Source organism: Lacrimispora sp. (genome assembly GCF_046972725.1).
Classification (GTDB): domain Bacteria; phylum Bacillota; class Clostridia; order Lachnospirales; family Lachnospiraceae; genus Lacrimispora.
The window spans coordinates 57,672-115,342 of record NZ_JBKVXF010000003.1 but is presented as its reverse complement, the minus strand read 5'-3'; the positions used below and the strand labels follow the sequence as shown (position 1 = coordinate 115,342).

The following is a 57,671-nucleotide window of genomic DNA, read 5'->3' as shown; positions in this document are numbered from 1 at the left end:
AAACTCTTCCGTTCTTTGTCAATACCCGCATACATTCACGTGCAAAAGCCTGTGGTTCTTCAAAATGATGGAAGGCACAGGACACCGTTATAACGTCCATACTTGCGTCTTTAAAACAAAGCGGAACACAGGGGTTCACTGTAAACACACCGTCCGGATGCCGCTTTTTGGCAACTGCAATCATATTCTCGGAAATATCCACACCATACGCATTGATGCTCGCTTTTTTTGATAGTTCTCCAAGCAGATAGCCATTGCCGCAGGCAACGTCCAGAATATTATCGCCATCTTTAAGTGCAACCGTTTTAATCAGCTCCGCTTTATGTCGTCTTGTATAGTGGCCCTCCGGGGCTGAGTCATATTCTTGTGCCATTTCGTTATATACCTTTTGAGACTGTTCCGATTTTCTCCCCATATGAAGCTGCTCCTCCGCACTTTACGATTTTATGTAAATTTTTATTTCTATATTAACAAATACAGCCCGTTGTTCTTTCCTCTAAATTTATCCCCCAAATCATTAATAATCTCTCTTTGCTTGATTGACAAATTATGAACGGTTACAGGCATCAACATTTAAAACCAGTATAGCACAGCTATGGGTAATTTGAACAGGTTGGAGACTGCAGAATATCAAAATAATTCCATATACGAAAAAGGCTGCCGCACTATTTTCTTTGTGCGCCAGCCCGAATCTCATAAGCTAAATACATTTTTATACGTACCGTATTTACATTACATCTTCCTTTTCCACATTATGCACAGTAAGATACCCGCAAATCAGAGAAACCCCAAACAGTAAGACCGGAAGAATCGTATTCTCTCTTAAAGTCAAGTCTCCTATGGTTCCATCCATAACAGAAAACAGTAAAAAGGAAGAGATAACAGCAGCCTTCGATGACTTCATCCGTTTTCCGATATACAAAGGAATAAAGGCCAGAGTCACTGTAAGAACGGTTTTTAAGATGATCTGTATATGAAAACTGACACTTGTGATATCATAGCCAAGGGGATAACCGTCCATGGTTACTGAAGTCAAAGCCAGTAGCAGATAAATAATCAATTTTCCCAGGAGAAGAGCTGCCCCGCAGAAGATCCATACTGCCATCATTTGAGTAATAATTATTTTTTTTCTGGAAATGGGATAGCTGAACATAAGGCTCTGGGTTTTATTTTTATACCCTTGAATAATAAAGGAAGACAACATGACTGAGGTAAAGATCAAAAACGAGAGATTGGTAAGCAAATCGATCTGCATTGCCATACTTCCTATCTCCTCCACGGTATCAGTCATTTCTGTTTCAGCTTCCATGGGAATGTAATAGCACATGGAAAATAACAGAATTCCAAGGACTGCAATTACAATTGCCTGATAGATCATATATTTTCTTGTATTGTTTTTCTTCCATTCCAGACGAATTAATTTCCACATTCCCTCTCACCTCCTGTAACCTTCAGAAAATACTCTTCCAAAGACTCTGAATGGGAACGGAACCCCTGAATTTCAATCTGATTCTCCGTCAGCGCCTTCATAATCTCCTGGGACGTGGGCTGTTTTGCATAAACCCGGATATGATTGTCGTTTATTACCTTGAAGTTTGAAATATTAAGACGGTCCGTCAATATATAAGATGCTTTTGCTGTCTCCGGCGTTGTGATTTCCAGATACTCAAGACCGCTGTCCGTAATCTCCTTCATCGATATTTCTCTTACCATCCTGCCGTTATGAATGATCCCTATGGTATGTGCAATGCTTTCGATCTCAGAAAGCAAATGACTGGAAATAAGAATGGTCATTCCATATTCTTTGCACAGCATCAGGAACAGGTCACGGAGCTGTTTCATGCCTGCCGGATCAAGGCCGTTGGTCGGTTCATCAAGCACCAGAAATTCCGGCTTAGTAAGAACGGCCCTTGCGATCCCAAGCCTCTGTTTCATTCCCAGTGAAAATTCCTTCACCTTTTTCCCTCTGGTATCTGACAGCGACAGCAGGGACAATGCCTGCTCCACACAACCGGGGCTGTAATAGCCCATGTACTCACAGTGCAGCTTTAAGTTTTCTTCCGCCGTCAGTTCGTTGTAAAATACGGGAAATTCAATCATGCTTCCCACACGTTTTAAAAACGAATACGAATCAGGGAGCAGCTTTTCACCAAATAAAAGGATATCTCCGGAAGTTGGTTTCCACTGGTTGGTGATCATCTTCATCACCGTTGTTTTTCCTGCACCGTTAGGGCCAAGAAAGCCATAAATCTCCCCTTTGGTGATATGCATGTTCAAATCGGACACAATGGGTTCTGCACCAATTTGTTTGTTTAAATGATCTGTTGTTAAAATTGTCTGCATTCTGTCACTTCCTTTCCATATCCAAAATTTTAGCATGTGATTTCTTCAAAACTCTTGAATAAATCTTACGAATTCCTTTCGCGGGAAAACATTTAATAAATAAACTGCTGGAGTTTTAAAGTAAATACCGTTTCCTCATTCCGAATACTTTTTAAAGTCAGTGTACCGTTGATTTTTTCTGCCAGACTTTTTGCTATGGTAAGCCCCAATCCATTGCCCTGGATCTCCCGGTTCCGGGAATCCTCTAAGGTATAGAGACGGTCAAAGACACGTGGAATTTCCGAATATGCAATGCCTTTTCCATGATCAATGACATCCACGAATACAAAGCTGTTCTCTATGCGAAGGGTCAGTCCCAGGTAATGTCCTGCATCGCCATAGCGGACTGCATTGCTGATCAGGTTATTTAAAATACGTCCCAATGCTTCCCGGTCCCCATAAACGAACACCGGCGGTTCAGGAATGTTTATGTCCACTTCAAATTCTTTCTCCGTTAAGATATTATAAAAATCCACAATGGTTTCCCGGCAAAATTCATTTAAGTTTATTTTGGTCATGGTCAGTACCGTATCGCCGGCTTCCAATTTGGCCAGTGTGAAAAACTGGTCAATCTGCTCCTTTAATTCGTTGGCCTTATGAGAAACTTTCTTTATCATGCCTTTTTCAGGGGTCTCCTGCATCAGAAGCATGTCCAAATAACCGATGATAACGGTAAGGGGCGTCTTCAGATCATGAGAGATGTTAGAAAGCATCCGTTTGGTATTTGCTTCCGATCTGCGGTAACCGGCATTGGCATTCTGCCTGTCCTCCAACGTACGGTTGATCTGTTCCAGAAGATATTTGATTTCCTTATCTTCGGTAAATGCCATCACTTTTTCATCTGTATCTTCATCTAAGATTCGTTCCAGTTCATGGGCAATCGTTTGAATTTGATTTAACAGCCCTTTATTTAACAGAGACATGGGTTCACTCCTTTGGACTTCCCAGTTTGTATCCGATTCCCCAAACGGTTAAAATATACTTTGGTTTTCTGGGATCATCTTCAATTTTAGTGCGCAGACGGCTGATATGAACATTGACGGCGTTTTCATCACCCAAATAATCATCCTGCCATATGAAGGAATAAAGCTGTGCCTTGGTATAAACCTTTTTGGGATTGGAAAGGAGCAGGCGAAGAATTTCATATTCCTTTGCAGTCAAGTCCACTGCCTGCCCGTTTTTGTGTACTGTGTGACTTTCCAGATCCATCTCCAGATCTCCCAGGCAAAGGCAGGCAGAGGCAGCCTCCCCGCCGGAAGAATACTGGTTGGTACGCCGCAGATTTGCTTTCACTCTGGCAAGCACCTCCGTAAGAGAAAATGGTTTCGTAATATAATCATCCGCTCCCAGTCCCAATCCAAAGATCTTATCTGATTCCGTATCTTTGGCGGACAGAATGATAATAGGAACCACACTTTCCTGTCTGATCCGTTTCATCACCTCCAGCCCGCTGATTTTCGGCAGCATCAGATCCAAAATCACCAGATCATAGGACCCGCTGACAAATGCCTTTACCGCCTGCTCTCCATCAGATGAACAGTGGACTTCAAAGCCCTCCATCTGGAGAAATTCCATTAACATCTCACGGATTTCCTTATCGTCTTCTACCAATAATAGTTTCATCTTCCATTTTCCTCCCTGAAAAGTACAGAATAATATCAGAAAAATGAAAGTATTCTGTGTAAATAAAATTATTGTTTCCATGTTTATGATAACTGATTCTATGGGATTGTTCAAATGTTATTCAAAGGCATTTAAAACTGCCTGCAATTTCGTTCCGTTTGATTGATTTATAAAACAGATTTTTTAGCGGTCAATGATTGCCACTTTCATTTGTATGGGTTATAATCAAAGCCCTCCACTATAACACCAGACTTTGATTTGGTGTTATTATAGTGCATAGAATGGTGGTGAAAAAATGAACACTTACAGTACATCCGAAATTGCACACAGCATTGGAATCCATCCCAATACCGTGCGGCTATATGAAAAGCTTGGACTAATTCCCAAACCGGAGCGTAAGGAAAACGGTTATCGTATCTTTACGGATTTTCATATGGAGCAGATCAGATTTGTGAGAATTGCATTCAAGATTGAAATACTGCAAAATGGTCTGAGAAAGCAAGCAATCGATATTATTAAGACCTCTGCGCTTGGATCATTCAGCAAAGCAATTTGCCTGACGAAGCACTATCTGGAGCAGATAAAAAATGAACAAAAAAATGCCGAAGAAGCTATAGAGATTACTAAAAAGCTGTTATCCGGCAGCAATCAGGAAGCAGGCACTACATTTTTAACCAGAAAAGAGGCCGCCGGTTACCTGCAGCTATCCATAGACACCTTAAGGAACTGGGAAATGAATGGCTTGCTTACAGTAAAACGAAAACAAAATGGCTATCGTGTTTATACCGATGAAGATATTCGGCGGTTAAAAATCATACGCTCCTTACGTTGCGCCAATTACTCTCTTTCATCCATTCTGCGAATGTTAAATACCCTGTCTCGAAACCCCGAAGCGGACATACGGCAGGCGATTGACACCCCAAAGGAAAATGATGATATAATTTCAGTGTGTGATAAGCTGCTGACATCATTACACCATGCGGAACAAAATGCAATTGTTATGCTTTCTCAGCTTGAGAAAATGAAAAAACAATTTTCGGAAAACCCTACACTTTAACACCAGACTTTGTTCTGGTGTTATTCTTTTTATGCAAGGAAAAGGAGGGATTTAACCGCATGGAAACAACGATTGAAGTAAAAAATCTATGCAAGTCTTACGAGCATATCAAAGCAGTGGATAATATCAATATCTCCGTTTGCCGTGGAGAAGTATTTGGTCTGCTGGGTGCAAATGGTGCGGGTAAAAGCACCACAATTGAATGTATTTTAGGAACAAAAAAGCAAGACAGGGGAACCATATCCGTTTTGGGAATGGATCCGCAGAAGGAACGGAAAAAATTGTTTGAGAGAGTTGGGGTTCAATTTCAGGAAGCGAACTATCAGGACAAAATAAAAGTAGCCGAACTTTGTGAGGTCACGGCTTCGCTTTACAAAACTTCTCTGGATTATGGCTCTCTTCTAAAACAATTCGGACTTTCTGATAAGCGGAAAAGTCTGGTCAAGGAGCTTTCGGGAGGTCAGAAGCAGCGGCTTTTTATCGTGCTTGCATTGATTCCCGATCCTGAGGTCATATTTCTTGATGAACTAACCACCGGCCTGGACCCTAAAGCACGGCGGGATGTGTGGAAAAGCCTTTCTGAATTAAAAGCGAAAGGAATCACCATCCTGTTAACCTCTCACTTTATGGATGAGGTAGAAGCTCTGTGTGACAAAATCATGATTTTGAAACAGGGGGAAAAGGTTTTTTGCGGGACAGTACAAGAAGCGACTGCTGCAAGCCCTTATGAAAAATTTGAGGACGCATACCTTTGGTACACAGACGGGGAGGTAAAAAATGAAAGCATTTAAAACTTTACTAAAAACGGAAATCCGGTTATCCCTGCGTGGAATGGACATGTTCATTTTTGCTATCTGTATGCCTGTTGTCGTGATTATACTTCTGGGAGCCGTGTTTGGAAATAAGCCTGCTTTTCACGGTGCGGAATATACCTTTCTGGAACAGTCTTTCGGTGCTGTATCAACCATTGCCATATGTGCCGGAGGCGTAATGGGGCTCCCCTTAACCGTATCTGATTACCGAAACAGAAAAATACTAAAGCGGCTTAAAGTCACACCTGCCAGTCCTTCTCTCATCCTGGCAGTACAGGTTGTCATTTACGCACTTTATTCGATGTTTTCACTTATCCTTGTCTATGCAACAGGGGCAGTATTTTTCGGCTGTCAGTTATACGGCTCATGGCTCCAGTTCTTAGGAGCATACTTACTGGTCATGCTGTCAATGTTCAGCATTGGACTTCTGGTGGGAGGAATTGCGCCGAATATGAAAATGGCAAGTGCCGCTGCCAGCCTGCTGTATTTTCCAATGCTTATCTTTTCAGGTGCTACTCTGCCTTACGAAGTAATGCCCGCTGCACTTCAAAGATTCGCAGATCTATTGCCATTAACCCAAGGAATAAAACTTCTCAAGGCTGCTTCACTGGGTTTGCCAATAGACCGTGCTTTTATTCCTGTAACTGTGATGATTGTAATTGGAGTGATATGTACTACTGCTGCTCTTTGCTTTTTTAAGTGGGAATAAATTTCCCAAAGGAGACTGAATGTGGGCTTTTGATGGCCCTCCTGTGGCGGTAATGCGGTTGGAGGGTCATTCAAAGCGCCAATACAGAGAGAAACAGGCGGCATTTCTCCAAGGCGAGTCATAGGACATTTTGCCGCAAAGCGAAAATGGTACGAATTGGATACCTCTATTTTTTCTAATATTTATGATAACTATTTGGTAAATACACAGCAAATTGTATCTTCCGTATCCGTAAATTCCTTCCCCGAAACATCACCGTAAAAATCATACCCACGAAATCCCATAGGCTGAGCTTCTGATATCAGCTTTTCTTTAGTGAAAAAATGATCCCAAATATTATAGCAATGCACCGCATTTTCATCAAATACAATGCTTTGCCTTAATTCCGTTTCATCACAGTCATCGTATTGATAAACGGATTCCAAGCAGATATACGGCTTTTCGCTGAAGAATCCACCTTTTTCTTTAAAATGCCATGTATGGCTTTCGGGTTTCCTCATTTTGTTTGTAAATACATCAAAAATAAATTTTCCATTGGGTTTTAACGCCTGATACACTTTTTCTAACAGTATAATTCTATCAGCAATGGATAACGCGGCATAATCACAGTATATCAATGTTATTACATCAAAGGAACCGACATCGCTAATTGTCAAATAATTTTTGTAATGATACTCAATGTTACTTTTATTAAGCAGCGTTTGTTCTTTTGCATATTTAATTGAACGTTTGGAAAAGTCAACTCCTGTCACAGAGTATCCAATACTGCGAAACCCTTCGGCATATAATCCGGGACCGCACCCTAAATCCATTAATTTCTGAAATCTCTTTGGGGGAGCTATTGAAGCGATCCATTTCACCGACGTATTTAAGAATTCGTGCTTACGGGTAGCAGCATCCATGTCTGGATTGAGATGTGCCTCGAGCAGTCCTTTTGATATATGATCATCATCCCAAAAGGTACCCGTTCCTTTAGCGTATAATTCTGGTCTTGCCAGATGATCTTTTAATTGATCAAACATAATTTCCTCCAGTTGATAGGGGGAGATAAAATATTGCCTCCCTCCACATTTTATTTCATACATGAACTTGATTCATATTCATATTTATCAGCTCCTTTCAAAAATTTATGTTGTGGAAACAAATTAAAAACATCTCATTTTTTTTCACGATTATACAGCATCGTTCTCAACTTCTGTAGAAAGGGCGTACTTATATAACACTAAAGCGGTATGGTTCACTCTTTCGAGGACTTTTTATATAAACCTGTAATCTTGTCTAATACAAAGCCGTTTTTCTCAAGCAGTTTAATTGAATCGGTATTTTCAGGAACAGGGTCAGCTACAAACTGCACAGGATTTTCCTGCGTACGGATCAGTTGACACAAGTTCTGAATGATAACACTGCCGATACCTTTTTTTAAAAACTGTTCTTCTCCGATCAGGTAGTCTATTGCAAACGTACCTTGGGGTTCCTTTGCCCATTCAAAGCCCTCCGGTGTCTTAGCGCAATCATAATATTGGCAAAATCCAATGGGAACGCTCTCATACATGACAATGTAATGATTGAGCCAACCAAACGCACCACTGTCATTGCGCATCTCCTCCATCCATTCTTCCGGTTCACCATACCACTTTTTTATATATTCCTTATGAAGCCATGTTTCTATAAGCGGATAATCAGTCGCTTTTGCCGGACGCAAAAAAACATTGTCCTTCTTTACAACAGAGTGATTCATGTTTTTGCTCTCCCATCAATTCCTAATATAACCAAATTATACCATCCCTCCGCCGCATACACACCAAAAATATAAAAGAAAAACACCATTGCCACCGGCAAAGGCCAGTTGACGGGATAAAGTTAAGATTTACCAGCTTGATTTTATTCGTTGCCGCGTATACACTAAAAAATATAGATTTTTATGGAGGAATATAAATACTTGATTTTTTATCTGTGCAGCAGGCTTCTGATAAATGGTGGATTTCCATGCGAAGAAACAGAACTGATGGATCGGTTCGCTTTGGTCAAGCATGGGCAATTCCCAAGGATGCAAAAAAAGCCTGCGGATGGGAAGAAAAAATCTTATTGATTTAAATGAGGAGAAGGAAAATGGAAAAATGTATTCTTTTGATAGATGACGAAACAGGAATTTTAGATATGTTGGAAATTGTTTTGAAGAAAGAGGGATTCCACAATATCAAAAAGGCACAGTCAGGAAAGGAAGCCTCACAGATGATTCTGGAATTTGATCCCATACTCATCGTATTAGATATCATGCTTCCAGACGTCAATGGACTGGAATTTTGTATGGAGCTGCGTAAAAAAACAGATGTCCCGGTACTATTTTTAACAGCCAAAACATCAGATTACGACAAGCTTACAGGCTTTGCTATGGGAGGTGATGATTATATTACGAAGCCTTTTAATCCAATGGAGGTAGCCGCACGAATAAAAGTACAGCTGAAGCATCAGCATATGTACGCCCAAACAGGACAAGTCAACCTTTTGGAGTTTGAGGATTTTAGCATCAACAAGGATTCCTGCGAGGTCAAACAAAACGGAGAGGTCTTGGAGCTTACTGCACTTGAATATACCCTGCTGCTTTATTTCGCAGAGCATCCAAACAGAATCTTTACGACGGCACAATTATATGAAAATGTATGGGGGCAGATAAATCTTGGGGAGGAAAAAACAGTGGTTATGCATATTTCCAGGATACGTAAAAAAATAGAGCCGGAAGCAGATAAAGTAAAATATATTCACAACATTCGAGGATTGGGCTATAAATTTATTCCTCACAAAAAGGAGACGACGTAATATGAAACATGCAGTTAAGACAGCTGGGAAAGTCCTTCTGCTCATGATTACGCCTCTGGCCGTATATCTATTCAGTTTTCGTGTATTTCGGGGACTATTTTCCCTGACAAGTCTTGCAAGTGAAGAAATTATGCATCTCACAGCTGTTTTTCTTTCAGCAGTACTTGCTGCCAGTATCTTTTTTATCTTTGTATTGCGCCCCATATTATATGTTATTCATTGGATTCAGTCATTATCGCAGGGGGTTTTTCAGGAACCCGCTATGTATGATCAAGGGAGAAAAGTTTTTCCAAGCAGAGGTTCGCAGTTTCTATACAAAGAACTTTTGGAACAAATGCAAAGTTTAAGTAACCAGTTAAAGCAAAGTGAAGCCGACCGGGCTGCACTGGAAAAAAGCAGACAGGACTGGCTTGCTGGAATTACACATGACCTAAAGACTCCATTGACCTATATTCAAGGGTATGCCTCTATGATTTCATCTCAGGAATACAAATGGACAGAAGCAGAGGTGCTTGATTTTGGAAAGAAAATTGAGGAAAAGTCAAAATATATCAAAGATTTGATTGATGATCTGAATCTTTCCTTTCAATCCAAGGATGGCAAAATTGCTGTTCATAAAACGGAAACGGACGTGATTGCATTTATACGTAAATGCGTATTAGATATAGCAAATTCCAAACAATTTTATAATTATGGATTCTCTTTTGAAACAAATATAGACCGCTTGCCTATGGTTCTAGATACCGGTTTAATACAGAGAGCATTACAGAATGTTCTTATCAACGGAATTGTGCATAATCCTCCCGGAACAGAAATTACGGTGTCCGTTCAAAAGCAGCCACAGAAGATTTTGATAAAAATTGAGGATAATGGAAATGGAATGAATGATGAAACAAAACGAAACCTTTTTGAAACCTATTACCGCGGAACGTCGACAGACCGCCCAACAGGGGGGTCTGGCCTTGGCATGTCTATTGCAAAAAAATTTATTGAGCTGCATCATGGATCAATTTACGTAGAGAGTGTCACAGGACAAGGCAGTTCTATTTTTATTGTCTTGCCTGTTTGACCTGTCTGTACGATTTTATCTATATTTTACTTTTGTTTACCGGGCTGTTAGAAGAGTCGTGTATACTCCTGTTATAAAGAAAATACAGGAGGATTTGCTATGTCTGAATATATCATTGAAACCAATGGACTGACACGACGGTTCGGTAAACATGTTTCCGTAGATCATATTGATTTGCGGGTACCAGAAGGAAAAATCTATGGTTTTCTGGGTGCAAACGGTGCAGGAAAGACTACAACAATCCGGATGCTTCTCAGCTTAATTCGTGCAGATGAGGGCTCTGTCCAGATTATGGGAAAATCTCTGCAGCACGAACGCGAAAAAATTTTAAGAAATGTAGGTTCTCTGGTGGAAGGTCCCTCTTACTACGGACATCTATCAGCATATAAAAATCTTAAAATCATCTGTAAACTTATGGATTTGCCTGAGAAGGATATCGATCAGGTTCTTGACATTGTACGGTTGGCTCCCTATGCGAAGAAAACGGTAAAAGACTACTCTCTTGGTATGAAACAGCGTCTTGGTATTGCTCAAGCATTAATTCGCAGGCCAAAACTTCTGATTCTGGACGAACCGATTAACGGCCTTGATCCGGCCGGAATTCAGGAAATCCGCAATTTAATGTTATCGCTTTGTCACGAGCAGGGAATTACCATTTTTTTATCCAGCCATATCTTGAGTGAGATTCAATCAGTTGCAGAGGAAATAGGCATCATCCAAAACGGGAAGCTGATTTTTCAGAACAGCATAAAGGAACTGGAAAATAAAAGACGCACAAAGCTTTTAATAGAAACTGAAAATCAACAAGAGGCCTTCCGCGCATTGTCTTCTGCCGGTGCAGATGTCGTTTTACAGGATGGGAAATTGCTGATATCTTTAACAGAGAAAATGGATCAGTCAAGAATTTTTAATATTCTTCAACCTTTCTCCATACAGCACATGCAGGAATTAACTGCTTCTTTTGAAGACATTTTCCTGACCTTAACAGGAAGGGATGGCAGCTTATGATAAAAAGGCTATTATCTGTGGAACTTCATAAGACTCGAAAGATTTGTTATATTGTCCCTGTTTTTAGTGCCATAGTGTTAATTCTATTCACTTGTATGGAGTGGTATTTGTACTTTCGGCAGGGAGAAGCAGGAATTTATGCTGGTTTCAATATCATATATATGTTTCTGTCGTTTACCATGCTGCTCACAATCTCCTTGCTCTGCAGTATGGTATCTGAAACGGAGCATCAGGCACAAGGTCTTAAATTCCTTTTTGCAACACCGGTTGACCGGGTAGCTTTTTACTTCATCAAAGCAGTTTGGGTAATCATTTTGATGATTGGATGCAGCGCATTGATTATAGGCGGATTCTGCATGGTATGGATTTTATATACAGATGAACTGTTACCGTTTGCAGTTCTGGTAAAACAAACCTTCGGCTGTTTGGCGGCTTCTTTTCCTGTGCTCTCCATTCAACTGTTTATTTCCCTTTATTTTTCAAATCAAACGATTCCTCTGGGAGTGGGTGTGACCGGAGCAATATCCAGCCTTTTTTTGCCCCGAATTACCCAAAATGTATTATATATTCTTCCTTGGTCCTATCCTTCTATGGCAAGCCCGTTTATCGAAGGATATGTAACATGGATTGTACTCGGTATAGGATCAGGTTTGGCTTTACTTGCTGCAGGTGCGCTGTGGTTCCGAACTTTAGAGATAAAATAGGAGAAAGAAAGATGTATCGATTACTTCATTCAGAATTTCAAAAAATAAAATGGCCCGTGGTTCTTGTTATGATTCTATTGGAAGGTATTGTCACATGGGGTCTTGCATCCGGAAATACAAAATCTTTGTCCTACTACTTCCCCTATAATTGGACAACGCTCTATTTTCAGGCAGTATCTTTTCACGGGATGTTTTTTTTACCGCTTTTCACAGGAATTTTCGCTTCGTTCCTATGCTTTTATGAACACAAAAACGGAGCATGGAAGCAATTACTTACATTGCCTTACCCGCGTTGGAAAATACTCCTATCAAAGTTTTTGACTTTAGCTATGTTAATTGCCTTCATGCAAATCCTTTTTCTGGCAGAATATTTAATTACAGGACATATTATTCATGTAGAAGGTATGATTGCGTGGAAACCGATATTGCAGAAAATTGCTGGCGGATGGTTGGCCTGCTTTCCTCTTGCCATGTTGCAGATTTGGCTGGCGACCCGCTTCCACTCTTTCGGCATTGCACTGTTGCTTTGTTTTTCATCTGTAATTCCTAATATTGTTCTGACTGGGCTTCCTGCTTCACTCGGGGCATGGCTTCCATTTACTACTCCGTATTACGCCATGTTCCCACAAGGAATAAATCTTTCCCCACAAGTGGAGCTGACTTCATTTATATTGATTCTCATGCTCACATTTATCATCTATCTTATATGCGGCATACGATCCTTTGTTCATAAAGATTGGATATAATAAAAAATATCCGCAGTTAATTTCATGATTCAACCGTGATACTTGAACTTGCAGCAGAAATACAAACGCAATAACAAATCAGGAGAGATTTCTGCTGTTTTAATAAATGGTACTTGGAGGGGCGTTCTGAATATCTGTTTATTTAATACATCCTTCCAAGCTTTTAAAGTTTGGAGGGATTTTATATGTGCTGGTCTATAGTAATTCACCGCTGCACGTTTGCTGCAGTAATATCAGGATGGCGGGGTGAGGCGGATAACCGGTTCATGGGTGGCGTCTGGAGGCTCACGAGGCACCCAGATTCAGGGTATGTGTTGCCGCAGATAAAATGCTCTGCTTTACACTTGACCACCGGGGGGACAAACCTATCAAGGAATTCCTGTATTTGGATTTTTTTTGATAAACTTTTAGAATTGTTTTTTTGCATGAGAATACTCCTTGTAATTTTTAAATAGAAAAATGTCAGTAATAAGTAAAAACATGCAGTTATATAATGTTAAACCGTTAAAGGGAAGAACCTCATTTATCGATGGTTACCTTTCCACTTTATAGTTATTGCTGTGTTTGTTCGTGTGGCATTGACATCCTAAGATAATAATTAAGCTGTTCTTAAGGGAGACAATCATATGTGAAAATGGTTTAATATCCTGCTCTACGGCATATGCTTCCAGCACGTTAAGGTACTTTTGACGTTTTTCCCTTGCAATAGATATGGGTAAAAAACATGAGCCAACAGTTGATAGTTCATATTTGGCCGGGATATTATATTCTGCCCTTGTTATCTTCAATTGGGTAAATTCTTACAAGCTCTGCGTGTGTCCAGGCTGCAAACTGCATTACATCTTTTTAGGTTTCAAAATCCACCTTTTGCTCTTAATTTTAAATTCAGGCTTATATTTAAACATATTTTTTAACGTTTTTCATATAATTTATAAAATTTATATTTCTTAGAGGAAACATGTTTAATTACAATAACGATTCTTTAAACAGCATGGATAGCAGCCACTTTAGATCTCGGCCCTTACCGGCAACCGATTACGGGCCAAATCCGTTTACTATCGATATTAGTAAAGCCGCCATGAATAATGACACTTTTCGCACAGCCTTATGGACAGGTGACCATTTACAACTTACTTTAATGAGCATCCCGGCCGGTGATGAAATAGGATTAGAGATTCATCCGGATGACGACCAGTTTTTGTATATTGAATCCGGTCACGGGGTTGTTCAAATGGGAAACCAAAAGGATTGTTTGTATTTTCAACAGCCTGTCTTTGCTAACAGCGCAATTTTTATCCCTTCTGGAATCTGGCATAATATAATAAACATTGGTGAGATTCCTCTAAAATTATTCTCCATTTATGCACCTCCCCATCACCCCTGGGGCACTGTCCACCCAACGAGAGCAATTGCAGAAGCAAATCATTATTAATTATTGCCCGTCAGTTCTTTTAAAGGATTGGCGGGTTTTTGATATTTTTTAGTTTTATTTGATCTCAGTTTTATGAATTAATCATATTGACTTTTTTATATAGAAATTACCAGTCTCATTCTGATAGTTAGTAATTGCCTCTTTATATTTGACTGTTTTGTTCATAATCTTGCATTTCAAGAAAGTATATAAAATAATCAAGTTATGATCAGGGGCTAAAAATTTTATATTCTTTACACCTCATGGTCAGGGGCTTCCATGCAGACTAATTCCCTGAAGTTGGCAACTTCCATTTGGTTGCTTAAACGCTTTAAAACTGTTTTTTGGTTCGGGAAATTTTACTGATATTAAAGTAATAATAGAATGTTGTTCTGCTCTCATGCTTACTTCAATAGGAATAAATAAAATGTACATTCTGGAGCATATGTTGATAGACCAATATTAAACGCACAAAAGTGACTTTTGTAAGTCACTTTTGTGTAATGCAGTTACTTAATAACATACAAACTCATTTGAATTAAAACCGGTAATATTGGAAGATGTCTTTTTATACGTAAAAACATTGGGACTTTTGCATTATGAGATTATTTCAGGTATTTAAGGTAAGCTTTATTTTTTAGTGATGATAATAAAAACTCAAAATTGGTAGACTCTGTGTCAGGATTTTGAATAATGTTCTTAGAGGATAATGTTTGATCAAGTTTATATTCCTCAATACTGTACCCTCTTTTTTCAAGTATATTATATATCCGACTAATTCCTTCATTAAGAGTTTGTGTTAATCCATTTGTTGAATTAATAACTTTATCAATTTCAGCATAAATATTAGATGCTTTGGAATTAACTTCCCAATTAGCGTCTGATTTAATATATTTATTTTCCCCAAATACGTTATTCATTGTACGATTAAAAAAGTCACTCTTATATATGTCCCATTTGTTTATTTTTTTTATTCCATCTTCAAAATATTTATCGCGCTCTTGTTGCGTTTGAATTAATAAATTATTAATTTCATCCATAGTAAAACCATCTGGTATATCCTCAGTCCCATTTTGGATAGCGTAATATGTTTGAAGTTTATTATCAAAAGACTGAAGTTTTTCTTTAAAAGAACCCAACTCCTTTTCATGATCATGGGATAGCGCAGAAAGAAACTTAAGACTTCCTGCATAATAATAAAGTAGTTCCGAGGGTAATTTTTTCAAAGATTCAGAAGTTTCAATTTTTGAATACGTATCTCTGTTTAATTTTTCCGTATTTAATTGGACTACACGATCTGAAGCATTTTCTTGTTTTCTAATGGACTTATCTGCAACCTTGTTAAGTAAGTTGTTTAGTGGATTTTCTAAACCAATTTTTTTATGAAACGTATTTTTTTTATTTATCTGCTGAAAAATATTATATTGATTTGATATATTCATAATGCCATATTTACCTTTCTCATTATTTATAATACCAATTACCTTCAAGGTACATCAAATTACCTACTATTGGAACTTTGGTGTAACCAACTGAAAAGGTAATCTCTTCTGAGTAGGTTTTTCCTCCTGCTGTAACAACTACTCTTGTTGGGTAAAGGTAGTTTGTTTCTGTAGAAGAAAAACGGATATATTGAGTATATAGACCTGAATAATCACCTACAGCTCTGTGGTCATAATTTCCATCAATTAAGTATCCTGTATCATACCAAAATTGGGCTTAAGTTGGTTTGTATGAAAAATAACCATTACTATCTGTTAGTATAGTTTCGTTTATTCCTCGGCCTAATGTTAGTGGCATATTAATATTAACGCTTGCATTAGTTATTGGGGCTCCCGAAGGTGATAGTAATTGTCCTGAAACTTCAAAATTTACTCCATCTACAATTTTATCAGGTAAAGAAGATGGGAAGTTATGAGAACCAAAATGTTCAAATAAATAATCTGCTCCACCTTGGCTTGCATCTACATTTGTATTAAGTGCTTGGAAATTATCTACTCACCAAGCTGAGGTGCTTGTCGGTTCATATATGCCATTTATCTTTACCTCGGCTATAGAAGGAGATTCTACATTAACTGTAAGAATAGTCCAGTCTGACCATGTGTTCTTTGTATCACTGACTCGAAACCAAATTTCATAATTACCGACTTCTTTAAAAGATAAAACACAATTTGTTTGATTAAGTTGTTTCACATAATCACTTAGTGGTGTTGTTGAACCGTACTTAATTACCATTCCACCAATACTGTAATTTCTCTCTGATTTCAACTGTCAGGCGAACTTATGGCCGTTTCTGCGTTGCTTCATAATAATAGAAACTTCTAGGGATGTATAGGACTTTACACATTGTTGATACAGAGAATTTGTGAGCATTTGCCTTAATCACATCTACTTTCGTCCTAAAAATCAGCGCTGCCACCCTTGGTGTAAAATGTCGTTCTTCATCTTCAATTGTTTATTACGTTTACGTAGTTCAATTAATTCCTGCTATTCTGTGGAACGATTATTTTTCCCGTAGAAAGAACCAGAGGTGGCAGACTTCTTAAGACAATTATCAAAAAGTGAGGTAGCGATATCATGTTCACGGCAGATATCAAATTTTCTTTATCCATTTTAATACAACTGAATTAACTGTTGCTTAAAGTCATCTGTATAGGAACGGGACTTTTTCTTTCGATCATGGCAGTAACTCCATTTCTACTTTCTATTTTACATGACCTTAAAATTTTTGTCCAATATATTGTAGCCTAACCAAATTTTGTCACTCTCAAGGTAAGTACAATTATTCTTAATAAAATCAATAACCATATTTTTATCATCAAAATCATACTGAATAAAATCTAATCGCTTATATCTTTTCACATTATAAAACTCAGATAACAACTTAAGCCTGAATTATTCCGGCTCACATTAATTTTCCGATTTCTATCGTATGAAGATACTTCTGGTACGGTTCAAGTTCAAAATACTCCGATATTTTTGAAAACCTCATGTCTCCAATGGAACATGCACCCAGCCCCAGTTCATATGTCTGCATCTCAAGATATGCAGATGCAAATCCTGCATCAAGTATTGAATAATAATATGCCATATCCTGATATTTGGGCATTGAAACAGCGGCGTTAAAAAAGATATAAATTGAGAATGCAGAGGACTCATAAGTATCTTTATTAACTGCAAACTGGAATCCTCTATCAAGTAGTATCTTGCTATTTATCGTATAAAGTTTCCTTTCCACAGGATCAAATCGATATAAACCCTGAGGTATATTTTCAACTCTTCCCGCTTTTACAAGAAGATAAAAATCCAATGGATAAAGTCCACCAGCGCTCGGGTAGACATACTGTGCCGGTATTTGATTTTCTTTACCTTTTTTATTAAGCGGACATAATATTTCAAGACAACAACTGAAGGTATCCATATCTATTTCAGTCATATCAAAATTTCGCATGCTTTTTCTCGTCTTATAAATTGGATTGAGCTCAGCCTTTTTTAGTTTAATTATTCCTTCCTTCGAGTGTTCCGTAATTCTGAAGCTCTGCTCAAAACGATATTTTTCAACATTTTCTTTATTCATAAAAAATTGCTCATCTTTTTTTTCACCCTGACAGAATATAGCTGCTTGTCCTTGAAATATATCCACAGGTGATTGTATTTCAGAAACCAGTGCCCCTAGATCTTCCAGATCCTTTAAAACTCTTTTTAAAAACATAGGATTAGTTTGGGTTAATATTATCGTAAGCTTTTCATATGTAGTTCCATTCACGCATAATTCATAGAGTTCTGGAAAGAGCTCTGCTACTTCCAGAGAAAATGTCGTTCCATTTACGATCAATTTATCTTTTTCTTTCTTCCAGTTATAACTGGGTGCCCAGTATATACCCTTATTCATCTTATCACTCCTCTTTATTACTGAAGGTATAAATTTTTCTCTATAAAGTCAGCTGTTCTCTTGGGATCATCATAAAAATAAAAATGCCCTCCGTTAAACAGTTCCTTTTTAAATGTTCCGGTTATCTTGTTTGACCACTGTTCTACTGTTTTTGACTCGAAACTTTTATCTTTTTTTCCATACATCCAAATCATATCTGTCTCAATCTTCATGACTTTTTTCCTTGAATCATAGGAGTTCATAAGGTGAAAATCGCTCCTCAGCCTGGCAAGCAGTGTTTCAAGAAATCCGGCATCACTTAAAAGACGATTATCTGTTCCTCCCATAAAATGTAAGTATTCCATCAGGGCTTCGTCTGTATTAAATTCTTCTATACAAAACTCCGGTTTTGGGGAGGGTTCTCCAGAAATGAATACCTTAACTGGAGGATTGTCGTAAATATACTGCATCTGATATGCCACCTCATACGCTACATAGGCACCCATACTGTGCCCAAAAATCACATATTTTTCATCTTCTATAAATTTATAACATTGATTCAGGCAGTCTTTTACCATAGTCTTAAAATCTTTGCATTGGGTTTTTCCATCTCTTCCTTTATAATCACAGGTCATTGATTCTATATTATTCCAGTATTTTAACAATATATTGTAGCTGGCTTTCGTACCTCCAGCAAAAGGACATAAAAAAATTTTCACCCTGCCCCCTCCATTAATTTTATAATCTTTTCTATATCTGTCATACAAACCTTATTAAATACATGATATGATTTTTCACTACAAATGGAGAGAAATAAGTCACTCTGCCTTTTAGTTTCAATAAAAAGACCTGTTCTTTGATCTGACAAGATACCTGTTTTCCCTCCTAGTTCCAATTCCTTTAGATTACCCTGTAATCCTAGCGACTTATATTTAAGAACACTTTCCTTTTTGGTCCAGGCCGCCGTAAAATACTCATCTTTATCATTTTTATTTGTTAAACGCTTCCATTCGTTTATCTCAAGGCAGCCAAGCACTAGCTTGGCCATACCTTCCGTACATTCCGTGACTTTTTGAGCATCGATACCTATTTCATTTTCAGATATAGCGCAGGCAACAAAATTACCCGAATGTGTAAAGCTGAATTTTAATTTTATATCCTTTAAAATAGGTCTGTGATATTTTGTGTATTCAAACTGCACACGTATAAGTGAACCACTTATTTTGTGCAGTGCATAGACAAGAAGCCAGTATGCTACAAGTGACTGCCGTTGATGTTCTTTTTTTTTCATTTTTATTATCTTCATTTGCCGCTCCTGTGGCAAATAATGAAGCAGACTATCGAACAAATCATCCGGTAACTCATTTATTTCATTACAATAATAAATCATACTTCTATATCCAACCGCAGATATCCTTTCCCAATTCTTCTTCTTTACCAAAAATATAAAAATGATTCCCAGCATAAGTAGCTATGTCAAAATGCTCATTCTCTAATTTTGTCCATTCTTCCAATTTTTCCTCTTTAATCAAAGGATCCTCCAATCCATACAACACAATTAATTTTTTAAATGGCTTAGTCTGTTTGTGACATTCAATGTACGAATTAATTAGAAGAAAGTCATTTTTTATTATATTCATATACATCTTTTTCAAGGATTCCTTTTCTACTATTTCTCCGCGATTTTTATTAAGAACCTTTAAATAACGCATAATATTTTCATCATTCATTTTATTGACATCTATCTTCTTGAAATTTGGCGATGTGAGTCCGGATACAAAGAGTGCATTTACATTTTTACCTTCATTCATCATGTATTTAGCCACTTCTAAAGCAATATAGCTCCCCATACTATGCCCGAAAAAAATATAATTATCTGCCGGGAAATTCTTATATATATCTTGATGTATACTTTCGATTGCTGCTTTAAAATCAATAAATGCCGCTTCCTTTTGTCTTTCTCCCCTTCCCGCATATTCATAGACAGACGTTGATATCCCCGTATTTTCTTCTACTTTACGCGCAAGCTTAAAATACGAATATGCAAGCCCTCCCGCATGAGGAAAAAATATAATTTTTTTAACGCAAGACATTGACTACCCCCTTATCTCCATCTACTTCAACAAGAATACCGTCATATAGACGTTTTGTGGCATCTCCAGTTGCGAGTACAGCCGGAATACCAAATTCTCTCGCAACGATTGCGCTGTGAGAAAGCGGACCACCTGTATCTGAAACAACTGCCGATGCTATTAAAAAGAGAGGCGTCCACTCCGGGTCTGTATAGCGGCATACAAGAATTTCCCCTTCTTGAAGCTTATCAAATTCAAGAATTGACTGTATAATCCTTACCTTACCTGTTACTTTTCCTGAGTTACCTGAAACTCCGTTTAATACTGTAACGGTATGATCTTCTCTGTGAGCTTCCAGATTTTCCCACATGATCTGATTCTTTTTCCTGTTTACTTTTCTAAGTGCAATTTTATCTGCCATTGAATTTATCTGATTCGGATTTAAAGTACATATTTCTTTTTCCGTAAGATACAGTGCATCTTTATAGCTTAAAAGCCCCTTAAAGCTTCCGTCCATTAACCTTCTGAGAAGGATTCTACTGTATCCATAACAGGTTTCCAACAAATATAAACTTTCTTCTCGCAGAACATGATATCTGCGATTATTTTCTATCTTGGTTTTAAGTTTCGCAGCCTCTTTTACCGAAAGTTTGCTATCAATATCCCTTATAATTGAAATATATTTCGTTTCGTCCGATTCTATGGAAGATTCGGCTTTTACATATACATTCAAAAGCGAAAATAATGAGGCTTTATTTTCATTCCAGGAGGTTGTACTAAATGCAACATAGCTGTTATCCGACTTCCAGCCGAAATCATTTAGGAATGTATTTATTTCGACGCTAAACGCCTCTGATGCTATTTTCATCTCCTGTAGACAGGATTCAAAATCTTTAGTTGCCATTCCCTTATTAAATATTTCTTTAAGATTTGAATCATCTTTAATCAGCCTTGTGAGCTTTGCAAGCCCAGTATTCATATCCCTGGTCTTATAGGAAAGACCGCACATGAGATCGTAATTGCTAAGTTTTGGATCAACTTTATGAAGTGCTTTTTCCATAAATTCAGCTTGCAGTATATATGGGAAGATCGCATATCGAAATCTAGAATAGGAAAGGTTCTTTGCTATGTCAAGAAGCTTTGCAATTGTCTTTTGAATGCTCTCTTCGGGAACCTTATAAGGATCAATTCCAGCGAGTTCATTTTTTGCAATATCCAATGACTTTTTACTTTCGGCAATATTTAAGTCATAATCAAGGAATCCTTTTACTTGAAACGGAATTTTTACTACTGATAACTTATATTTTGGTTTTTTGACATTTGTTGTTATCAGCCCATTATCATCCATAAGAATCACATCATCTTGTACGATACCAAAGTCATTTAAAATAATTTGTTTCGCATTCATTACTGTCATAAGCGGTCCAAAATCTAAAGGATATGGAGTTATCGGACAATGCTCTATAAGATTATTCATTTGCATTCTGATGGCTTTTTTCTGTTTATCATTATTTGCTGCCTGCTCTGCTACCTCTGCCTGAGGCTTCAAATGTGTTTCCTCTCTTACATTAAGCGTGGTAACTGCTCTTGCCTGAAGTATGTAAAGTTTTCCGTTCTCATATGCCCATTCAATATCCATGGGCATTTTGTACATGTCTTCGATTTTTTTTGAAACATCTGAAAGCTCTATGATCTGCTCATCCGTCAGAGAATATCTCTTTCTTTTTTCCTCGGCTGTCTCAATAGTATCTGTCCCATTGTGCGCATTCATATATATGGATATCTGCTTAGAACCCAGTGTTTTCATTACTATTTCATTCTTGCTTTTACTATAGATAAATATATCTGGATTTACCTGTCCTGATACAATACTCTCTCCAAGTCCGTATGAAGCATTTATCATTATTTCATCGGAATTTCTTCTTACGGGATTCTCAGTGAAGCTTACACCGGAAACATCACTATTAATCATCTCCTGAACAATAACAGCAAGTGCGACATCCGTACTATTGAATCCCATTTTTTGACGGTATAAAACCGCTCTTGCATCGTAGAGAGAAGCGAAGCATTCTTTAATCTTATTAAGAAGTTCATCGATTCCACAAACTCCCAGATAGGTCTCCTGCTGTCCTGCAAAACTTGCTTCCTTAAGATCTTCAGCTGTTGCAGAGGAACGAACCGCCACTTTCTTTCCTTCAGGCAATTCGTTGTACAGACTCTCTATTTCAGCTCTTAAATCCCCGGGATAGCTTCCAGTTATTATTGCATTTTTCAAAGCTTCTATCTGTTGGCTTAACTCCGTTGTTTTATCATCTTTAGCCGCATTCACAACCCTGTCAATTTCATTTATTATATTGTTGTACTTCATAAACTGCCAGAATCCGTCACTATTTACACAGAATCCTCCTGGAACCCGAAATCCTCCTCTTAAAAGTTCTCCCAGGTTAGATGCCTTTCCGCCTCCGGTTTTGACATCATCTTTTTTCAGTTCCTGCAGCTTAGTCAAATATTTCATGCTTACCCTCCTTTTATACTTTTCCTAAAAACTTTTTATTATGTCTATTTATATATTTATATGTAAGAAAAATCATTGCTTTTTTGTAGTTTTAGTTTTTCATCAACTAGTGCGGCAATATCTTCGATTGTACTCTTCTCAAACAGCTCCTCTGTCGAGATCTCTACATTAAATTTTTCCTGAATATCCTCAAGTACTATATATGCTGTAAGTGAATTCCCCCCTAATTCAAAAAATGAAATATCAGTCTTTGTCTCTTCTGACTCAATATCCAGATTTTCACACACTATTTCTTTAATTTCTTTTATTATATTCATGATTTTCTCCTTATATCTATAAATTTACTTATATAACTCAAACTATATTTCTCAAAATTTTCCCTGAAATATTAATTGGAAACTCCTGTGCTCTAATAGAAGTTTTCTGTATCCTGCTGAAAACAGGCAGCGTTTTATTGATTTCTCTTGTGATGTTATCCGCTTCTACCTGTTCCATTCCTCTGGCACAATAAATTACAGCTGTAATTAAATCGCCGTCTGCCTTAACAATTACTTCACTCACCTGGGGAAAGGCTTTATATTTTTCTTCTATGTATTCTGGTGAAATATTTTCTCCTGAAGATGTGATTATAAGATTTTTTACTCTTCCGGTAAGGACTATCATATTTTTTTCATTCAAATATCCAATATCTCCAGTCTTAAACCAATCTCCGTCCCACATGTCTTTCCATTCTTCTTCGTTTTTATAGTAGCCCAAAGCTATTGTCGGCCCCTGGAGCTGTATTTCACCGTCTTTAATCCTCATTTTCAAAGACTCAACTAACATACCGTCTGCAAACGGATTATCAAATCCATTCTGATTAATACTTATTACTGGAGAAAGCTCTGTCATACCGTATCCCGGACGGCAGTTTATTTCATACTGAGCAAGCTTGAGTATTGACCTGTGATTGTTCTTTGCTCCTCCACACCCTATAGCACGTAACCTGCTTCCTGTTACAGATTCTTTTACCATCGCTTTCCTTGCACCTGGTATTTTATCTTCGACCCGAGAGAGCTTTGCCGCAAGTAAATCGACCATCATAGGTACCATAATGAGTACCGTTGGCTCTGTCCTATTAAAGCCTTTAAAGGCGGCTGCCGTATTCTTTTCAAATACAAGTTCAATGCCCAGATATGTTGCAAGCAATACTTCGACATTAAGTCCAAATACATGCGACGGCGGCAGCAGGCTCACAACCCTGTCATCGATGGTATAATCAGTTCCATTATGTAGATCAAAAACGTTTGTTACAAGATTTTTATGAGAAAGCATGACCCCTTTCATCTTTCCTGTTGTGCCTGATGTAAATGCAATAACAGCCATTGCTTCGGGTACGAGCTCCGATATAAATTCTTTTCCCAAATATTTTTGTATCACATTTGTGATACAAGTGACAGATTCATAGGTGCTAATCGCTTTAAGCTTTGAATTCATATGTTTTTCTATATGTTCAATTCGTAATACATTTATGTCATATACAACTGCAAAAGTCTCTGTCGATAAAAGAAGTTCGGCTATCATTTCATCTGGTAGAGCAGAGTTGATTATTACGGTTGTTTTTCCGCTTCCTATGCAGCCGAAAAATCCAACCAGGAATTTATAAGTAGTACTACATAGGAATGCAACCTTATCTCCTTTTATATTTTCTTGAATATATAAAGCCATTGCCTTGCTGTCTTTATATAGATCCATACGATCATGAGTCTCATCATTTTTTAAATCTATATACTGCTTGACACTTCTGTCTTTGTCTTTTGCAGCATCTTCAAGCAAATCCCATATGGTAAGTATATTATTCATGAATACTCTCCTTAACTCCAAAGATCCTGCTGCTTCTCATATTTTCAAAAAGCTTATTGCCGTTTTCACTCCATTTTTCCAGATTTACATCTTCCGGATAGCTTACAGCCTTTTGCATCCATTGATAACAGTACGTACAATATTTTGTCTGCCCTTTAGGAGGATCAACGTTTTCTGTCCAGCACGGCTTTTCTCTGCATGGATATCTTCCTAAAAAGTGATTTATAAATCCGTCCAGCTTTTGATTATCAACAATGACATTCGGCAGCTGAGTAAAGAATTTAATGTACTGATTAATGGATTTAGCATCCATCTTTCCCGATAAAATCTCCTCCAGAAAAGCCTTATTATCTATGTTTTTGTTTACCACATTTCCGGTATCCGCCCAGTTGAAAAGCTTTCGCAGATTTCCCTCATATTTTTCATCAAGGTATGCCTGTAGTACTTCTGAAAGAAATTCTGTACCTTTAGAACGCTCTACGAGCTTAATTATAAGATTATGATTGCCCGCTCTGTCGCAAAGTTCGTCATAATAATGTACATCTTCAGGACGGATCCAGTCTGAACATATAAGATGAGTTGGTTTAGTAACCTTACGGAAATAACAATTGATAATGTTATAATCTATGTATTTATCGTTGCCTTTTCCATCCTTTGCACTAGAATGAGAGACTCCACTTGCATGATGTATCGCAAATGGACAGTCATGGAGGCACGCATTGTTTGCAATTAGTCTGAATTTCACATGAGTATCCTTAAATGCCTTTAGTACATGTTCAAGCATCTCAAAATCACGGTTCATCGAGTGAGGGAGAGTAATCTCGTCAGCTCCAAGCGTAATCCAGTTATTAATTTGCTGTATTCCATTTACCATTGCATACAATCCAAGTGTTACCCACATATCCGGGTAATGTCTCTTAATGACCTCGCATAGGTACGGAGAGTTAACGGTAATCGCCGGGATTCCCATCTCTCGCAGTTCATCAATAAACATTAAAATCTCTCTGTGTGAATCACTTATTAGATCCTTATTTGCTATACAAAGTGGATTCATAAGATAATTAAATTTAATTCCAAGCTGATTGCATTTATTTACAATTGTTTGAAGTTCTTCTTTGGTTACCTCAGGAAGCGTAACAGAGGAACGTCCTCCTCCGATAATATCTTCCTTTAATTTGCCAAACATCGATGTCACTTGATGTTTTATATCATTTTTTTCTATATAATTTAAAAGTTCCATATCAAAATTCATTGCAAGATCGTAATTCATACTATTTTACCCCCATATTTTCTACCTTTTATTTACATTTTTCTTTATTATTTCTGCATTTTTTTTGATAAACGGTTCCACAAGCATAAGAGGATGAAAACCGAGCCCCTGCTGCATAAAAAATGTTCCCGTGGTATTTTGAACCCACGCTTCAGGTACAGATTCAACCTTTCCAAATTTGATATACGGTGGCTCACTCTTAACAAAATAAATGTCTGCATGAATCTTTCCTGCAGTATTGGCGGTTAACAGAAGGTCCATATAGTTGTTCATACCCTCCTCATCAAAATCAATTTGATTATTTCTAATAATCATTTGCTTAATCAGGATTCTGAAGTTACGTTTTAGTTTTTCGGTATCGTACTGCTCTATATTTTTGAAATAGAAGCTGTCCAACATTATAAGTGCTTTAATGGATACTCCGTTTTTTTCAAGATAGGCAGCTACACTATATGCTAAATTTCCTCCTGCCGAATGTCCTCCAACAATAATGTCACGGCCTTCTGACAATGCCAGTATCTTTTCGGCATATACTTCTGTGGCCTCCTTAAGTGACGAAAAGATTCTATAATTAAAGAAAGTCATCGGTACATCGGGCATGTGTTCCGCCAGAGGCATATATGCAACCGCAGAGCCTACAAGAGGTGGGAGTAAATATACATTGCTCATCTTATCAGGATGAGTCTCTATATATGTGATATCTTCTTGTTTTTCCTCAGAATTCTCAATCACATCAGCCATTTCTTCAATCGTTTCTATATTCTGCATTAAGCTAAGCGGAACTGATACGTGAAATTTTTTGTTAGTCTCGGAGATTAACTGAAGTGCACGTATTGAATCGCCACCAAGATTATAGTAGCTTTGATCTATCCCTATGCTGTTTATATGAAGGACTTTCTTCCATATTTCGCAAAGATCCTTTTGTATTCTGTTACATGGTGCTTTCAGTTCTTTATTCCCTTTTTCTGATATAAGATTTCTAAGAGCCTTTCTATCGATCTTTTGATTAGCAGTAAGCAGCATTTTGTCTAAAACTATAACACCCGATGGTATCATATACGAAGGAAGCACCTTTTTTATCCTTTTTATAATTTCTTCCTCTGACTGCTGAGTTCCTGCCACAAACACATAAATATGCTTTGAGTTATTAATTTCAACCACATCTGCAACTGCCTCGTTTACGCGCGCCGCGTCACATATTGCGTGCTCAATTTCTCCCAGTTCAACCCTGTGTCCATTAAGTTTAACCTGTCCGTCCTTACGGCCGAGAAACTCTATATATCCTTGAAAAGTCATACGGCCTCTGTCGCCAGTTTTGTATATACGTCCAAAACGTTTATCCTCTACAAATGCAGCCTCCGTCTTTTCCAGATCATTTTGATATCCTGCTGCAACTCCCTCACCTCCAATCCAAAGGTCACCCTCTATGCCCACCGGACATGGCACTCGGTTTCCGTTAAGCACATAAAAGGTCTGGTTGGAAAGCGGCATTCCGTACGGTATACTCTTCCACTCTTTACTCACCTGATTTATAGGATAATATATAGACCATATAGAGCCTTCTGTAGCTCCGCCAAGACTTATTAACTGTGCATTTGGTTCATATTCACGTATTTGCTCGGGAAGAGTAAGCGGTATGTAATCTCCACTCATCATTACAAGACGTATTGATTCAAGTTTATTCTTTTTTTCTCTTTTTTGGTAAAAGGTCATCATTTGAATGAGCGCCGGTACAGAATTCCACAAGGTAATTTTTTCATTATAAGCCTGCTCATATATCTCAGCCGTATCATAAAGATCCTTTACCATGACGAGCGTCGCGCCGGTACTCATCATTGCGAACACGTCATACACCGATAAATCAAAATTCATGGCTGAAAGACCAAGTATGACATCCTCTTGTGTTACTTCAAATCTTTGATTAATATCAAACACCGTATTCATAACTGCTTCCATTGTGATGAGGACACCCTTTGGTTTACCTGTGCTGCCTGATGTAAATATTGTATATGCCGGTTCCGATCTGCCAGCACCCTTATGCACTGTATTCGATTCTGTTATTGCGTTATCCACCAACCAATTGCTATCAATGATCGCCTTGCTCCTGCTCTTCTTAAGTATTTCCTGTATACGTTCTTTTGGATGGTTCCGTTCTACAGGTACATATGCAGCTCCCGCTTTCAGAATTCCCAGAAGCAGAGCTATTGTTTCTATATGACGGTCTCCTATGAGCCCAACAAAATCACCTCTTCCAATTCCCAGGTGCGTGAGTCTGTCCGCAACACTATTACTGACCTTATCAAGTTTATGGAAAGTATAGCTTTTTTCAGTATCTTTGACCGCAATCTTATATGGCATTTTTTCAACGATATGATTAAATACCTCTACAATGGTATTTTTCGGAAGCTCCTTTGAAGTATTATTATATTTGTTAATAAGTTCTACTTCTTCTTTACTTAATACAAATGCACTTTCCGGATCTCTGTTTTCCAAGAGTAGATAAATTGAATTTATAAAGGTCGAGAAGATATTCTTCATCATATCTTTATCAAACAGCTCTACTACATAATCCCATGTAACAGAAACATCTTTTCCACTGTACATGATCTGACAGTCAAGATAAACCTGCGAGGTCTGGCTGGCACTATATATTTCTTCGCCGAACTCAAGTTCCTCTGTCTGTGATCCCAGTGTACTGGTAAATACATAAGGTACTACCCCCTGTTTTCTAAGGTTTCTCATTTTTTTCAAATCACGCCCAACAGATATACCTGTATACGCTCTATGCTCAAGTCCTTGAATAAGATCTTCCTGGATTTTTTTTGCATTGTTGCTAAAATCCCTGTTAATGCCATCAACAGCAATAAGCATTGTAGATGTAAAGTCACCAATAAGGGTATGAATGTCCGGATGCATCGGATATTTATTAAATATAGTAACATTAATACCGGTCTGCTCCTGTCCACTCCAGAAAGCAAGGCATTCTCCGTACAATGTAAGTAAAAGTACAGAAGACGTAACCCTCATTTCTATTGCTATTGAATTAAGCTTCTCCATATCCGGTGCAGATATCTTTGCAGCAACCCTTTCAAAATGCGGCTGAACTACATCTTCTGCTGACATTTTTTGTAAAAGCGATGGAGCTATAGGGAAGTCCTGAATCTTCTTTATCCAATATTTTCTGTCTGCCTCAACCTTTTCAGGTGGATTGATAACTGAAAGATTGACTACAAAGTCCCTGAAACTGAATTCGGATTCTTCAACCGGAGCTTCCGGATGAAGGTATGTATTCATGACCTGTGTCTTGAACAAACCTACACTGGCAGCATCCATGCACAAAAGATCCGCACTGAATATAAGAATGCTCTCTATGTTGTTCCTCCTTACTGCCTGAAGAGAAAACAAAGGCCACTGAGATACATCTCTCATTTCTTGCTTTACTTCTTCTCTTATAGATAAAACGAAAGCATTGAATTCTTCCTCCGAAAAACCACGCGCATCGTTAATCTTCATCTCATAGTAAGTTTCTTCTGGTTTAAGAAAATGCTGAAGCCCGTCTTGATTAATGACCATGCGAAGCATTGGTTGTGCAGCTATTACCCGGTTAATTGCCAGATTAAGTCTGTCCAAATTTAATTCTGTTCTGTACTCGTAATATCCATGGGTTGATACACTTGAGATTTCATAAATATCATCTCGTCCCATTAAATAGGCTTTCTGTATATCGGTAAGCTCAAACGGATCATATCGATTTTCTTTATCGGGCGTTATTTCTAGTTCTTCTCTTTCTACAAGTCTGTTATCTGGCAGTACTCTTTCTACAAGCATTGCACACTGTCTAATATTTTCGGCTTCAAGCACCTGAGAATGAGTTAAATGTATATGAAAATATTCATTTAATTCTGATGTAAGTAATACAAGCTTAAGCGAATCCCCACCTGCATCATAAAAATTCTGTTCAATCCCCACCACTTCCAGCTTAAGAACATGTTTCCATATTTCGGCTATTGCCTTTTCAAATACGGTTTCTGGCAGCTCCAACTTAAAATCAATTTTAGGTATATTCTCAAGTAGTTTTTTCCTGTCGATCTTCTGGTTTCCTGTAAGAGGAATGTTATCGATATGTATTATTTTTTCTGGAATCATATATGACACCAGAAATTCTTGAAGCTGTTTTAAAATCAATTCCTCATATAGCTCTTCACCTGTATAGAAGGCATATATCCTCGGAGAAAACTTCCTGGAATTGTCAATCACCGCAGTACATTCCCTTATTCCTGGTATCCTTAAAATATTGTTCTCTATCTCCCCAAGCTCGATTCTATTTCCTGCTATCTTGATTTGACCATCATAGCGACCACAAAATTCCATATAGCCTTCACGCCTCATGCAGCCTCTGTCACCAGTCCTATAGATTTTTCCTAGTAATGAGTGAGATACAAACGCCTTTTCAGTTTTTATAAGGTCGTTAAGATATTCAACCGCAACTCCTGCGCCGCCGATCCAGATATCCCCTTCCGCATCTATGGGGCACTGTTCAAGGTTATCATTGAGTACATACATCATTTGGTTTGCTAATGGCATTCCATAAGGTATGCTTCTCCAACCCTTTTCCACCTTGCGGATTGGATAGTAGATTGACCATATAGATGCTTCTGTGGCACCACCCATGCTTATGATCTCCATTCCAGGAAGTACTCTCTGTATCCGTTCTGGAAGATCAACTGGTATCCAGTCACCGCTCATTATCATAAGCCTTATGGCATTGCTTGAAGCATATACACATTTATGCCCCCTGTTATCTTCAAACTCCTCCTTTCTTTCCAGTTCTGAAATATACATCTGTACGATAGCTGGAACCGAATTCCACACGGTTATTCTTTCTCTAATTACTGTTTTTGTAATATTGCTCAAATCATAAAGCTCTGGCACCATGACTAGTGTTGCCCCTGAAGACATTGCTCCAAATATATCATATACGGAAAGATCAAATGCCATAGATGAAAGCCCGATTATCGTATCCTTTTCTGTTATAAAATATGTTCTGTTAATATCATCTATGGTATTCATAGAACTCTTGTGGGTTATTACAACTCCCTTTGGCTTTCCCGTACTACCCGATGTATAAATTACATATGCCCTCTTTTCCGGAGATGCAAGATCTATAGTCTCTGTGGAAGGCTGAACATCAAATAAATAAGCTGTTGTTATAAGCATTTTTGAGCCACTGTCAGAAACAATTTCATTTCTTCTGGTTTCAGGATTTTTAATTTCTACCGGAACATACGCTGCTCCTGCTTTTAAGATTCCCAGTATAAGCGCTATGGATTCTTTTCTCCTTTCACACAAAACAGCAACAAAATCATCTGGCTTAACACCGTCACTTATAAGCTTTTTAGCAATACCGTTTGAAAGCTGATCCAGTTGCCTATACGTATATAAACTTCGTTTATCCTTGATGGCCGTCTTTTCCGGGAATTTTTCAGCCGTATCTTTAAATGCAGCTGTCATTGTACGAGGCTTCCATTCTACGTATGTACTGTTATATTCTGAAAGCAGCTCTCGATCCTTGCTCAAGAGCATAGGTACCTGAAGTGGGTCATTGTTATTTATAAACGAAGTAATCAGCTCATGCATGCGATCAAGGAGAGTGGATATATATTCTCTGTCATACAATTCCTTGACATAATCCCAACTTATAAGCATTTCTCCATCAGCTCTCCACGAGGCCTGACAGTCAATATAAACCTGAGTCGTCTGGCTTGCAGCATATGAAAGCTCTCCAAATACAACAGGGAAAGCCTCACTTGTTCCTAAAGTACTTGTAAAAATATATGGAAGTGAAACAGAAGTTCCGGTAAAATGGTTTAATTTTTTATAATCTCTTCCCTGTTCAATTCCGCTGTAAAGTCTATGTTCTAAATCGCTATATACCTGTACCTGAAGCTCTTTAAGCATTGCTGCAAAGGAACTTTCCCTTTTGAATCCTACATTTACAAATATCGTAGATGTAAACTCTCCAAGCAATCCATCTGCTTGTCCACTATTTATATATCTGTTAAATACTGTAACATTAAGACCACACGAACCTCGTCCTGTCTCGTAAGCTAGAACCCGTCCGTAAATAGCCATAAGAACTACGGAAGGAGATACCCCGAGTCTTTTTGATTCTATAGTAAACTTCTCTACATTTTCCTTGCTCAGCCTAAACTCTACTCTATCAAAATGGGGTTTTGATATTACGGAAGGAGAAACCAGCATTCTTAGCATTCCTACGGGGGGGAGATCAGCCAATTTTTTATTCCAGTAGGTTTTATCTTCCTTGTAAAGCATTGTTTCAGCCATACGGTCCATATCAATTACATAATCACGAAAGGTATAGGAGCTCTCTTTATATTCCACGTCCGGATCGTCATAAGCTTTTGCAACAAGTTGAAAGAACATTGAAACACTTCCTGCATCAAGAGCAATAAGATCAATTGCCGCACAAAGAATGCTTGTTACTTTTGATATTCTAAATGCCTTAAAGCGATAAAGCGGCCAAGCTCCGACACAGACAGTATCCTCTCTGACTTCCTTCCGAAATGCTTTGATTGCATTTAACATCTCAGCCCTTTCAAGGTTAAACACATTCTCTTCTTCGATCGTAAATATTGTTTCCTCTTTCGGAAGAAAGCGCTGCATACCCTTTTCGTCAATGCTCAATCTAAGAGCCGGCTGTGTATCTATTACCTTCTGAAACGCTCTTTCCAATCTTTTAATATCTGCATTACAGTCAAACTCATAATAAAGCATGGTCCTTAAATTTGAAATATCAAATATTTCGTCCTGACCTATTAAATATGCCTGCTGCATTTGAGTAAGATGAAATGGCATATTTTTTTGATAAGGATCCCCCAATCTTTCAGGAAGCTGTATATAACTTTTTTCCTTATATTTTCTTATCAATTCAGCAAGTTTTTCATCGTTATCAATGGATGCAAGTTCATGAAGTGGTATTCTTACATGCTCTTTTTCCAGAAGATCGGCTTCGAGTCGAATCAATTCAATAGAATCTATCCTTTTTCCCCAAATATTATCTTCATTTAAGCATGTCATCAAAAGACGTCTGTTTTTCTTCCCGCTTGCTGTTTTTGGAATTTTGGGCAGTGTATGTAGTGAATCTATAACAAGAGAATAATTCTTATAAACCAAGCTTCGTATCTTTTTTACTTTCTGTTCCGAAAGAATGGTTTCGTCATCAGTTTCAACAAATAAAAATATGCTGCCATTTCTATCATCTGATACCAGCGCCAGATCATATCTTTTTCCCAAAATAGCTGTTGAAATATCAGCCTCTATATCTCCCGGATAATAATGCAGACCATTAACAATCATCATATCATCAACTCGTCCTATAACATAGAGCTCTCCATTTGACATTACTCCCAGATCTTTTGTATGGTAATATGTAATGTTATCTTTTAAATTTTTCATATTACCAATGCAATTAACACTTATCCCTATTTCACCTGGAATATTTTCCTGTGTAATCAACTCGCCGTTCTCATTAAGAAGAGCAATATATCCATTTGCATTTGTTCCTGCATTTGCTCTGCCCTTTACAACTGTATAAGATTCCGAAGCCATCTCTTCAATCTTTCCCATAAAAGGCGAAAGATCCAATGTATTGTATTCCTCCCTGCCAGCCATAGTCACACAGGAAAGACATTCAGTCATTCCATAAAATGTACGGATCGCAGTTGTGTTGTATTTCTTCTGTACCCTGTCAATAAGAGAAACATCCATTACCTCTCCGCACAAAAGTATGTTTTTTACTCTGCCAAGACTCATCTTCTCTTCATCAGTTACAGATATCTCGGATAACGTACGCAGCACATAATTCATACCGTCTATATCAGATACGATGCTGTCTTTAAGTACTTCAAATAAAAGCTTTGGATTTGAAACAAATTCTCTGTAAGGAATTTGTATCTGATCAATTCCAAGTTGAACAGGTGCAACATAGAACATAAAAAATCCTATGACATGAAATAAAGGAAGTATATTTAAAGTAACATCTTCATCAACTCTTCCTATTAGTGAATTTATTCTCTCCATTGACGAAACAACCTGAATATTATTAAACTCGATTCTTTTTGGTTTCCCTTTGGTACCACTTGTGTAAAGTGCGAATGCCGCATCCATTTCATCGAATTCAATTGTACTTTCTTCTTTCTTGGGCCAAGCTTCACCATTTAAAAGATTATTAATGTTACAAATAAGTGTATCAGCACTTAATATATTGATGTTCTCTAACCATTCGGAGCAGGAAAAGTCAGCTTTATCGCTGATAAGAATCTTTACCTGCGATTCTGCAATCAAGTTTTTACCCTGAACCGAATTTTCAAGTGCATCGCTTTCGAAAGGAACAAGTTCAATAACGATACCAGCATATACAGATCCCCAAAATATATCTGTAAACTTAATCATATCATTTATACATATAAATATATGATCTCCCTGTGAAATTCCCTCTTCTTTTAAAATTACGGCCATGGCTTCTGCTCTTCTGTATATTTCACCATACGTAATTCTATTTTTTTTACTACCATAAAAGCTAATACTCCTGTTAGTAAAATTTTCAGAAGCATTTTTCAAAACGTTTATAAGGATTTTATTCTCTTTCATTCCCATGTCATATAATCCGCTTATTCATTAATGTTTTATAAAAGGATTATATATTTTCCTTTCTCTTTATAGGTTATAGCTATAGATTCATAAACACAGATGTCACGTTCTTAGATTTTACACACTCGGACTACTGTTAAGAATTCAACGCTAAATTCCATCAGTTCACCTGCCTTTTTGAACTTAGTATTGGGAGAGCCTCTTTGTGCTGCTCTTAATCATATGGCTCAGAGGCCAGTTGGGGGTAATTATGCTGTGAAAACAAAAGATGTAACTATTGATGCTCAGACTATTGCTGATTAATATTCAACAAAAATATTAGTATGTTTTTAAGAATGTTTTGTGTTCCAATTAAGTAAGATTTTATTGGATCTGTGTCAATAACGCAGACACAAATAATTTAACTTCTGCATCATAATGTTAAACCATTATACAATAATCATCCAATATTTTACATTACATGTAAGAAATGCGACACAGCGTGTCATTTTTAACTTGCTTTCTATGGTATATTTTCTGGTAACAGGATATTGCTTCCTTAAATATCTTTAATTGCACCTTTCATAGCAAGAAGCATTCGTGTCTGTAGCTTATTATTTAAGCAGAAGGAGGATTCAAACCGCTGACCTCTTGAATATCTTTCAAGCATTCTCTCTGCCAAGCTATCCCTTGCTTAATACCTAGAATCATTTAAAACACAGTCCTTGTATGACATACGATTTCAACCATTGTGTTACTCCATCTTCATTATTGCTCCCTATAATTCCTGTAGCTACTTATTTTAATTCAGGCACTGCATCTGATACTGCATAGCATTCATCAGAGACTTGAAACATCGGAATATCATTTATTGCATCACCAAAAGATATTACCTAATCGCATCCACATAGTTTTTTCAACTTAAGGATAGCTTCTGCTATTGTTGCATTCTTTGGCATAATTTCACAATCCAATATATAAAATTACCATGTAAAATGCGCTATAGTATCACCAATAAAATTTATTAAGCTGTGAGTTATCATGCTCACACCAATACTTCTGGAACGCCATACTAATAATCCCAAAATTAACGATGAAATTGATATGCTGATACCATTCTCTTCCATAAATTGGCCATAGGCATCTGCCGTTACAACTGCGCCCAGCAGTACCGGGAAACCGGCACGCACCATCTCGTTCAGGTTTGCGCCTTTGCCGCCGGCTATCACAACATCCTGCTTCCGTATCTCACTAAAGCGTAAGACATATTCCTCCATTTGTTAGACTCCTTTTTCATTCAGATATTTTCTCCACACTCTCGTTCCCACAACAAGCGAGAATAGGAATGCGCAAACACTTGCAACCGGTTTGCACAAAATTAGCCCATCAAAGCCAAACAGGAGCGGCAAAATCAACACCGCAGGAATGAGAAAAGTTCCGTTTTCCGCTATCGTTACAAGCGTTGCTGCTCCAAAGTGCCCGATGTTCTGTAAGAGCATCCCGATCAAAATATAGTAGCCCATAAATGGCAGGACAGTACATTGCGCTTTCAAAATACTGGTCCCAATCTCCCGCACAGCATCTTCACTTGAAAACAGGGATAGAAGGCTATCCGCCTTGAATACAATCATAATTGCCGCGATTATTAGAAATGCGGTTGCGGTGACAAGAGCATCACGAAACGCTTTCTTGATGCGGCAATATTTCCCCGCACCGTAGTTTATGGCGCATATCGGCTGAAAGCCTTGACCAAAACCGATTACAAGTGCATAACCCATTGCCAGTATTCTAAGCGCTACGGTTACGCCTGCTATTGCGGATTCTCCAAAAGCTCCCGCCGCCAAATTTACAAGGACGGTGGAAACGCTACTGATTCCCTGACGGCAGAAGTTAGGCGCGCCGCCCGTCAGAATTTCTTTGAGATGACAGAAATCGAATTTTGAATTGCATATATTGATTAAGACATTGCCGTTCCGCCCAGTGAAATACCACAAAAGGAAAAAACCGCAGACTTGCCCAATCAAACTCGCAAAAGCCGCTCCAGCAACGCCCATATCAAAGACAAGTATCAATATCGGATCGAGTATCATATTGATCAACATCCCGACCATAAGGCCTAGCATGCTGTCTCTGGCGCTGCCTTGCAGCCGCAGTTCATTATAGAGCACATTTGCGGCAAGCATAAACGGGACGGAAATGAGTGTGATCCTCAGATAAGAAACCGTAGCTTCCATCAGTCCGTCCGATATTCCGCCGCCAAGCAACAGTACAAGCGGCTCCAGAAAAATCAGCCCTCCAAGGAGGATAATAACACCTACCACCACGGAAAGCACAAGCCCAGTGGAAGCCATGACCTCCGCCTCTTTCTCGTTTTTCTTTCCAAGCTGCCTTGATATGTAAATTCCAGAACCATAACCGAACCAAAAGCCTATCGCCTGAATAATGGAAATGAATGAGAACACCACACCGATAGATGCAGTCAGTTCCGTCCTGTCAAGCATGCCGATAAAGAAGGTGTCCGTCATACTGTAAACGGAGCTTACTATCATACCAATCATAGAGGGAAGTGCCATCTGCCACAGCAGCGGATATATTTTTGCTTCCGTTATCCTTTTGTAGCGCTCCTCCTGTTTGGATACATTACTCATTTTCTCACCTTCAGAAAAGCATTGATCTCCGACACGCAGAAAATTTTATAGATATCTTTAAAATACTTATCGCTAATTAAATGGGCGTTTGAAAACAAGATGCTGGCAGCTCGTATCGTATTCATGAGGGCGTCAATATCCGCGTCCACTCGGTATCCGTGCTCTCGCCAAAACTGAATCATCGTTTCAAAAGCATCTTTGTAATGATTGCTAATCCTCTCGTTTACTTCGGGTTCTGCATTGTAAAACAGCTCAAGCGTTCCGCTTATCATGTTGTCAAAAGCTTTGTTCTCTTTCAGGTGCATACCCTCCTGATAGAAAATCTCGGCGATATAACCGACGGGGTCATTGAGCGAATCCGCTTTCTTTTCTATCATGATCGCTAGTTTTTCTGTAATCCTCAATTTGATAAGGTCGATCAAAAAATCCTCCTTATCCTTATAAAAGGTGTAAAAGCTACCCTGAGCAATGCCTGCTTCAGAGGTAAGGTCGCGTATCGATACTCCCTTAATCCCTTTTTCTGCGAAGAGTTTGAGCCCTATGCGCCGCAGTGTTCCCTGCACATCGGCCCTCTCTTTATCGGTAAATGCTTTTCCCATAATATGGTTCTCCTTATAAGTCAATATGACAATCAAGCGTTTCTATGAACATATTAATCTTATGTTCACAGTTATAATATTCTTTATTTTGCTCTATGTCAATAAAGATAATAGAATTGTATCACAAACGACTGCCCATCCTGCTGCTGATAAGTAGAGCATCTCTTTGCTGCAAGTCTGTAAACATATAGTAAAAGGTAATGATATGTCAAAAACATAGGATATTAACAATAAAGGCTTTATCCAAATCGGATTTAAAAACGCATATTATCGGAAAATGAATGAAATGACCGTAAACACATAGTCTAAGGGTGGATTTTAATTATTGCCATTTATCACGTAAGTACTCCAAAACAAGGCGTCATTCCATTTAAGGTTTAAAAATGGTATTCTTCCATAATCTTCTGTTTAAGGTTGAAGAAGAAATAGAAAACCTCTCTTTTGAAGAAAAGAAAAAGAAGCGTCAGGAGGCGTCAAAGCCGAACCTTAATGCATTTTGGTCGTGGATTGAAAAGAAAAAAGACTGCAGCCATGCATACAACAAATGAGAACCTGACCAAGGCTTTGACCTATGCAGTAAATCAAAAGAATGATCCATCCTTTGTAATATGGAGAGGGAACTCACGATGAGACCGCCTGTGCGTACAGATCAGCCGGTTGTACTGATCGCAGATCCTGATTTCTGATGGCGCTGCCTTCAGAATTGCAGGCTTTCCACAATAAGAGTACAATACGGAGTAGTAGTGACCGTCATACTCGATGTGGTAATTATTGGGGACTTTGGTGACAGCTTTGTAATCACAAGTCGTGTAGCATCCGCCTGGCTTCATATTTTTCAAAAGCATACTGTCTTGAAAAAGCCTGTTTTTGAAATGATCTAGAATTGAGGGTCGCTACTATCTTTTTGATTTCAGCATTCAATTCATCAAATGATGTATGGATCTTTTCTTTGAGTTTTTCTACAAGATGTGTCTCGAGGTATCGTACGTGGTTCTCAACTGTAGGTTTCCCCTTTGGCTTGCGGGCTGGCGGGGGAAGAATGATGGTTCCATAAAAATCTTCCAGATCTGAAAAAGTAGACTGCATGTTTCGGTTTACGGGCATGGAAGCATGCTCACCACCGTAGTTCGCTTCCACGAACTTATTATAGTATTCGTAGAACTGTGATTTTTCATATCCATCGACACTGAAAGATTCGCAGCCAGAAGAACGCCGGAAACAGCATCTTGAGCGGGAACGGCCAGTACTCGATGCATTCTGGAAATGGATCAATGGGATGAATGCCCTTGGCGGATCAAAGCTTGTCAAGGCAATTAATTATGCCAAAAACCAACACCCTTACATGGAGAACTATCTTCAGGATGGACGGTGCTCCATAAGTAATAACGCAGCGGAACGATCTGTAAAAATCATATGTCATGGAAAGAAAGAACTTCTTATTTCATGACACGGTAAAAGGTGCCAGATCAAGTGCAGTAGTCTATACTCCTACAGAAACAGCAAAAGCAAATGGATTAAACATCCGTCTTTACCTGGAAACAGTAATGGCCAAGATGCTGGACTACAAAAATGAGCCCAATAGTATCTTAGAAGAACTGATGCCATGGTCAGAAGCAATGAAGCGATCCTGTAGCTTGGAAAATGGTAATTTCTGATTTTTTCATTGAGATAAAAAATCAGAAATAGTAATACGTTATTTTATGTAGTGCTTACTCTTTAGCTTATATTTTAAGTGAAAGTGGACCTCTTAAATGCCATTCAAGTGCTCTCCTTGCCGATGAATATTTCCTCCTTTTTCCTATCTCTAATAGCACTCTGAAAAGATTTTGCCTTTAACTATCCAATGTCATCCGTGGAAGAGCCAAAAAAGCGGGGCTAAAAATCGCTTTTCTTAGCCCCGCTTTTTTCTCATATTTCAGTCACAACTACAACATCTTGTGGTCTAACCCCTATTTTTCTTATCCATACCACAATACGTCATCATTATCACCGCTTCCACATGTGATAGGGAGGCTAAATTTACAGGACAGAATAGATGTCAAAATATATGCATATTATACAGATAAAACTCTATTTCACCTCAATAAATGTTTGCATTCACTAATTTTATGCTGCTTTTAACAGTGATTCCGCTCATGAGGATGAGAGGTTCATTTTGATGTCAACAACTGCAAGCAAAATAACTACTCCTGTTTCTCCTGCTTTGAGCTAAAATGCGTATCTTTCCGTTTTGTTTTGCCGTTGACAACTTCTGTATTGCTTCTGCGTTGCATCTCAGCGTGAACCCGGTCAAACATTTCCTCTTTAATAATTGGCTCGTGGGCATTCTTCATCAGGAACTGTTCCTGCTCACCACGATTTTTCCTCTGCTTATTATTGGGAAAATCACCGGAGTAGGTCTTGCCAACTAATACGTGCCCTGCATACTTCTCGTTAGTCAATATAGTTTGGATCGAACGCTTCGACCAGGTGTCCTTACCCTGTGGTGATTTTATGCCTTGGCTTTCAAGCTCCCGGATAATCGAAACAATACTGCTGCCATTTAAATATAAATTATAAATCAAACGGACAACTTGTGCTGCTTCCTCATCAATGATAAGATCGCCGTTTTCGTCCTGCTGATAGCCAAAACACTTGCGTGAATACAGCTTTGAATTCCCGGAAATAAATCCGCACTTTAAACCCCATTTGATTGCTTCCCCTGTAGACTCGCTCTCTGCTTGGGCAATGGCACTTAAGGCTGATATCAGAATATCATTATCTGTTTCGCTGGTCCGGAGGTTCTCCTGATGAAAAATGATTTCAACCCCAAGGCTCTTAAGCCGGCTCACCGTTTCAAGTAAATCAACAGTATTCCTGGCAAAGCGGCTGATGGTTTTCACCACAACAATGTCAATACGATTTTCATAGCAGTCGAAAATCATCTTCTGAAACCCGTAACGCGCTACGTTGCCGCCGGAATCCTTGTCCGTATAGACCTCGTACAACATCCATTTTGGATTGCAGGCCACATATTGCTTCAGCGTTTTTATCTGGATATCCAAACTCTCGTCCTGCGATTCGTGCGTCGTGCTGACGCGGCAGTAAATGGCGACCTTTTTCAGCGTCTGGCGAGCAGCCGGTATCATCGTCACGTTTAATTTCGGAGTTTAATCTGACACAACTTCACCTCCTTATCACGGTATCTACAGATGATTGGTGGTTGTATATGTTTATCATAGCATAAAGATAAGTGCTATATAATAATCAATTTCCGTCTTTGCGTTAAACTCATTTCGGCTGACATACTTATACTTTCATCGAATATACAAGCAATTGTAACTTTTTATAAGAGGCCACACTTCCATAGTAATCAGAAAATGTATGTACTATCTTCATTCTTCTCTGTTCAAAAATACTGCACAATTCGTCGATGGAATAAAGACGAGTAGGGTCACCGCCAGGAATTTGAGGTTTTTCTGCAGGCACACCATACGGTATATCATAACCAGCAAACATCATTCTACGTGTTTTTTCGTCCCAATCGAATTGAGCCAAAGCTAATGCTTTCTCGCAAATCTCCCAGTTCGTTCTGGGAAAATAATGTTCCGCATGTTCCGCGTTACACACATCCATAAAGTGCTTTCCACCCTTTTTTAACGCACGCGAAATTACATCGAATATTTTTAAGTTTTCCTCATCGGTTTCTAAGTATCCGATTGCCCCATCGGCTAGATTCAAAACAACATCAAACTCATTTACAAAATTAACATCACGGATATCAGCTTGTATAAATTGTGCTGGTAATGAATTGTTCTTAGCATTTTTTATAGCATCATCAATATAATCCTTTGTAATATCCACACCGACTACAGAAAAACCTCTTTGTGCAAAAGAAAGCGAATGGCGTCCATAACCGCAAGCCAGATCAAGAATCCGTTCCTTGCCAGTCAGTTCAAGTGTTTTAATTATAAAGTCGACTTGATTTTCAGTATCTTCTACCCAAGATTGATTTTTAATATCCAGAGTCCATCCATGTTTGTACCAATCAGAACCTTTAGCTTGCATGACAACTACCTCCTACTATTTAAAAGTTACCAACACATAACAAGGCAACTTATTATGACATTATTTATCCAAATATTGTGGTATTATCTGTTAGAATGTCTGTACGTATAAGTACTATAAAACACGAATGATAAGTAGTCAAAATCGCTTTTTAAGGCATTATTGACTAAAAATCTTGCTATAAAAGGAGAGCAATATGCCCTGTTTTTGACCTGTTCCCACGCACACCTGAAAGCCATCAAAAACATCTATCCTGTTCTCTCACAAAGCCCAAAAATGACATAACATCTATCCTGTCCTGTCGTGAAAACCTGTTATCAAACCTGTCCTCTCGCACTTAGTACAGCTTTTTGGATTTGTTCCCACGAGACAGAAATCAGTGGTCGAAAAAACCCTGTTTTCGACATAAAAGACTACGAAAAACGCCTTTTTTACTCCTATTTTTCAACCCTTGACATCAATGCCACGCACTCAACGTGTGTTGATGCTGTAATATGGATTCCTGAAAGACGCACTTTGTCCTTGGCGTAAACAATAGATTGACTATTACTTATAGAAAAACGATACCGTTCTGAATCATATATAACAAACTATCTCTCAACAAAGGTACTTACAGTTTCCTTAGCTCATCACTGAACTCTTCGAAATCTTCGTAGCTAATTGCGCTCATTGCAGTTACTGCCACCAATGCTTTATTTCTGCGATTCCAACATCCCATACTCTAGCGTTTCCAGTGACTATTATTTTCAAATCTTTTAATTTTGCATTATAAAACGTTTTCACTTTAAACGTATTTTTACCTTCATCTTTATCACTGAATAAAAACAGCTCTTCCCCGTTGACCATAATCGTAACTGAGCCTTTATATTCTACCCCGTCAGGAATACCAATATTGGCATAGATCCACGGATTTTCCTTGCCTACATTAAATAGATACTCTTTACTTTTCTCATCCCTACTGCTATATAAATTTAACGTAGGATCTATTTTTTCACCTTGCACCGTGAAAGACGAAATTTTTTCGCTTACTGGTGCATCTGCACTTATTTCGTTTATTGCTTGAATAGGTCCTATTGTTTCATTTACATGTACACCATAATCAATTGCTTCAGAAACAGTCATAATCCCAAGAAATAATATAAGAATAGTTGCTGCTAAAGTAGTAAACTTTTTAAAGGTAATCCCTGTGGTAAACGCTACCTTATAGGCAACAAATCCTATGATTGCACCCAATGTATTCGATATAATATCCATCACATCAAACGTACCCAGGAAAGTTAAAGACTGAAGCACTTCTAAAAAGGTAATCACTAATATAAATAACGGGATAAACTTTTTAAAACAGATTCGATACAGCAATGGAATTATAATACCAAATGGAATAAAAGCAGCAATGTTTCCAAAATCGAATAACCATGACATCGTCAGTTTTGGAAACCTTAGTGGAACCCTATCCGGGACAAATATAAATGTATAAATATTATAATCAATTTTATCGCCTGTCCTATTAAACCCTAAGAACATGAAGTACAAAACTAAGACTGTATATATTATCATTCCTGCAAGAATAAATCTGCGAAATTTAGTGTTGATAGCCTGCGAATTAGGCGATAACATTTTATTGGCATTTAGTATTTCTTTTTGTTCGCCTTTCATCCTTAGAGCCTCCATTCAAAATATATCATATTTTTTTGCCTCTTCAATATATAATATCTGTCATAGTTCATTCTAAAATTTATATATTTTACGCCCTAACACTTTTTCTTTAAGAGATTAGCACTAATAATTTAAAACCATAACTATTGCAAAGCTTAGCACTTTCCTCCAAATCTGTTAGTTCAATTAAAATTGGTATGCTAAATTCAATGTTCAATACGCCCTCCTTATTTTCGACACAATTTGACAATTGTTTCTGTATGTGTCGTCTGCGCAAACATATCACACCCCCGCACCCTCACAACCTCATACCCTCTCTCCCGCATATACTTAAGATCCCGTGCCAAAGTCGCCGAATCGCAGCTTACATACACCACCCGTTTCGGTGCCATCTTCACAATGGTATCAAGGCACACCTCGTCGCAACCCTTTCTGGGAGGGTCTACCACAATCACATCTGCATACACATGATTCTTCTCATACTGCTCCGGCAGCACCTCTTCGGCCTTCCCCACAAAAAACTCCACATTCCCGATCCCGTTTAATTTCGCATTCTCTCGTGCATCTTCAATGGCCTGAGGGACGATCTCCACCCCATAGACCTTTTTCGCCTTCTTAGCGAGAAACAGAGAAATGGTTCCGATGCCACAGTAAAGGTCCCAGACGGTTTCATCCCCAGTAAGACCCGCATATTCAAGGGCTGTTCCATAGAGCTTTTCCGTCTGCACCGGATTCACCTGATAGAAGGACAGAGGGGATATCCGGTATTTCACATCACCGATATAATCGGTGATAAATCCCGGTCCGTATAGATTTTCCACCTGGTTTCCCATAATCACATTGGTTTGTTCCCGGTTGACGCTAACAGAGATACTGGTCATGCCGGGGATCTCCATCAGGCAATTCACTAGCTCCCCGCTGTGAGGAAGACTCTTTCCATTGATCACCTGGCACACCATCAATTCCCCGGTCTTAAAGCCTTTGCGGATCAGTGTATGGCGCATTAATCCCTTGTGAGTCTCCTCATCATAAGGACGAAGTCCATGGCACTCCATGTGGGCCTTGATCCGTTTTAAAACTTCCTGATTTTCTTCTATCCCAAGCAAACAGTCTTCGCACCCGATAATGGAATGGGTCCGTCCTGCGTAAAAGCCGGTAACAATATTCCCCTCTTTATCCGTTCCCCAGGGAAACTGCGCTTTATTCCGGTATCTCCAGGGCTCGTCCATTCCCATAACCGGAAGCATGGGAACATCTGAAAAACCGCCGATCCGTACCAGATTGTTATATATCTTTTTCTCTTTATACAGAAGCTGTTCGGCATAATCCATGGCCTGGAGCTGACAGCCGCCGCATTGTCTTGCCACCGGGCATTTGGGGACCACACGATTTGGGGATTTTCTTTTGATCTGTTCCAATCTGGCAAAACCATATGATTTTTTAATCTTCATCACCTTTGCCTCTACATGATCTCCAATCACCGTATCTTTAATAAACCAGGTAAATCCATCGGTCTTTCCGATGCCTTCTCCGGTTTCACTCATATCTTCTATGATCACTTCGATCTTGTCATTTTTCTTCCACTCTGACATAACATCCTCCATTTGTATAGAACCGCTTTTTAAAATGGTCAGTTCCTCCATTCCTTTACCGCTGATTCTTCTTAACTTATTGTATCTTTTTTTCCGGGAAGAAGCAAGAAAACCTTTTCCTGGTTGCCTTTCCTAACATGTTTATACTATAATAATAACCAACTGCATGTTACCGCAGCAGCAGCAAAATGTCTATCTATAAAAATCAAATGATAATTAAGGGGAATGATTATGAAAAAATTAATAAGACTACCGCTTCACTGGTCTTTCATCCTTCTCGGTCTCTGCTTTTTATGTGGCTCTGCCTATCATCTCATAAAGGTAGTTGACCTCTGCGTCATAAAGGATTCTAAAGAAGTTACCGGAACCATTGACGAAGTCCGGACAACAAAGGTTCCCGGAAGATCCGAAGCTCATGATGTCTACGTTTCATTTGTCACTCATAAGAATGAAACTCATGTTTCTCTTCTGGATACTTATGTGGAAGGCATGGCAGCCGGGGATAACATTGAGATTATTTATAATAGGAATAACCCTGATGAAATCATGTTAAAATGGTCTGGCATATTGTTGGTGCTGTTCTTTGGGGTTATTGGGTTTTCTTTGATTGGGGGAACGTTAATCGTTCAAAAAAGATATAAGAGAAAAATCATTCGCTTTAGCGAATCAAAAGCTTACCGTTAAAACTAAATCTCTTGCTCCCGATTAAAATAAACAGCCGGATTTTGGACGCTTGTACCGGAATGCAGTTGCTTTCCCAATGATACTTCCCTGATGCGGAGTGGCATCCCAAAAAAGTCTTAATCATACCGGACAAACTTACCGGATAATAAAAACCGGGAGCTGAGCGGGAAAAAAAGGTCATACCTCTATTCCCCCGCTCAGCTCCCGGAAATTTATCTGCTTTTTCCGTTGGCTTTTTCCATATGAATATTTTTGCCTTTGATCTTTACATCTTTCATGGCTTTCAGCACAACATCTGCACTTTCTCTCGGAACCTCTACAAATGTATATTTGTCATACATGTCGATGCTTCCTACCATTTTACCAGGCATACCGGATTCTCCGGCAATGGCGCCAAGAATGTCTCCCGGCTTTACGTTCTGGTTCTTTCCGATATTGATAAAGAGACGTGCCATATCCTCTCTTTCTCTGGAAGAATCACCTCTTCCCCGTCCGTTTGCGCTTCTCCCGCGCCCGCGGCTGTTGTTTCCAAAGAAGTTATCCAGATCATCAAGAGAACGGGGCTCTCTGGTATCGATCACATCTTCATTTTCCTCACCCATCATCATCTTAAGCAGTGCTGCTGCCAAATCCAGGGAGGTATAATCTTCTTCTAAAAGCTTTTTCTCAATGATGTTCACCGTCTTGCTTAAATCGGTATCACCAATGGTATCGGCTACACTCTCTAAAATCTTATCTACCTTAATGGCAGTCACATCATTTAAAGAAGGAATGGCCTGAGGTACGATCTTGGTCTTGCAGTAACGCTGAATGTCACGAAGCTTGTATACTTCCTTGCCTACAACAAAGCTGAATGCAATGCCCTCACGGTTCGCACGTCCTGTACGGCCGATTCTGTGTACGTAGTACTCATCATCCTGGGGAAGGTCGTAATTGAATACCGCTTCTACGTCGTCTACGTCGATTCCACGGGCTGCTACGTCTGTTGCCACTAGAATCTCCGTCTTACCGTTACGGAAGCTGTTCATGACCCTGTCACGCTGTATCTGCTTTAAGTCACCATGAAGCCCCTCGGCAAAATAACCGCGGCCCTGAAGTGCCTGTACCAGCTCATCCACCTGTTTCTTGGTGTTGCAGAAAGCAACGGAAAGCTTTGGTGCATACATGTCTAAAAGACGGCACATTACTTCTACCTTGCTCTTTGGTTTCACCTCGTAATAATACTGGGTTACTTTCGGAACAGTCAGTTCCTTCTTTACAACTTTTACAGTCACCGGTTCCTGCTGGAACTTTCTGGCGATCTCCATAATTGCGGACGGCATGGTTGCGGAGAACATCACGGTCTGACGTTCTTCCGGAAGCTGGCTTAAGATGGTTTCCATGTCTTCTAAGAAGCCCATGTTTAACATCTCATCTGCCTCATCCATAATTACCGTATGAACAAAATCAAATTTCACCGTTTTGCGGCGCATATGATCCATGACACGTCCGGGAGTACCGATGATGATCTGAGTACCGTCCTTTAAGGAACGAATCTGTTTCACGATGTCCTGTCCGCCGTAAATTGGCAGGACCTTTACACCGTGCATATATTTACCAAGCCTGCGTACTTCATCTGCTACCTGAATAGCAAGCTCTCTGGTAGGACAAAGCGCAACTGCCTGAAGCTTTTTTACCTTTGGATCAATTTTCTGTAACAGGGGAATACCAAAGGCAGCGGTCTTGCCGGTTCCTGTCTGAGCCTGACCGATAATATCTCTTCCTTCCATCTGGACCGGAATTGCCTGGGCCTGGATAGGAGACGCCTCTTCAAATCCCATATCTGCTACAGCCCGCAGAATTCTTTCATCTAACTGTAATTCATCAAATCTCATTGTTTCCATAAATGATCAATTCCTTTCTCATGGCCTGCCGGGTTCCCATGTTGCCGACGGCCGCACACACACTTTCGCAAACAAAACGAGAGGTATCAGGCACGTTTCAGACCTTCATCCTCTCGTTTCACACGAAAGTAAAGTATAGCAGATTATTTTTTGAGTGTCAAGGGTCATTCCTCTATTTTTACTTATCATTTTCAAAAAACTGCTGGAAAGATGAAAAAGGCCCTCCGGCAAAGATCCGGACTTTCGTCCCAATCCCACTGGAAAGGCCTATTTAATAGGAAACTTCTCATTCTCACTCATTCCCGTACAGCTGATGCACCACTCCGGCAATCAGCTTTGCCGTGCCTGTAACTCCAAGGAGAGAAGAGTCAATCATAAGATTCATATGTTCCGGATCATTTGGAAGATATCCGGAGTATTTTTTATGATAGGCATTTCTTGCCTTGTCAACAGACTGAATCATCTTTTTCGCCTCACCTGCTGTCATACCGAACGTATTCACACAGTTCTCCACACGCTTTGCATAAGGGGCGTAAATATAAATGTTAATGTTATTCTTTTTATGTTCCAGGATGTAGTTGGAACATCTTCCCACAATGATGCAGCTGGAGTCTTTCGCCAGATCCAGTATGATATTCTTCTGCACATCAAAAATAATATCCTGCATGTAGTCTTCATCGGTTCCAAGGGGAAACATGTGGGATAGGAAAAGGTGTTTTGTCTTTTCCTCCTCATCGCTTATGGTGGAAACAGGCAGATTCAACTTTTTTGCAACCTCTTCCACAATATCGCGGTCATAAAATTTTACTCCCAGCTCTTTGGAAAGCTCCCTGGCAATGGGGCCTCCCATGCTTCCAAACTCACGGGCAATTGTGATTGTAAACTTTTCCATTCAGAAAGTTCCTCCCTAACCAGTAACAATGGTTTTCTGATAACGCCTTACCACGCTGCTCAATGCAAAGCAGATCGTAAAATAGCAAAGGGCTTCAAAGGCAAACAGCATGATCATGCCCCGCACATCGTAAATACTTCCAAGTACAACAGAGCTGTTTCTCATAAATTCCGCCACGTCAACCATCTTTAAGAAGGATGTATCCTTGATGATCGTGATGACCTGGCTCAAAAGGGCCGGAATCACTTTCTTATAAGTCTGGGGAAGAATGATGTACCAGAGAGTCTGAATAAAACTAAATCCCTGAGACTGGGCACCTTCAAACTGACCCTTGGGAATGGAGTTTAAGCCTCCACGGAATATCTCCGCCATAACGGCTGAAGTGAACAGCGAAATCGCGAATACCGATACTCCTATCTTATTCCCCTTGACAGTAAAATAGATCCAAAGGATCCATAAAAGGTTTGGCGTACATCGGAAAAATTCCGTATAAACCGCCACCAGGGCCCCTGCCCATTTCCACCTGCCTGTGGCATAGGTTCGGATCAGGGCCAGAACCGTACCGAAAAACATGCTGATTACCGTAGCCAGAATGGCGATCATTACCGTCATCTGCAATCCCTTTAACATGAAGATCACATTTGCCGGAGTAAATATCTGGTAAAATAATTCTCTCATGCGACCTCCTCATCTGCTGTAATATCAAGCTTTTTTGCAGTCGGCAGCCGCATGGAACGAATCTCCAGGTAACGGGCAAGCCTTGCTAACGGGAAACAGATGATAAAATACATGAAAGCACTGGTAAAGTACGCCTGTGCAAAATATCCGCGCTCCGATCCCCAGGAATCGGTAAAATACATAAGATCCATACCGGCTACCATAGCCAGAATGGAGGTATTCTTTACCAGACCCAGCGCCTGATTGGCAAGGGGCGGAAGGATGATCTTCACGGTCTGAGGCAAAATGATGTGATACATGGTCTCCAGATAGGAAAATCCCTGAGAGGAAGCAGCCTCAGACTGACCCTTAGGTATGGCTTCGATTCCGGTTCTTATGACCTCTGAGATATAGGCACCATGATAAACCCCCACACCGATGACACCCAGAATGAACTTGGGAATCCGGTAGCCGGAACTGGAAAAGAGCATGGGCAGAATCGAATAATAGCACACGACCTGCAGAGCCAGAGGCGTATTCTGAATCAATTCCACATAAATTCGTGAAAGAATGCGAAACAGCTTTAGTTTTGCCGTGGAAAACACACCAAATACCACTCCCAGGACCAGCGCTAAGGCCAGTCCCACCAGTGATATTTTCAGCGTCATAAGAAAGCCTGGTATATAGTAGTCTGGAAATGCCTGAAACAGGGCATTCCATCGTTTTACATCAAAAAGACCTTTTATCATGTCAATTTTCCTTTACATATCAGCTTACTGTAATTCCCATTTGTCCTGAAGTGCTTTCAGGGATCCGTCGGAAATCATAGAAGTGATTTTTTCTTCTACCAGAGCCGCAAGACCTTCATTTTCCTTTGCGGAGGCAACACCGTAATCCTGCTCTGCAAAACGGTCTTCCAATATCTGGTTCTTCTCATTGACATATCCGGATAAGATGGCACGGTCAACAGAGAAGCAGTCGATCTGCTTGGTCGCTAACGCCTGAGCCAGAGCAGGGTAACCGTCAAATTCCTGGAATTCAGGGTTTACGTTCAAGCCTTTTTCTTCTACATACTTCTTAAAGCCGTCCTTTGTAGTTGCTGACTGTGCAACACCTATGATCTTACCGTCAAGTCCTTCGATGGAGGTAATGCCGGAATCCTTATTCACCATAAGACCAACCGCATCGGTATAATAAGGGGTAGAGAAATTATAAGTTTCTTTTCTCTCATCGGTGATGGTAAAGGTAGCAATAACCAGGTCGATCTCGCCGTTCTCCAAAAGAGGACCTCTGGTCTTTGCGGTAACCCCCTGGAATTCAACCAGCTTCTTTTCTTTCGCTTCCTCAGCGGTAACACCAAAGATAGTACCTGCGATCTCATAAGCCAGGTCATCTTCAAAGCCTTCGTATTCTCCGGTCGCCGTGTTCTGCAGGCTGAACTTTGGAATATCAGATTTACAGCCAACCTTTAAGGTTCCCCGGTCAATAATCTTCTGAACATCTGCGGTCACACCTTCGCCCGCCGCACCTGCTGTGGTTTCTCCGGCTTTTGTTGTTTCTTCCGGGGCTGCTGTCGTTGCCTGTTCCGGTTTGGATCCGCATGCGGTTAAACTAACCGCCATGGCGATGGTAAGTGCAAGTGATAACATCTTCTTCATATCTTCGTTTCCTCCTCAATCTTATTATTATATTAAACAACACCCTAATGCAGGATTTTGCTTAAAAACGCTTTGGTTCTCTCATGTTCCGGAGCTTCAAAGAAGTGTTCCGGTGTCCCCTCTTCAAGGATATAGCCTCCGTCCATGAAGATGACACGGTCTGCCACCTGACGGGCAAATCCCATCTCATGGGTCACACAGATCATGGTAATGTTCTCATGGGCAAGCTCTACCATAACATTCAATACTTCCTGAACCATCTCAGGGTCTAAAGCAGAAGTCGGCTCATCAAATAAAATGAGCGGCTGTTTGGTGCATAAGGCTCTGGCAATTGCCACTCTCTGCTGCTGTCCGCCGGAAAGCTGAATCGGATAATTCCCGGCCTTTTCCTTTAAGCCTACCCGCTCCAGGCATGATATGGCATTCTTTTTAGCCTCTTCCTTGGGAACATGCTGCAGTTTGATGGGTGCCAGTGTCAGATTTTCTAAGACAGTGAGATGGGGATATAAATTAAATTGCTGAAAGACCATGGATGAATATTTTTTTGCCATTTCCAACCGGTTCTTTTTTGTGACCTCCGTACCTGCTACGGTGATTTTTCCACTGGTTGGTTCCTCCAGGTAATTGATACAGCGGATAAAGGTGGATTTCCCTGAACCGGAGGGTCCGATAATGACCAGCTTCTCTCCTTCTTTCACGGTAAGGCTGATATCTTTTAAAACCTCCAGATCTCCGAAGTTCTTTTTTAAGTTCTCAACTTTCACCATATCTGGCATGATTTCATCTCCTCTCTAATTAAACAATCCTTCAATATGCAAAAAAACGCCTAAGGGTATGAACTCTTAAGCGTCCTCGCTTAGTTTCGTTTTTTAATTGTAGTAATTATAAAAAGTTTTAAATGAAAAGTCAAGAATTATTTTTCTAACGTTTATCAGCCTTCCTGCCGGATTTGTCAGATACAGGAGCATGCCACGAAGTGTCCGGGGGATAGTTCCCGCATGACCGGCACCTCCCTGTCACAGCCATTTTTTGCACTCCCGCACCGGGTATGAAACCGGCATCCGGAAGGGACATGAAGGGGACTTGGCAGCTCTCCCTTCAGCATGACACGGCTGGCACTTCTGGCCATTTGCGGGTCTGCCACAGGAATGGCAGAAAGAAGGGCCTTTGTGTAAGGGTGAAGCGGATTTTCATAGAGTTCGTCACTATCTGCGACCTCCACCAGCCGTCCCAGATACATGACTCCGATCCTGGTGGAAATATGTCTTACCATGGATAAATCATGAGCCACAAACAGATAGGTCAGTCCCATTTCCTTTTGAATATCTTCCAGCATATTTACCACCTGTGCCTGTATGGAAACATCCAATGCAGATATGGGTTCATCGCAGAGCAAGAACTCCGGTTCCACGGAAAGAGCCCTTGCGATCCCGATCCTCTGACGCTGTCCGCCGGAAAATTCATATGCATATTTATACATGTCATCCGGCTTCATTCCAACCTTTTTTAACAGTTCCACGATCTTGTCATCCATGTCACCGGCCCCCATCTTACGGGCGGCACTCATGGACTCTCTGATGATCTCACGTACATTCAAATGAGGGTCCAAAGCAGAATAAGGATCCTGGAAAATAATCTGCATCTGACGGTGGATGGAAAGAAGTTTTCTCCCTTTCCAGCCAGTGATATCCTGTCCCTTAAAATGGATGGAGCCGCTTGTGGGATCATACATGCGGATCAGGGTTCTGCCAAGGGTGGATTTTCCGCAGCCGGATTCTCCCACCAGGCCAAAGGTTTCTCCTTTGCGAATGGCAAGATTGATGCCGTCGACCGCTTTCACCTCCGCTTTTTTTCGTCCGAAAAAGTCTTTGGAAGGGAAATATTTGCACAGTTCCCTGGTCTCCAGTAAGATTTCCTGGGTTTGCTTCTCCATATCACTGCACCTCCTTTTCCATTGCAAGCAGTTCCTCGTCTGAAAAGACGCACATGGACCTCTGGGTTTCGGAGTAAACCAGATATTCCGGGATTTTCTCCTGACATTTATCACAGGCGAACTTACAGCGCTCTGCAAAGGGACAGCCGGACGGCGGATCTGCCAGAGACGGTGCCATTCCAGGTATAGATTCCAACCGTTCCCTGCTTCCTGACCGGGGCTTTGGAATGGCTCTTAAAAGCGCTTTTGTATAGGGATGTCTGGGCGAATAAAAAATCTCATCCGTCAATCCTTCTTCCATAATAAGCCCTCCGTACATGACGCAGATGCGGTGACTTAAGCTTGCTACCACCCCCAGATCATGAGTGATCAGCACGATGCTCATGCCGGTATCTGTCTGCAGTTTCTTTAACAGCTCTAAGATCTGGGCCTGAATGGTCACATCAAGGGCTGTGGTGGGTTCATCCGCAATCAGAAGCTTTGGCCGGCAGCAAAGAGCCATGGCGATTAAAACTCTTTGTCTCATGCCGCCGGAGAATTCGTGGGGATACTGGTTCAGCCGTTTTTCCGGCGAGGAGATTCCCACCTGCTCCAATACGGCGGCAGCTTCCTTTACGGCCGCTTTCCCTGTTATTTTCCGGTGCCTTTTCAGTACCTCCGTCAAATGAAATCCTATGGTCCTTAAGGGATTGAGGGCTGTCATAGGATCCTGAAATACCATGGCAATGTCTTTCCCCCGCATTTTTCTAAGCTGCTCCGGAGTGATGGTCTGTAAGTCCTTATCCATAAACCGTATCCTGTCGGCTGTGACCTCAGCATTATCAGGCATCAGACCCATGACCGACTTCATCAGCACGCTTTTTCCGCTGCCGGATTCCCCTACTACAGCTAAGATCTCCTGATTCTCTACGGAAAGGCTGACGCCCCGAACCGCCTGCACCGATTTTCCATGGGTATGAAAGGTGGTGTGAACATTTTCAACAGACAGGATTTCTTTGTTTTTTTTCTTTGTTTCTTCCAATTCCTGTTCCCTCACTTTACTCTTTTTCGTCATTCATAACCTTTGGTTCCACATAAACACGGAGCAGGTTCCCAAGCTTATTGAATCCAAAAATAGTAATTATGATCAAAAGGCCCGGGATCAGAGCCATATAAAAGGTATTCTGCATGGTACCCTGAGCGTTCTGCAAAAGACTTCCCCAGGATGACATGGGCTGCTGGATTCCCACTCCCAAAAAGCTTAGAGAGGACTCTGTCATGATAGCTTCCGCCATGCTGGTGGTCGCCGCCACAATGATGGTCGGGAATACGGAAGGAATAATGTGGCGGAGAATAATGGTAAACATATGGACTCCTGAAAACTCCGCATAAAGAACAAATTCCCGCTCCTTTAAGGACAGGGTTTCCGCACGGACCAGTCTGGCAATCTCCATCCAGGTGAACAGGCCGATCACCAGTATGATGGACTTAAGACCCGGTTTTAAAAAGATGCTGACCACAGTCACTAAAATCATCCATGGAATAGAATGGAGGATATCTACGATCCTCATAAGTATCATGTCCACCACCCCTCCGCAGAAGCCGGATATGGTGCCTACGGCCACGCCGATGGTAAGACTGGTCAGCATGGCAAGGAAGCCTACCAAAAGGGATACACGGCCTCCGTAGACCACTCTTGCGAAATAGTCCCTGCCTACTTCATCGGTGCCGAACCAGTGCTGAAAGGACGGCGCTTTTAAACGGTTTGCAACGTCTGTGGCATTGGGGTCCACAGGGAGAAACGAAGCCACAAGGGCAAACAGTATGATCACTCCCAAAAGAATCAGTGACAGGACCGCTGCTTTGTCATGCTTCAATACCAGAAAGACGCTGTCCATTCTGGTGGATCTGACTTTTTTCTGATTGTTTTCTTTCCTTATCATATCCGTCACCCCATTTCCCGAATCCGCGGATCAGTGATGCAGTAAAGGATATCCGACAGTAAATTTCCGATAATGACCAGAGTGGAGGAAAGAACCAGCACGATCATGACAATCGGATAATCCAGCCCCTGAATGGCCTTAATGAAGAAAGGGCCCACCCCCGGCCAGCCAAATACCGTCTCTGTAATAATGGCGCCCGTCACCAGATAAGGAAGAGCCATTCCAAGCCTTGTGATAATGGGCAGAAGGACATTTTTACACACATGCTTAAACATAATCTCTCCTTTTGATGCGCCGAAGGCCCGCTGCACCAGCACATAATCCTCAGAAAACTGGGTAAGGGTGGAGGAACGGACAAACTTTATGTTGGCGGGCAAAAAGGTAAAGACCAAAGCAATATAAGGCATGATGTAATGTCTTAAAAAGTCCGTAAAGGAGGCTTCCATCCCGACCGAATTCATTCCCACAAAAGGGAGGAGCTTTAGCTTGTATCCGAAGATAAAAATCATAAGCATGGAGAACCAGAAGGAGGGAACCGCAATTGCTATGGAAGAAAATCCGTCGATCAGCTTATCCGCCGCTTTGTTTTTATGGGAACCTGCAAGCAGTCCCAGGATGACAGCCAGAAGATAGGCAGTCATATAGGAAGGCAGTACCAGTTTCATGGTATTGGGGATCCGGACTGCCAGGTCTGCCGCAATGCTTTGTTTGGTTACGATCGAATATCCGAAGTTGCCATTTATCAGTCCATCCAGCCAGCGGAAATACTGAATAAAAAGGGGCTGGTCATAACCATATTTTACCTTGATCATATCAATCGTCTGCTGGGACATTCTGGGATTGGTCATGGCATCAATGGCGTCATAGGGCGCAAAATGCATGAGGGAAAAGCCCAGGACGGTGATCAAAAGGACCATGGGTATGGCTGTCAATATTCGTTTCAATATATATTTGGCCATATTGTTTCTCCTTATAAAAAAGGGGCATCTGCCGCAAGGATTCAAGCAGCAAAAAACCCCCTTTTTCTTTCTTTACAATGATTGAACCTAAAGCAAATTACTTTATCTTTAGTTTGGAAGTATCCTCAAAGGTATAAACAGGAACCAGCTTTGCATCCTCGATGCCTGAGATCCTTTTTGATACCACTAAAAGACGTTTGTTGGAATACAGGGGATAAAAGCATCCGGTGTCCTGTATTTTCTGCTGAAGCTGTGTATAGATCTCTTTTCGTTTTGCCTGATCCGTTTCCTTGCGTCCCTGAGAGAAAAGGTCATTGATCTCCGGATAATCATAGTGCATGTAGTTGCTTGGTGCACCGGTTTCAAACAAGCTGCCGAAGGTATCCGGGTCAATCCCCATGATATATCCGCCGAAATACAGGTCATAGGAGTTGTCCTCTTTTTTCATCTGCTGGCTGAGGGCCGTGGCATCGACACCGGATAAGTTTACCTTTATGCCTGCCTTTTGAAGCTGTTCCTGAACAAGAATGGCAGTCGTTGACTGGATGCTGTCTGTGGCGCTGTATGCCAGGGTCAGTTCCGGACTGGGATTGCCGGAAGCTGCAAGCAGTTCTTTGGATTTTTCTAAGTCCTGCTCATATTTTTCTACATTTTCTGTAAAGTATTCACTATTTGGCGGCATAAAGCTCCATGGCAGTTCATAGTTGGCAGAATCCAGGAAAACAGCATCTGCAATGGCCTTTTTATCAAGAGCATAAAAAATTGCTTTTCTTAAATTTTCATCGGGCACACGCTTTGCATTCACCATCATATAGCCCACACGGCCTTCCTGATAAGGAATTACCGTTAAGTTATTTGCCTCCAGATTCATCTGCTCCACCTGTGCCGGTGTGCCGATCCAGGCATCTACCTCGCCGCTCTGAATGGCGGTCATGGCAGTGTTTTCATTTTCAATGATCCGGTATACGATGTTATCGATGGAGGGGGCTCCAAGGAAATAATTTTCATTCTTTGTAAACTTCACATAGGAACCTGGGGAATATTCAGACATCACATACGGGCCTGTTCCCACTGGTTTTGTGTTCACCTCGTTGTTTTCAAAGCTGGTCACATTCTCATACATATGCTTTGGCATAATGAAGATCTGGGAAAACAGCTCTTCTGCAGCCGCATTGACGAAAGGCATGGTGAAGGTTACGGTATAATCATCTACCTTTGCCACCTTTACAGCACCCTCAGGAAAGACCAACTGGGAATATGCCCAGCCTACGTTTTCTTCCTTTTCCATGGCTTCAAAGGTAAATACCACATCATCTGCGGTAAACTTTTCACCGTCAGACCATGTTACGTCATCACGCAAATGTACGGTATAAGTCAAGTTGTCATCGGAAGCCTCTATACTCTTTGCAAGGAAATAGTTAATGCCATCGGCATTATACATATATAAAGGAGAATAGATCATCTTAAGCGTCATCAGGCCAAAGCGGTCACTGGTGGTAATAACGTTTACGTTGGCTCCCGGATCACCTGCAATGGCATAAGTGAAGGTGGAAGCAGTATCTCCTGCTTTCGTTGTTTCCGCGCTGGCGGCAGAGGTGGTCTCGCTTTCTGCACCCGGGTCTTTCCCGCCGCATGCAGTAAGCCCGCCTAGCACCAGGAAGGAGGTCAGCAGAACTGCTGCACCTTTAGTAAATAATTTTTTCATAATTCTCTCCTTTCTTTTTTTGCAAACCATGGCGTACATAATATATTTTTTTCATTGGTATACGCCCATCTGCTAAAAAGTCAGATTTTATTATATACACAATCCTGGTCTTTTTGCAACTGGTTTTGAATAAATTCCTACTTTTTTCATAGGTATACATGTTATTCATGTAGTACCCATCTTTTTCCACCTGTTTTAATGACCGGTCAAGCGCTCTGGCTGAAAGTAGAATTTTCTTAAAAAGAGCCATAATAGTTGTGAAAGAAATGAGATGAGTAT

At 39.9% G+C, this 57,671-nt stretch carries 50 protein-coding genes (1 of these 50 only partly in view); 12 read left to right on the top strand and 38 right to left on the bottom strand.

What is annotated here, in order from left to right; translation table 11 throughout:
• From ACLTWA_RS12960 to ACLTWA_RS12940, 5 genes are all read right to left on the bottom strand, one after another.
• Positions 1-415: the 5' portion of a class I SAM-dependent methyltransferase gene (locus ACLTWA_RS12960; RefSeq protein WP_412328296.1), read on the bottom strand. 212 nt of this gene lie to the left of the window's left edge; only the first 415 of its 627 coding nucleotides appear in the window; the start codon lies at positions 413-415; its stop codon lies beyond the left edge, outside the window.
• A gap of 312 nt (positions 416-727) precedes the next feature.
• Positions 728-1,429 (bottom strand): ABC transporter permease, encoded by a 702-nt coding sequence (locus ACLTWA_RS12955; protein WP_412328294.1) that lies wholly within the window; start codon positions 1,427-1,429, stop codon positions 728-730.
• A complete protein-coding gene (locus ACLTWA_RS12950) occupies positions 1,417-2,343 on the bottom strand; it encodes an ABC transporter ATP-binding protein (protein ID WP_412328292.1) in 927 nt (308 codons plus the stop codon). The genes ACLTWA_RS12955 and ACLTWA_RS12950 overlap by 13 nt, the downstream gene beginning before the upstream one ends.
• Positions 2,344-2,435: 92 nt before the next feature.
• Positions 2,436-3,305, bottom strand: a complete 870-nt coding sequence (locus ACLTWA_RS12945; protein ID WP_412328290.1) for a sensor histidine kinase — start codon at positions 3,303-3,305, stop codon at positions 2,436-2,438.
• A gap of 4 nt (positions 3,306-3,309) precedes the next feature.
• Complete coding sequence (locus ACLTWA_RS12940; RefSeq protein ID WP_412328289.1) at positions 3,310-4,005, bottom strand: response regulator transcription factor; 696 nt, start codon at positions 4,003-4,005, stop codon at positions 3,310-3,312.
• A gap of 295 nt (positions 4,006-4,300) precedes the next feature.
• Here ACLTWA_RS12940 and ACLTWA_RS12935 point away from each other — a divergent pair, with 295 nt between their 5' ends.
• Genes ACLTWA_RS12935 through ACLTWA_RS12925 form a run of 3 tightly spaced genes read left to right on the top strand, consistent with a single transcriptional unit; the run spans position 4,301 to position 6,583 of the window.
• A complete protein-coding gene (locus tag ACLTWA_RS12935) occupies positions 4,301-5,062 on the top strand; it encodes a MerR family transcriptional regulator (protein ID WP_412328288.1) in 762 nt (253 codons plus the stop codon).
• Positions 5,063-5,121: 59 nt separating this feature from the next.
• Positions 5,122-5,853 carry an ABC transporter ATP-binding protein gene (locus tag ACLTWA_RS12930; protein ID WP_412328286.1) on the top strand — a complete coding sequence of 244 codons (732 nt, stop codon included), beginning with the start codon at positions 5,122-5,124 and terminating at the stop codon, positions 5,851-5,853.
• Positions 5,840-6,583, top strand: a complete 744-nt coding sequence (locus ACLTWA_RS12925) for an ABC transporter permease (protein WP_412328284.1) — start codon at positions 5,840-5,842, stop codon at positions 6,581-6,583. The genes ACLTWA_RS12930 and ACLTWA_RS12925 overlap by 14 nt, the downstream gene beginning before the upstream one ends.
• Before the next feature lie 191 nt (positions 6,584-6,774).
• Here the strand turns inward: ACLTWA_RS12925 and ACLTWA_RS12920 are convergent, their stop codons facing one another.
• Both ACLTWA_RS12920 and ACLTWA_RS12915 read right to left on the bottom strand, forming a co-directional pair.
• Positions 6,775-7,605, bottom strand: a complete 831-nt coding sequence (locus ACLTWA_RS12920; RefSeq protein WP_412328282.1) for a class I SAM-dependent methyltransferase — start codon at positions 7,603-7,605, stop codon at positions 6,775-6,777.
• A gap of 215 nt (positions 7,606-7,820) precedes the next feature.
• Complete coding sequence (locus tag ACLTWA_RS12915) at positions 7,821-8,321, bottom strand: GNAT family N-acetyltransferase (RefSeq protein ID WP_412328281.1); 501 nt, start codon at positions 8,319-8,321, stop codon at positions 7,821-7,823.
• A 371-nt stretch (positions 8,322-8,692) separates the two neighbouring features.
• Between ACLTWA_RS12915 and ACLTWA_RS12910 the strand changes: the two genes are divergently transcribed.
• The 6 genes from ACLTWA_RS12910 to ACLTWA_RS12885 all read left to right on the top strand — a co-directional run bounded on the left by ACLTWA_RS12910 (position 8,693) and on the right by ACLTWA_RS12885 (position 14,359).
• Positions 8,693-9,400: a response regulator transcription factor gene (locus tag ACLTWA_RS12910; RefSeq protein ID WP_412328280.1), complete on the top strand. Its 708-nt coding sequence runs from the start codon at positions 8,693-8,695 to the stop codon at positions 9,398-9,400.
• A 43-nt stretch (positions 9,401-9,443) separates the two neighbouring features.
• Positions 9,444-10,469 carry a sensor histidine kinase gene (locus ACLTWA_RS12905; protein WP_412328278.1) on the top strand — a complete coding sequence of 342 codons (1,026 nt, stop codon included), beginning with the start codon at positions 9,444-9,446 and terminating at the stop codon, positions 10,467-10,469.
• A 99-nt stretch (positions 10,470-10,568) separates the two neighbouring features.
• Positions 10,569-11,477, top strand: coding sequence for an ABC transporter ATP-binding protein (locus ACLTWA_RS12900; RefSeq protein ID WP_412328276.1), 909 nt, complete (start codon positions 10,569-10,571; stop codon positions 11,475-11,477).
• Positions 11,474-12,181, top strand: coding sequence for an ABC transporter permease (locus ACLTWA_RS12895; protein WP_412328275.1), 708 nt, complete (start codon positions 11,474-11,476; stop codon positions 12,179-12,181). The genes ACLTWA_RS12900 and ACLTWA_RS12895 overlap by 4 nt, the downstream gene beginning before the upstream one ends.
• An 11-nt stretch (positions 12,182-12,192) precedes the next feature.
• Positions 12,193-12,927, top strand: a complete 735-nt coding sequence (locus ACLTWA_RS12890) for an ABC transporter permease (RefSeq protein WP_412328274.1) — start codon at positions 12,193-12,195, stop codon at positions 12,925-12,927.
• A gap of 958 nt (positions 12,928-13,885) precedes the next feature.
• Entirely contained in the window at positions 13,886-14,359 is a 474-nt protein-coding gene (locus tag ACLTWA_RS12885; RefSeq protein ID WP_412328272.1) for a cupin domain-containing protein, read from the top strand.
• A gap of 584 nt (positions 14,360-14,943) precedes the next feature.
• On the opposite strand, the gene ACLTWA_RS12880 is transcribed toward ACLTWA_RS12885, so the two are convergent.
• From ACLTWA_RS12880 to ACLTWA_RS12805, 16 genes are all read right to left on the bottom strand, one after another.
• A complete protein-coding gene (locus ACLTWA_RS12880; protein WP_412328270.1) occupies positions 14,944-15,828 on the bottom strand; it encodes a hypothetical protein in 885 nt (294 codons plus the stop codon).
• 1,415 nt (positions 15,829-17,243) lie between these two features.
• A complete protein-coding gene (locus tag ACLTWA_RS12875; RefSeq protein ID WP_412328269.1) occupies positions 17,244-18,230 on the bottom strand; it encodes a SagB/ThcOx family dehydrogenase in 987 nt (328 codons plus the stop codon).
• A 17-nt stretch (positions 18,231-18,247) separates the two neighbouring features.
• Positions 18,248-18,928 carry a thioesterase II family protein gene (locus ACLTWA_RS12870; RefSeq protein ID WP_412328268.1) on the bottom strand — a complete coding sequence of 227 codons (681 nt, stop codon included), beginning with the start codon at positions 18,926-18,928 and terminating at the stop codon, positions 18,248-18,250.
• Positions 18,925-19,599 carry a 4'-phosphopantetheinyl transferase family protein gene (locus ACLTWA_RS12865; RefSeq protein WP_412328267.1) on the bottom strand — a complete coding sequence of 225 codons (675 nt, stop codon included), beginning with the start codon at positions 19,597-19,599 and terminating at the stop codon, positions 18,925-18,927. The genes ACLTWA_RS12870 and ACLTWA_RS12865 overlap by 4 nt, the downstream gene beginning before the upstream one ends.
• Before the next feature lie 4 nt (positions 19,600-19,603).
• A complete protein-coding gene (locus ACLTWA_RS12860; protein WP_412328266.1) occupies positions 19,604-20,302 on the bottom strand; it encodes a thioesterase II family protein in 699 nt (232 codons plus the stop codon).
• Positions 20,289-22,796 carry a PEP/pyruvate-binding domain-containing protein gene (locus ACLTWA_RS12855; RefSeq protein WP_412328265.1) on the bottom strand — a complete coding sequence of 836 codons (2,508 nt, stop codon included), beginning with the start codon at positions 22,794-22,796 and terminating at the stop codon, positions 20,289-20,291. Before ACLTWA_RS12855 ends, ACLTWA_RS12860 begins: the two co-directional genes overlap by 14 nt.
• A gap of 56 nt (positions 22,797-22,852) precedes the next feature.
• Positions 22,853-23,113: an acyl carrier protein gene (locus tag ACLTWA_RS12850; protein ID WP_412328264.1), complete on the bottom strand. Its 261-nt coding sequence runs from the start codon at positions 23,111-23,113 to the stop codon at positions 22,853-22,855.
• Between the two features lie 37 nt (positions 23,114-23,150).
• Complete coding sequence (locus ACLTWA_RS12845; protein WP_412328262.1) at positions 23,151-24,638, bottom strand: AMP-binding protein; 1,488 nt, start codon at positions 24,636-24,638, stop codon at positions 23,151-23,153.
• A complete protein-coding gene (locus ACLTWA_RS12840) occupies positions 24,631-25,908 on the bottom strand; it encodes a hypothetical protein (protein WP_412328260.1) in 1,278 nt (425 codons plus the stop codon). Before ACLTWA_RS12840 ends, ACLTWA_RS12845 begins: the two co-directional genes overlap by 8 nt.
• 21 nt (positions 25,909-25,929) lie before the next feature.
• On the bottom strand, positions 25,930-34,584 hold the full coding sequence (locus tag ACLTWA_RS12835; RefSeq protein ID WP_412328258.1) for an amino acid adenylation domain-containing protein: 8,655 nt from the start codon (positions 34,582-34,584) through the stop codon (positions 25,930-25,932).
• A gap of 770 nt (positions 34,585-35,354) precedes the next feature.
• Positions 35,355-35,447: an HAD hydrolase family protein gene (locus ACLTWA_RS12830; RefSeq protein ID WP_412328537.1), complete on the bottom strand. Its 93-nt coding sequence runs from the start codon at positions 35,445-35,447 to the stop codon at positions 35,355-35,357.
• A gap of 93 nt (positions 35,448-35,540) precedes the next feature.
• Positions 35,541-35,834 carry a PEP/pyruvate-binding domain-containing protein gene (locus ACLTWA_RS12825; RefSeq protein WP_412328256.1) on the bottom strand — a complete coding sequence of 98 codons (294 nt, stop codon included), beginning with the start codon at positions 35,832-35,834 and terminating at the stop codon, positions 35,541-35,543.
• A 3-nt stretch (positions 35,835-35,837) separates the two neighbouring features.
• Positions 35,838-37,205, bottom strand: coding sequence for an MATE family efflux transporter (locus ACLTWA_RS12820; protein ID WP_412328254.1), 1,368 nt, complete (start codon positions 37,203-37,205; stop codon positions 35,838-35,840).
• The gene (locus ACLTWA_RS12815) at positions 37,202-37,804 is read right to left on the bottom strand and encodes a TetR/AcrR family transcriptional regulator (RefSeq protein ID WP_412328252.1); all 603 of its coding nucleotides are present in this window, start codon (positions 37,802-37,804) and stop codon (positions 37,202-37,204) included. The genes ACLTWA_RS12820 and ACLTWA_RS12815 overlap by 4 nt, the downstream gene beginning before the upstream one ends.
• A gap of 581 nt (positions 37,805-38,385) precedes the next feature.
• Complete coding sequence (locus tag ACLTWA_RS12810; RefSeq protein ID WP_412328250.1) at positions 38,386-38,634, bottom strand: Mu transposase domain-containing protein; 249 nt, start codon at positions 38,632-38,634, stop codon at positions 38,386-38,388.
• Positions 38,603-39,076 carry a hypothetical protein gene (locus tag ACLTWA_RS12805; RefSeq protein ID WP_412328536.1) on the bottom strand — a complete coding sequence of 158 codons (474 nt, stop codon included), beginning with the start codon at positions 39,074-39,076 and terminating at the stop codon, positions 38,603-38,605. The genes ACLTWA_RS12810 and ACLTWA_RS12805 overlap by 32 nt, the downstream gene beginning before the upstream one ends.
• Here ACLTWA_RS12805 and ACLTWA_RS12800 point away from each other — a divergent pair.
• Complete coding sequence (locus tag ACLTWA_RS12800) at positions 38,991-39,251, top strand: IS66 family transposase (RefSeq protein WP_412328535.1); 261 nt, start codon at positions 38,991-38,993, stop codon at positions 39,249-39,251. The two genes, ACLTWA_RS12805 and ACLTWA_RS12800, sit on opposite strands and share 86 nt — an antisense overlap.
• Positions 39,223-39,459 carry a transposase domain-containing protein gene (locus tag ACLTWA_RS12795; protein ID WP_412328248.1) on the top strand — a complete coding sequence of 79 codons (237 nt, stop codon included), beginning with the start codon at positions 39,223-39,225 and terminating at the stop codon, positions 39,457-39,459. Before ACLTWA_RS12800 ends, ACLTWA_RS12795 begins: the two co-directional genes overlap by 29 nt.
• Before the next feature lie 528 nt (positions 39,460-39,987).
• Here the strand turns inward: ACLTWA_RS12795 and ACLTWA_RS12790 are convergent.
• The 4 genes from ACLTWA_RS12790 to rlmD all read right to left on the bottom strand — a co-directional run bounded on the left by ACLTWA_RS12790 (position 39,988) and on the right by rlmD (position 45,099).
• Positions 39,988-40,932 carry a recombinase family protein gene (locus ACLTWA_RS12790; RefSeq protein WP_412328534.1) on the bottom strand — a complete coding sequence of 315 codons (945 nt, stop codon included), beginning with the start codon at positions 40,930-40,932 and terminating at the stop codon, positions 39,988-39,990.
• Positions 40,933-41,092: 160 nt separating this feature from the next.
• Positions 41,093-41,851 carry a class I SAM-dependent methyltransferase gene (locus ACLTWA_RS12785; RefSeq protein WP_412328246.1) on the bottom strand — a complete coding sequence of 253 codons (759 nt, stop codon included), beginning with the start codon at positions 41,849-41,851 and terminating at the stop codon, positions 41,093-41,095.
• 675 nt (positions 41,852-42,526) lie between these two features.
• Complete coding sequence (locus ACLTWA_RS12780) at positions 42,527-43,507, bottom strand: VanZ family protein (RefSeq protein ID WP_412327636.1); 981 nt, start codon at positions 43,505-43,507, stop codon at positions 42,527-42,529.
• 227 nt (positions 43,508-43,734) lie between these two features.
• Positions 43,735-45,099 carry a 23S rRNA (uracil(1939)-C(5))-methyltransferase RlmD gene (rlmD, locus tag ACLTWA_RS12775; protein WP_412328244.1) on the bottom strand — a complete coding sequence of 455 codons (1,365 nt, stop codon included), beginning with the start codon at positions 45,097-45,099 and terminating at the stop codon, positions 43,735-43,737.
• A 231-nt stretch (positions 45,100-45,330) separates the two neighbouring features.
• On the opposite strand from rlmD, the gene ACLTWA_RS12770 reads away from it, so the two are divergent.
• Positions 45,331-45,783: a DUF3592 domain-containing protein gene (locus tag ACLTWA_RS12770; RefSeq protein WP_412328241.1), complete on the top strand. Its 453-nt coding sequence runs from the start codon at positions 45,331-45,333 to the stop codon at positions 45,781-45,783.
• Positions 45,784-45,995: 212 nt separating this feature from the next.
• Here ACLTWA_RS12770 and ACLTWA_RS12765 read toward each other — a convergent pair whose 3' ends face one another.
• From ACLTWA_RS12765 to ACLTWA_RS12715, 11 genes are all read right to left on the bottom strand, one after another.
• Positions 45,996-47,666, bottom strand: coding sequence for a DEAD/DEAH box helicase (locus ACLTWA_RS12765; protein WP_412328239.1), 1,671 nt, complete (start codon positions 47,664-47,666; stop codon positions 45,996-45,998).
• Positions 47,667-47,958: 292 nt separating this feature from the next.
• Positions 47,959-48,558 (bottom strand): AAA family ATPase, encoded by a 600-nt coding sequence (locus ACLTWA_RS12760; RefSeq protein WP_412328237.1) that lies wholly within the window; start codon positions 48,556-48,558, stop codon positions 47,959-47,961.
• A 15-nt stretch (positions 48,559-48,573) separates the two neighbouring features.
• A complete protein-coding gene (locus ACLTWA_RS12755) occupies positions 48,574-49,236 on the bottom strand; it encodes an amino acid ABC transporter permease (RefSeq protein ID WP_412328235.1) in 663 nt (220 codons plus the stop codon).
• Positions 49,233-49,964, bottom strand: coding sequence for an amino acid ABC transporter permease (locus ACLTWA_RS12750; RefSeq protein ID WP_412328234.1), 732 nt, complete (start codon positions 49,962-49,964; stop codon positions 49,233-49,235). Before ACLTWA_RS12750 ends, ACLTWA_RS12755 begins: the two co-directional genes overlap by 4 nt.
• Before the next feature lie 24 nt (positions 49,965-49,988).
• A complete protein-coding gene (locus ACLTWA_RS12745; protein ID WP_412328229.1) occupies positions 49,989-50,873 on the bottom strand; it encodes a transporter substrate-binding domain-containing protein in 885 nt (294 codons plus the stop codon).
• Between the two features lie 44 nt (positions 50,874-50,917).
• A complete protein-coding gene (locus tag ACLTWA_RS12740) occupies positions 50,918-51,649 on the bottom strand; it encodes an amino acid ABC transporter ATP-binding protein (protein WP_412328227.1) in 732 nt (243 codons plus the stop codon).
• A gap of 176 nt (positions 51,650-51,825) precedes the next feature.
• Complete coding sequence (locus ACLTWA_RS12735) at positions 51,826-52,806, bottom strand: ABC transporter ATP-binding protein (RefSeq protein WP_412328225.1); 981 nt, start codon at positions 52,804-52,806, stop codon at positions 51,826-51,828.
• A 1-nt stretch (position 52,807) separates the two neighbouring features.
• Positions 52,808-53,860: an ABC transporter ATP-binding protein gene (locus ACLTWA_RS12730; RefSeq protein ID WP_412328223.1), complete on the bottom strand. Its 1,053-nt coding sequence runs from the start codon at positions 53,858-53,860 to the stop codon at positions 52,808-52,810.
• Positions 53,844-54,728, bottom strand: a complete 885-nt coding sequence (locus ACLTWA_RS12725; protein ID WP_412328221.1) for an ABC transporter permease — start codon at positions 54,726-54,728, stop codon at positions 53,844-53,846. The genes ACLTWA_RS12730 and ACLTWA_RS12725 overlap by 17 nt, the downstream gene beginning before the upstream one ends.
• A gap of 5 nt (positions 54,729-54,733) precedes the next feature.
• Positions 54,734-55,687 (bottom strand): ABC transporter permease, encoded by a 954-nt coding sequence (locus ACLTWA_RS12720; RefSeq protein ID WP_412328219.1) that lies wholly within the window; start codon positions 55,685-55,687, stop codon positions 54,734-54,736.
• A gap of 97 nt (positions 55,688-55,784) precedes the next feature.
• Positions 55,785-57,392 carry an ABC transporter substrate-binding protein gene (locus ACLTWA_RS12715; RefSeq protein ID WP_412328217.1) on the bottom strand — a complete coding sequence of 536 codons (1,608 nt, stop codon included), beginning with the start codon at positions 57,390-57,392 and terminating at the stop codon, positions 55,785-55,787.
• Positions 57,393-57,671 lie beyond the last annotated feature (279 nt).

Excerpts from the sequence above, each read along its gene's own strand:
- ACLTWA_RS12750 (WP_412328234.1), bottom strand. The coding sequence starts at position 49,964 with ATGATAAAAGGTCTTTTTGATGTAAAACGATGGAATGCCCTGTTTCAG.
- ACLTWA_RS12745 (WP_412328229.1), bottom strand. The coding sequence starts at position 50,873 with ATGAAGAAGATGTTATCACTTGCACTTACCATCGCCATGGCGGTTAGT.
- ACLTWA_RS12930 (WP_412328286.1), top strand. The coding sequence starts at position 5,122 with ATGGAAACAACGATTGAAGTAAAAAATCTATGCAAGTCTTACGAGCAT.
- ACLTWA_RS12735 (WP_412328225.1), bottom strand. The coding sequence starts at position 52,806 with ATGGAGAAGCAAACCCAGGAAATCTTACTGGAGACCAGGGAACTGTGC.
- ACLTWA_RS12865 (WP_412328267.1), bottom strand. The coding sequence starts at position 19,599 with ATGATTTATTATTGTAATGAAATAAATGAGTTACCGGATGATTTGTTC.
- ACLTWA_RS12885 (WP_412328272.1), top strand. The coding sequence starts at position 13,886 with ATGTTTAATTACAATAACGATTCTTTAAACAGCATGGATAGCAGCCAC.
- ACLTWA_RS12905 (WP_412328278.1), top strand. The coding sequence starts at position 9,444 with ATGATTACGCCTCTGGCCGTATATCTATTCAGTTTTCGTGTATTTCGG.
- ACLTWA_RS12895 (WP_412328275.1), top strand. The coding sequence starts at position 11,474 with ATGATAAAAAGGCTATTATCTGTGGAACTTCATAAGACTCGAAAGATT.
- ACLTWA_RS12760 (WP_412328237.1), bottom strand. The coding sequence starts at position 48,558 with ATGGAAAAGTTTACAATCACAATTGCCCGTGAGTTTGGAAGCATGGGA.
- ACLTWA_RS12720 (WP_412328219.1), bottom strand. The coding sequence starts at position 55,687 with ATGGCCAAATATATATTGAAACGAATATTGACAGCCATACCCATGGTC.
- ACLTWA_RS12915 (WP_412328281.1), bottom strand. The coding sequence starts at position 8,321 with ATGAATCACTCTGTTGTAAAGAAGGACAATGTTTTTTTGCGTCCGGCA.
- ACLTWA_RS12785 (WP_412328246.1), bottom strand. The coding sequence starts at position 41,851 with ATGCAAGCTAAAGGTTCTGATTGGTACAAACATGGATGGACTCTGGAT.
- ACLTWA_RS12940 (WP_412328289.1), bottom strand. The coding sequence starts at position 4,005 with ATGAAACTATTATTGGTAGAAGACGATAAGGAAATCCGTGAGATGTTA.
- ACLTWA_RS12740 (WP_412328227.1), bottom strand. The coding sequence starts at position 51,649 with ATGCCAGATATGGTGAAAGTTGAGAACTTAAAAAAGAACTTCGGAGAT.
- ACLTWA_RS12875 (WP_412328269.1), bottom strand. The coding sequence starts at position 18,230 with ATGAATAAGGGTATATACTGGGCACCCAGTTATAACTGGAAGAAAGAA.
- ACLTWA_RS12845 (WP_412328262.1), bottom strand. The coding sequence starts at position 24,638 with ATGAATAATATACTTACCATATGGGATTTGCTTGAAGATGCTGCAAAA.
- rlmD (WP_412328244.1), bottom strand. The coding sequence starts at position 45,099 with ATGTCAGAGTGGAAGAAAAATGACAAGATCGAAGTGATCATAGAAGAT.
- ACLTWA_RS12855 (WP_412328265.1), bottom strand. The coding sequence starts at position 22,796 with ATGAAATATTTGACTAAGCTGCAGGAACTGAAAAAAGATGATGTCAAA.
- ACLTWA_RS12950 (WP_412328292.1), bottom strand. The coding sequence starts at position 2,343 with ATGCAGACAATTTTAACAACAGATCATTTAAACAAACAAATTGGTGCA.
- ACLTWA_RS12730 (WP_412328223.1), bottom strand. The coding sequence starts at position 53,860 with ATGACGAAAAAGAGTAAAGTGAGGGAACAGGAATTGGAAGAAACAAAG.
- ACLTWA_RS12815 (WP_412328252.1), bottom strand. The coding sequence starts at position 37,804 with ATGGGAAAAGCATTTACCGATAAAGAGAGGGCCGATGTGCAGGGAACA.
- ACLTWA_RS12900 (WP_412328276.1), top strand. The coding sequence starts at position 10,569 with ATGTCTGAATATATCATTGAAACCAATGGACTGACACGACGGTTCGGT.
- ACLTWA_RS12795 (WP_412328248.1), top strand. The coding sequence starts at position 39,223 with ATGGAAAGAAAGAACTTCTTATTTCATGACACGGTAAAAGGTGCCAGA.
- ACLTWA_RS12765 (WP_412328239.1), bottom strand. The coding sequence starts at position 47,666 with ATGGAAACAATGAGATTTGATGAATTACAGTTAGATGAAAGAATTCTG.
- ACLTWA_RS12920 (WP_412328282.1), bottom strand. The coding sequence starts at position 7,605 with ATGTTTGATCAATTAAAAGATCATCTGGCAAGACCAGAATTATACGCT.
- ACLTWA_RS12820 (WP_412328254.1), bottom strand. The coding sequence starts at position 37,205 with ATGAGTAATGTATCCAAACAGGAGGAGCGCTACAAAAGGATAACGGAA.
- ACLTWA_RS12850 (WP_412328264.1), bottom strand. The coding sequence starts at position 23,113 with ATGAATATAATAAAAGAAATTAAAGAAATAGTGTGTGAAAATCTGGAT.
- ACLTWA_RS12945 (WP_412328290.1), bottom strand. The coding sequence starts at position 3,305 with ATGTCTCTGTTAAATAAAGGGCTGTTAAATCAAATTCAAACGATTGCC.
- ACLTWA_RS12725 (WP_412328221.1), bottom strand. The coding sequence starts at position 54,728 with ATGATAAGGAAAGAAAACAATCAGAAAAAAGTCAGATCCACCAGAATG.
- ACLTWA_RS12925 (WP_412328284.1), top strand. The coding sequence starts at position 5,840 with ATGAAAGCATTTAAAACTTTACTAAAAACGGAAATCCGGTTATCCCTG.
- ACLTWA_RS12835 (WP_412328258.1), bottom strand. The coding sequence starts at position 34,584 with ATGGGAATGAAAGAGAATAAAATCCTTATAAACGTTTTGAAAAATGCT.
- ACLTWA_RS12825 (WP_412328256.1), bottom strand. The coding sequence starts at position 35,834 with ATGGAGGAATATGTCTTACGCTTTAGTGAGATACGGAAGCAGGATGTT.
- ACLTWA_RS12770 (WP_412328241.1), top strand. The coding sequence starts at position 45,331 with ATGAAAAAATTAATAAGACTACCGCTTCACTGGTCTTTCATCCTTCTC.
- ACLTWA_RS12860 (WP_412328266.1), bottom strand. The coding sequence starts at position 20,302 with ATGTCTTGCGTTAAAAAAATTATATTTTTTCCTCATGCGGGAGGGCTT.
- ACLTWA_RS12840 (WP_412328260.1), bottom strand. The coding sequence starts at position 25,908 with ATGAATTACGATCTTGCAATGAATTTTGATATGGAACTTTTAAATTAT.
- ACLTWA_RS12780 (WP_412327636.1), bottom strand. The coding sequence starts at position 43,507 with ATGAAAGGCGAACAAAAAGAAATACTAAATGCCAATAAAATGTTATCG.
- ACLTWA_RS12955 (WP_412328294.1), bottom strand. The coding sequence starts at position 1,429 with ATGTGGAAATTAATTCGTCTGGAATGGAAGAAAAACAATACAAGAAAA.
- ACLTWA_RS12890 (WP_412328274.1), top strand. The coding sequence starts at position 12,193 with ATGTATCGATTACTTCATTCAGAATTTCAAAAAATAAAATGGCCCGTG.
- ACLTWA_RS12755 (WP_412328235.1), bottom strand. The coding sequence starts at position 49,236 with ATGAGAGAATTATTTTACCAGATATTTACTCCGGCAAATGTGATCTTC.
- ACLTWA_RS12790 (WP_412328534.1), bottom strand. The coding sequence starts at position 40,932 with ATGATACCGGCTGCTCGCCAGACGCTGAAAAAGGTCGCCATTTACTGC.
- ACLTWA_RS12810 (WP_412328250.1), bottom strand. The coding sequence starts at position 38,634 with ATGAAGCCAGGCGGATGCTACACGACTTGTGATTACAAAGCTGTCACC.
- ACLTWA_RS12910 (WP_412328280.1), top strand. The coding sequence starts at position 8,693 with ATGGAAAAATGTATTCTTTTGATAGATGACGAAACAGGAATTTTAGAT.
- ACLTWA_RS12715 (WP_412328217.1), bottom strand. The coding sequence starts at position 57,392 with ATGAAAAAATTATTTACTAAAGGTGCAGCAGTTCTGCTGACCTCCTTC.
- ACLTWA_RS12935 (WP_412328288.1), top strand. The coding sequence starts at position 4,301 with ATGAACACTTACAGTACATCCGAAATTGCACACAGCATTGGAATCCAT.